Origin of the sequence: Micromonospora sp. NPDC047465 (genome assembly GCF_040643125.1) — a bacterium.
Taxonomy (GTDB): Bacteria; Actinomycetota; Actinomycetes; order Mycobacteriales; family Micromonosporaceae; genus Micromonospora.
Genome location: NZ_JBEYTP010000012.1, coordinates 1 through 55,679 on the forward strand (window position 1 = coordinate 1; position 55,679 = coordinate 55,679).

Genomic DNA, 55,679 nt, shown 5'->3' on the forward strand with positions numbered 1-55,679 from the left:
CGCCCCGCCCCCCCCGGGCCGCCCCCGCCGGGGGCCCGGCGCGCGCGCCGCGCGGCCCCCGCGCCGTGTCCGGCGAAGCAAGGCGCACGTCGCCGCGCGCAAGCCCGACACGCCGACCGGCCGGTTGCGCCGGTGGCGACCCCGGGAAACCGCGATGATGGTCTGCGTGGGGGAGGGCAGAGGCATCGAGGGCACGACAGAGACGACGCCCCGGCGGTCACCCGGAGCCACCCGTACGCGCGGAGCGCCCGCCGCGACGCGCGGGCCGGACGAGGCCGGCGGCCGGGCGCTGCGCGGGGTGGACGCCGCGGGCGGGCTGGCCGCGCTGCGCGGCCTGCTGGACCGTCCGCTGGCCTCCTACTACCTGCTGCTGTCCAGCGCCGGGCTGCTGCTGCTGATCGGCCTGACGATGGTCTTCTCCGCGACCAGCGTCCGCGAGTACGCCCAGGGCGGCAACGCCTTCGCCGCGCTCACCAAGCAGGCGATCTTCGCGGTGATCGGCATCGTCGCCTTCTGGGCCTGCCAGCGGCTGCCGGCGAAGACCTACCGGGTGCTCGGCCGGCCACTGCTGTTCACCGCCGTCGGCCTGCTGCTGGTGCTCAACCTGCTGCTCGCGTACGCGCGGCTGACCGGCCAGGACTCCGCCCGGATCGGCCCGATCGAGGCCCGGCTGCTGTGGCTCTTCGTCGGCGGCATCCAGGTGCAGCCCTCGGAGCTGGCGAAGTTCGCCCTGGTGCTCTGGGGGGCCCACGTGATCGCCCGCAAGGGCGCCGCGCTGGGCTGGTGGCGCGAGCTGGCCACCCCGCTCTTCCCGGTCGTCGGCCTGCTCTTCGTCCTGGTCGGCTACAACGACCTCGGCACGATGCTCTGCCTGCTCGCCGTGGTGGTGGGGCTGCTCTGGGCGGCCGGGGTGCGGATGCGCGTCTTCGGCACGCTGTCCGTGCTCGGGCTGCTCGGCGTCGGCCTGCTGATCGCCGTCGCCTCCCTGGGCGCCGGCTCCGGCGAGCGGGGCGAGGAGAACTACCGCTTCGCCCGGCTGATGTCGTTCTTCAACCCGCCCTCCCCGGACGACTGCAAGCTCGCGGGCTGCTACCAGATCTACCAGGGGCGGCTGGCCATCGAGCACGGCGGCTGGTTCGGCGTGGGGCTCGGCAAGTCCAGCCTCAAGTTCGGCTGGCTGCCGGAGGCGCACAACGACTTCATCTTCGCGATCATCGCCGAGGAGCTGGGCGTGATCGGCTGCGTCGTGGTGCTCAGCCTGTTCGCCGTGCTGGCCTACACCGGGCTGCGCATCGCCCGGCGCGTCGAGGACCCGTTCCGCCGGCTCGCCGCCGCCGCGGCGACCACCTGGCTGGTCAGCCAGGCAGTGATCAACATCGGCGGGGTGGTCGGGCTGCTGCCGATCACCGGCCTGCCGCTGCCGTTCATCTCCGACGGCGGAAGCGCCCTGGTCGTGACGCTCGCCGCGATCGGGATGCTCGCCTCCTTCGCCCGCGCCGAGCCCGACGCCGCCAGAGCGCTGCATGCCCGTCCGCCGGCCCGATGGGTCCGACTACTCTGGGCCCCGTTGCCGCCGCTTCCCGGGCGGCGTCGCCGCCCGGCGCCGCCCCCGGCTGCCCGAGGGTCCGTGCCCCGGTCGCGGGAGCGGCGGCCCGACGACCAGGCCGCACCGCGCGGCGTCCGGCTCGCCCGGACCCGGCGCGGCTCGGCGGACGAGAGGAGACGTTGATGGGTCCGCTGCGTTCGGTGGTGCTCGCGGGAGGTGGCACCGGGGGGCACATCTACCCGCTGCTCGCCTTCGCCGACTGCCTGCGCCGACACGACCCCGGCGTCCGGATCACCTGCCTGGGCACCCCGAAGGGCCTGGAGAACGAGCTGATCCCACCGCAGGGCTACGACCTGCGGCAGATCCCGGCCTACCAGCTGCCCCGGTCGGTCAACATGAACCTGGTCAAGACCCCGGGCCGGATGTGGACCGCGGCCCGCGCCGCGGGCAAGGTGATCGACGAGGTGCGCGCCGACGTGGTGGTGGGTTTCGGCGGGTACGTCTCCGTGCCGGCCTACCTCGCGGCCTGGCGGCGCGAGCTGCCGATCGTCATCCACGAGGTGAACGTGCCGCCGGGCGTGGCCAACCGGCTCGGCATGAAGTTCACCAAGAACGTCGCCGTCGGCTTCCCGCACCAGCCCGCCCAGGCCGAGGCGCTGCGCGACGCGCGGGTCGTCGGCGTGCCGCTGCGCCGGGGCATCGCCGGCCTGGACCGCGTCGCCATGCGCAACGCGGCGCGGGCCCACTTCGGGCTCCGTCCCGACCTGCCGGTGCTCTTCGTCGCCGGCGGCTCGCAGGGCGCCCGCTCGATCAACCTCGCGGTCGCCGGGGCGGCCAAGGAACTCGCCCGCAACGGGGTGCAGGTGCTGCACGTGATCGGGGCCCGCAACGAGCCGGTGCCGGTCCCCACCGACCTGCCGGTCCCGTACGTGACGCTGCCGTACCTGTCCGAGATGGAGGCCGGCTACGCCGCCGCCGACCTGATGCTGGGCCGGGGCGGGGCGATGACCTGCGCCGAGGTGGCCGCGATCGGGCTGCCCACCATCTACGTTCCCTACCCGCACAGCAACCAGGAGCAGAAGCGCAACGCGCTGCCCGTGGTGGAGGCCGGCGGCGGGCTGCTCGTCGACGACGCCGAGCTGACCCCCGACTGGGTCGAGCGGACCGTCATCCCGCTGATCCGCGACCCGCACCGGCTCGCCGCCATGGGCGCCGCCGCGGCCGCGTACGGGCGCCGCGACGGCGACGAGGCGCTGCTCAACTTCGTCTACGAGGCGGTGGCCCGATGAGGGCGCGGCCCGTCCGCCCCGAGGCCCGCGCCGCCGCGACCGGAAGGTTCCCGTCATGAACACCGCACAGTTCACCCCGGCAGGCACGCTCACCGCGGAGGACCTGGGCACGATCCACCTGATCGGGGTGGGCGGGGTCGGCATGAGCGGCCTGGCCCGGCTCTTTCTCACCCGGGGCATCCCCGTCTCCGGCAGCGAGCTGCGGGAGTGGCCGTCCCTGGCCGGCATGCGCGCTCTCGGCGCGACCATCCACATGAGCCACGAGGCGTCCAACCTCGACGGCGTCGACACGGTCGTCTACTCCTCGGCGATCCCGCAGGACCACCTCGAGATGGTGGAGGCGCGCCGGCGCGGGCTGCGCGTCCTGCACCGCTCCGAGGCCCTCGCGGCGGCGATGACCGGCCGCCGGACGGTGGCGGTCGCCGGCACGCACGGCAAGACCACCACCACCTCGATGGTCACGATGGTGCTCCAGCAGGCCGGGCAGGACCCGTCCTTCGTGATCGGCGGGGAGATCTCCGAGGTCGGCTCGGGCGCCCACCACGGCACGGGCGAGTACTTCGTGGTCGAGGCGGACGAGAGCGACCGCTCCTTCCTGATCTACCGCCCGTACGTGTCGATCATCACGAACGTCGAGGCCGACCACCTGAACACCTACGGCGACCTGGCCAGCCTGGAGGCGGCCTTCGCCGAGTTCGCCCGGCTCACCGACCCGGACGGCTTCATCATCACCTGCGCCGACGACCCGGGCGGGCGGCGGCTGGCCGAGACGCTGCGCGCGGAGGGCCGGCGGGTGCACACGTACGGCGAGGCGGCCGACGCCGACCTGCGGCTGACCGGCGTCGCCTCCTCGGCGCGGGGGGTCCGCTACCTGGCGGAGATCGACGGCCGGTCGCTGGGCGAGTTCCGGCTGCCGGTGCCGGGGCGGCACATGGGGCTCAACAGCGCCTCGGCGGTGCTGGCCGCGTACCTGCTGGGGCTGCCGCTGGAGGCGGCCGAGGCCGCGCTCGCGGCGTTCCCCGGCGTGCGGCGGCGCTTCGAGCGCAAGGGCGTCGCGGACGACGTGCTGGTCTACGACGAGTACGCCTACCACCCGACCTCGATGACGCTGGCGCTGCAGACGTTGCGCGAGGTGGCCGGGGACGGCCGACTGATCGTGGTGTTCCAGCCCTACCGGCTCTACCGCACCCGCGACCTCCAGCCGGAGATCGCCGAGGCGCTGGCCATCGCCGACGAGCTGGTGCTGCTGGAGGTCTTCGGCCCGGGCGAGCTGCGCCAGCCGGGGGAGGGCTCGGCGGCGCTGGTCGAGGCCGTGCCGCTGCCGGCGGAGCGGAAGGTCTTCGTGGACTCGTGGGAGGCGGCGCCGGCCGAGGTGGCCCGGCGGGCCCGCCCCGGTGACGTCGTGGTGACCATGGGCGCCCCGCCGATCTCGCTGATGGGGGACCAGCTGCTGGACGCGCTGTCGGCGCGTACCGCCGATCCGGCGGCGCCGGCGGGCACGACGCCCGGCGGCGAGGCCGGCGGGGCGACGACCATCGGCGGCACCGTTCCCGGCGTCGGCGGCGCGGTCCCGGACGGCGCGGCGCCCGCGGCCGGATGAGCCCCGGTCCGGCGCGCGGGCGCACCACCGGCGCGGACGGCGGTGGCCGGCGCGGACCGGTGCGCCGGTGGCAGCTGGTCCGGGCCGGCAGCGACGCGGTCCCCGCCTCGACCCGGCGGTTCATGGCCCGCGCCCGGCAGCGCCGGATGCGGGCCGCGCTGCCGTGGGCGATCGCGGCCGGCGTCCTCGGCCTGGCCGGGCTGGTCGCCTGGGCGCTGCTCGGCACCGGCCTGTTCGGGGTGCGCGAGGTCCGGGTCGAGGGCGCGGAGCTGGTCAGCGCGGTGCAGGTGCGCGACGCGGCGGCGGTGCCCGACGGGGCCCCGCTGGCCGGGGCGGACCTGGCCGCCATCGCGCGGCGGGTCGGGGGGCTGCCGGCGGTGGAGCGGGCGGTCGTCACCCGGGACTGGCCGGACGCGCTGGTGGTCCGGGTGACCGAGCGTACGGGCGTGGCGGCGGTGCCGCGCGGCGAGCAGTTCGTGGTGATCGACGGGGCGGGCGTGGTGTTCCGGACCCTGCCCCGGCAGCCGGACGGCCTGCCGGTGGTCCGGCTCGCCGAGCCGGGGCCGGACGACGGGGCGACCCGGGCCGCCCTGGAGGTGCTCGCCGTGCTCACCCCGGAGCTGCGGGCCGGGCTGGTGGACGTGACCGTCGAGGGGCTGGCCCGGATCAAGCTCCGGCTGCGCGACGACCGGGTGGTGGTCTGGGGGGACGCGACCCGGGGCGCGGACAAGGCGCGGGTCGCCACCGCCCTGCTCGACCGCGAGGCCGACACCATCGACGTGAGCGCCCCGGACGTGGTGACCCTGCGGTGACCGGCAGCTCGGTCCCACCGGGCGACGTGACCCGTCCCGCTCCCACGGCGACACGCCGGGCGGGTCCTTGGCTCACGGCGTGGGTGCGCTTACGTTGCCCCGAAGGGGTTCAGTGGTTGACATAACTGTAAGCCTCTAGTAGAGGGTGAGGGTTTAATCCTGATCCTCGCTGGTGACAGCTGTCGTCGACCGCTGGTCTGGCCAAGCCGTACCCGGTCGGCCCATGCCAATCTCGAAGGGAAAGGACCGGAGATGACACCTCCGCACAACTACCTGGCGGTCATCAAGGTCGTCGGCATCGGTGGCGGCGGCGTCAACGCCGTCAACCGGATGATCGAGGTTGGGCTCAAGGGCGTCGAGTTCATCGCGATCAACACCGACGCGCAGGCGCTGCTGATGAGCGACGCCGACGTCAAGCTCGACGTCGGCCGCGAGCTGACCCGCGGGCTCGGCGCGGGCGCCAACCCCGACGTCGGCAAGAACGCCGCCGAGGACCACCGCGACGAGATCGAGGAGGTGCTCAAGGGCGCCGACATGGTCTTCGTGACCTGTGGCGAGGGCGGCGGCACCGGCACCGGCGGGGCGCCCGTGGTGGCGAACATCGCGCGCAAGCTCGGCGCGCTGACCATCGGCGTGGTGACCCGGCCGTTCTCCTTCGAGGGCAAGCGCCGTCAGGTGCAGGCCGAGTCCGGGATAGACGAGCTGCGCAACCAGTGCGACACGCTGATCGTCATCCCCAACGACCGGCTGCTGGCGCTCGGCGACCGCAACATCAGCATGATGGACGCGTTCCGCACCGCCGACCAGGTGCTCCTCTCCGGTGTCCAGGGCATCACCGACCTGATCACCACGCCGGGCCTGATCAACCTGGACTTCGCCGACGTCAAGAGCGTGATGAGCGGCGCGGGCAGCGCGCTGATGGGCATCGGCAGCGCCCGCGGCGAGAACCGCGCCGTCGAGGCGGCCGAGGCGGCCATCTCCAGCCCGCTGCTGGAGCAGAGCATGGACGGCGCCCGCGGCGTGCTGCTCTCCATCGCCGGCGGGTCGGACCTGGGCCTGTTCGAGATCAACGACGCGGCCCAGCTCGTTACCGACGCGGCCCACCCGGACGCCAACATCATCTTCGGCGCGGTCATCGACGACGCCCTCGGCGACGAGGTGCGGGTCACCGTCATCGCGGCGGGCTTCGACGGCGGCGCGCCGGCGTACAAGGCCGCCGAGTCGGGCCGCAAGCCCAACCAGAACCAGCCCACCCAGCCCAGCACGCCGGTCACGCCCCCGCCGACGATGCCGGCGCCGACCCAGTCGCCGCGCCGGGTGCTCTTCGACGACGTGGACGTGCCCGACTTCCTCAAGAACGGTTCCTGAGCCCCGCCGATGACCGACAGCCCAGCCACGGTGCGCCCGGACCGGCGCGCCGAACTCGCGGCCGGCCTGGCCGACGTACGATCCCGGATCGCGCAGGCGTGCGCCGACGCGGGACGGGACACCTCCGAGGTCACGATGATCGCGGTGACCAAGACCTACCCGGCCGGGGACGTGGTGGCCCTGGCCGGGCTCGGCGTCACCGACGTGGGGGAGAACCGGGACCAGGAGGCGTCCGCCAAGGCGGCCGAGGTGGCCGCGGCCGGGGTGACGCCCCGGTGGCACTTCATCGGGCAGTTGCAGCGCAACAAGGCCCGGTCGGTGGTCCGCTACGCCGACGTGGTCCACTCCGTCGACAGCGTCCGGCTGGCGCGGGCGCTGGACGCGGCCTCGGCCGCGGGCCGGGACCGGCCGCTGGACGTGCTGGTCCAGGTCAGCATCGACGGGGCCACCGGCCGGGGCGGGGCGCTGCCCGACTCGGCCGACCCGGACGCCGGGCTCGGCCCGGTGGCCGAGGCGGTGGCCGGCGCGGACGGCCTGCGGCTGACCGGCCTGATGGCGGTGGCGCCGCTGGGCTGGGAACCGGAGCGGGCGTTCGCCCGGCTGGCCGAGGTGGCCGCCGGGTTCCGGACGCTCCATCCGGGAGCCACCGCCCTCTCCGCCGGCATGAGCGGGGACCTGGAGATCGCGATCCGGTACGGCGCGACACATGTCCGCGTGGGCAGCGCGTTGCTCGGAATGCGTCCCACGCTGCGGTAGCCTGACCGCGAGAGAAGCAAATTACATGCGTGTTGTTTTGAAGGGGCGGCGTCCCGTTGTCGGGGGTCGTGGCGTGCGACGCGAATCGCGCGCCAGGGGATTGCCGGTCCGGTCCGGTGGGCAGAAAGTGTTCCACTCGCGACAAGGCGACACGGCACGGGGGCGCGTGCCGCACGGCGGACGGGAAGGGCGCGGGATGGGTGCACTGCGCAAGGCGGGGGTCTGGCTCGGTCTGGTCGAAGAGGACGACGAGCGGGCCTACGACGACGGTGGCTACGACAAGGGTGGCTACCGCGATTCGCGCTACCGGCAGAGCCGGTACTCGGAGGAGTTCGCCGACGACGAGGAGGACGACGCCGAGGAGCCGCCGGCGCCCCGGTCCCGCCTCGGCGACCGTGGCCGGCTCTCCGAGCGGGTCGCCTCCCGGGCGGCCGAGGCCGAGCGGGCCGACGGCGACCGCCCGGAGCGGGCCGAGCGGTCCAGCGTCCGCTCCATCACCCGGTCGAATGCCGGCGAGACCTCCGGGGCGCTGACCTACCACACCCGCGACAACCTGGCCCTGGCGCCGCAGGCGCAGCCGCGTGAGCGGGCGGTCGTGGCCGAGGAGGAGCAGCGCTACCAGATCACCACGCTGCACCCCACCACCTACCGCGAGGCGCGGACCATCGGCGAGCACTTCCGCGACGGCGTCCCGGTGATCATCAACCTCACCGAGATGGACGAGGCGGACGCACGTCGACTTGTCGACTTCGCCGCCGGGCTCGCGTTCGGCCTGCGCGGTACGATCGAGCGCGTGACCAATCGGGTGTTCCTGCTCTCACCGGCCAACGTCCAGGTCACCGCGGAGGACAAGGCCAAGATCGCCGAGGGCGGCTTCTTCAGCCTGAGCTAGCCCCGCCCGACCCGAGGGACGTCGCCTGTCGTGTTGTCGATCGTGCTGCAAGTGCTGTATCTGGTGCTCTACATCTTCCTCATCACCCTGCTCGCCCGGTTCGTCCTGAGCGCCGTCCTGCAGTACGGTCGGCGCTGGCAGCCGGCCCGCGGGGCATCGGTGGGTCTGGAAATCGTGTGGAGCGTCACTGATCCCCCCCTCAACGCGTTGAGGCGTGTGATCCCTCCGTTGCGAATTGGTACCGTGAGCATCGACCTGGCTTCACTTGTGCTCCTGGTTATCCTGTTCGTGCTGATGGAGTTCGTGTTAGGGCCGTCGATCGACAGGACCACCTGACGATCGACGCGCTTTCGCGGCCGCAACTGACCCGAGGAGTTTCGATGCCGCTGACCCCGGCCGACGTCCACAACGTCGCCTTCAAAAAGCCGCCGATCGGCAAGCGGGGGTATGACGAGGAGGAGGTCGACGCCTTCCTGGACGAGGTCGAGCGCGAGCTTGCCCGTCTCATCGAGGAGAACAACGAGCTGCGTGCCCAGGTGGAGCGCGGCGGCCGTGGCGGCGCCCCCGCCGGCCCCGGCGGCGACGCCCGTCTCGCGGCGGAGCTCAACGACGTCAAGGCCCAGCTCGACCGGGTGCAGCGCGACAAGGCGGCGGCCGAGCAGGCCGCCCGGGCGATGCAGGCGGAGCTGGAGCAGGTCCGTACGGCCGGTGGGCCGGCGGTGACCGGTGACGGCGAGCAGCAGGCGCTGCGGGTGCTGATGATGGCCCAGCGGACGGCCGACGACCACGTCTCGGACGCCCGTCGCGAGGCCGACCAGCTGCTCTCCGAGGCCCGTTCCAAGGCCGAGGAGGTCACCCGGGAGGCCCGCTCCAAGGCCGACGCCCTCGAGCGCGACGCCCGCCAGCGGCACCAGGAGGCCATGGGCGGCCTGGACGCCAAGCGCACCGCGCTGCAGAAGCACATCGAGGAGCTCAAGCAGTTCGAGCGCGAGTACCGCACCCGCCTGAAGGCCTACCTGGAGAGCCAGCTGCGCGACCTCGACGGCCGCGGCCAGGGCCTGGAGGCCGAGATGACCCGTGGCGAGGGCACCCGGGCCGTCGGCGGCAACGGGCTCGCCGCAGCCGGTCTCGCCGGCTCCTACGGCGGCGGTCGTTCCGGCGCCCTCGAATCCGGTCGCTGACCACCGGTCGGCGGCCGTCGCCACGCGACGGTCGCCGACCTCGCCTCATCGGCACGACCCGGCGGGGGTGAGTCGTGATAGTCGCGAGTCTCCTGCTCATCCTCGTCGCGGTGGTGCTGCTGGTGGCGGGCCTGGCCGGTGGCTCCAGCGTCCTTCTCGTCGTCTCCATCGCGGCCAGCCTGCTGGCCGCCGTCGCGCTGGTCGTGGGCGCCCGCCAGGCGGCCGGCGACCGGCTGGCGGCGGAGCGGCCGTCGCGCACGGCGACCCGGCCGGCCGGTCCGGCCTTCGCGTACGGGCCGCCCGTGGAGCCGGAGATCCCCGTCCAGCACGTCCCACCGACGGTCGACGCCGGCGGCACCGGGTGGCGGCAACCGCCCGAGCCACCGGTGGCCGACGTCGGCTCCCGGGGCGCCGCGCCCGGCACGGTCGGGGCGTACGACGACGAGCCGGCGGCGCAGGACGTCACGCCGGCCGACGCCGCCCGGGTGGCCCGCCTCGACGCCGAGGTGCGGGTGGTCGACGGGCGCCCGCGCTACCACCTCGCCGGGTGCGCCCACCTCGTGGGCCGCGAGCACGAGTCGCTGCCGGTCGGCGAGGCCGTCGAGCTCGGCTTCACCCCGTGCGCCGACTGCGCGCCGGACACCGCCCTGCTCGCCGACGCCGGCCGGCTCTGAGCGGCCCGGCTCCGATGGACGACATGCTGACCGTGGCGGTCCGGGTGAAGCCCGGCTCCGCCCGCGCCCGCGTCGGCGGCCGCTTCGACGGCCCGCACGGGCCCGCGCTGGTGGTCGCCGTCAACGCGCCGGCTGTGGACGGCCGGGCCACCGAGGCGGCCCGGCGGGCGCTGGCCGGGGCGCTGGGCGTCCGGCCGGCTGCGGTGTCCCTGCGGGCGGGCGCGGCCAGCCGCGACAAACTCTTCCTGGTCGAGGGTCCCGCACCGGAGCTGACCGAGGCGCTGCGCCGGCTGCGCGACGGGGCCGCCGGGTGACGTACGCCCGGGTCGGGCACCCGTGACGCCGGGGCTGGATCTCGCGCTGCTGGTCGGCGCGGCGGTGCTGCTGGTGGCGGTCGGGGCGGTGCGGCTGTCCACCCGGCTCGGGGTGCCGAGCCTCCTGGTCTACCTGGCCCTCGGCGTCGCCATCGGCGAGGCCGGGCTGGGCATCCGCTTCGACGACGCCGAGCTGACCCGGACCCTCGGCTTCTGCGCGCTCATCGTGATCATCGCCGAGGGCGGGCTGACCGCGCGGTGGAGCACGCTGCGCCCGGTGCTCGGGCTCGCCGCCCTGCTCTCCACCGTCGGCGTGGTGGTGAGCATCCTGGTCGTCGGACTCGCCGTGCACCTGCTGCTCGGGCTGGACTGGCGGTTGGCGCTGCTCTACGGGGCGGTGCTCTCCTCCACCGACGCGGCCGCGGTATTCGCCACGCTGCGCCGGCTGCGCCTGCCGCCCCGCCTGGTGGCGACCCTCGAGGCCGAGTCGGGGATGAACGACGCCCCGGTCGTGCTGCTGGTGGTGCTGCTGTCCCGGGAGGGGATCACCCATCCGTGGTGGTACGAGACCGCCCTGGTGAGCTACGAGCTGGGCGTCGGCGCGGCCGTCGGTTTCGCGGCCGGCGTCGGCGGGCGGTGGGCGCTGCGGCACGCCGCCCTGCCGTCGGCGGGGCTCTACCCGATCGCGGCGGTCGGGCTGACCGTGTTCGCCTACGCCGCCGGCGCGGTGCTGCACGCCTCGGGCTTTCTGGCCGTCTACGTGGCGGGGGTGATCCTCGGCAACGCCCGGCTGCCGCACCGGCAGGCCATCCTCGGTTTCGCCGACGGGCTGGCCTGGCTGGCGCAGATCGGGCTGTTCGTGCTGCTCGGGTTGCTCGTCACGCCGAGCCGGCTGGGCTCGGCGGTGCTGCCGGCGGTGGTCGCCGGGCTGGCGCTGGTGCTGCTCGCCCGGCCGCTGTCGGTGGCGGCGTCCGCGCTGCCGTTCCGGTTCGGCCTGCGCGAGCAGGCGTTCCTGTCCTGGGCGGGGCTGCGCGGCGCGGTGCCGATCGTGCTCGCCACCATTCCGCTGTCGGAGCGGGTGCCCGGCGCCGACCGGCTCTTCGACTCGGTCTTCGTGCTGGTGGTGATCTTCACGCTGCTGCAGACCGGGACCCTCGCCCCGGTGGCCCGGCGGCTGCGGGTGACCGCCCCGGCCGAGGCGGCGGAGATCCGGGTGGAGACGGCCCCGCTGGAACGGATGCGCGCCGACCTGCTCCAGGTGGAGGTGCCGCCCGGTTCCCGGCTGGCCGGGGTGCACGTCGACGAGCTGCGGCTGCCGCTGGGCGCCTCGGTGACGCTGGTGCTGCGGGACGGGGCGGGCGTCGTGCCCGGCCCGGACTTCCGGCTGAAGACCGGCGACAGCCTGCTGATCGTGGCGACCGTCGGGGTGCGCGACGAGGCGGAGCGCCGGCTGCGGGCGGTCAGCCGGCGGGGCCGGCTGGCCCGCTGGTTTGGCGAGTACGGCGAGGATCGCGATGGTTGATCTGCTAGCGTTCCTTTTGCCCCGATAAGGTGCGACTCGGGGCCGAGCGGCGGTGCGTCGGAGCGGCACGTTGTCGGACGCCTGTACGTTCCGTATTCTTGCGAATCTCCGGAGTGCGCGGCCACGTCGCCGCGCGCCCCTTTTGTACCTGGGGGCGCCGATGTCGGCGGCCCCTGTCCAGGCGCCGCGGTCCGCCGCGGTTCCGCGGCCGAGGGAGCGACGATGGCGAAGCCAGCCGAGACCAGGACCGCCGGCCGCAAGCCGGTGGCGAAGGCCACCCGCAGCGCGGCGGAGACCGAGAAGATCCGGGCGGCCCTGGCGGCGCGGCGTGACGAGTTGCGTGCCGAGTACGATCAGACGCTGAGCGAGATCACCGAGCTGCAGCGCGACCGGCTGACCGACTCGGCCGGGGACGACCAGGCCGACACCGGGACGAAGACGTTCGAACGCGAGCAGGAGATCTCACTCGCCAACAGCATCCTGGAACGGATCACGCAGGTCGAGCGGGCGTTGGAGCGGCTCGACGAGGGTGGCTACGGCTGGTGCGAGCGGTGCGGCAACCCGATCCCGGTGGAGCGGCTCGCCGCGTTCCCGTCGGCCACCCTCTGCGTGACGTGCAAGCAGCTGGAGGAGCGGCGCTGAGGCCCGCTCCCCGGCGGCCATGGGAGGCGGCGCGCGAGCGCCGCCGCGAGCGTCGATGGGGAGCAGATGTCCGAAGCACCGCCCGCCGGGTCCGGCAGCGCTGAGCCGGGAGGCGGCACGCCCCGCCGCCGGGCCGTCACCATCCTGCTCGGCGTCGCGCTGACCGCCCTCGTGGCCGACCTGGTCACCAAGCACCTCGCCCTGCTCACGCTGTCCGACCGCGAGCCGGTCAAGCTGCTCGGCGGCGCGGTCTACCTCACCCTGACCCGCAACAGCGGCGCGGCCTGGAGCATCGGCTCGGACCACACCTGGGTCTTCCCGCTGATCACCCTCGGCGTGGTCGGCTGGATCCTCTGGATGGCCCTGCGGCTGCGTTCGCTGCCCTGGGCGATCTCGCTCGGCCTGGTGCTCGGCGGGGCGCTGGGCAACCTCACCGACCGGATCTTCCGCGCCCCGGGCTGGTTCGTCGGGCACGTGGTGGACATGGTCAGCCTCTTCGACCCGTACGGCCGGGTCTGGCCGGTGTTCAACCTGGCCGACAGCGCCCTGGTCTGCGGCGTGGTGCTCGCCGTCGTGCTGGAGCTGACCGGCCGCCAGCGCGACGGCAGCCGGATCGGCAAGGACGGGGCCACCGAGGCGACGGCGCCGGCCGACGCGGGGCAGCGGGAGCGGGCATGACCTCCGCCTTCGCCGCCGGCGGCGACCACCGCTCCCTGCCCCTGCCCGACGGTCTCGACGGCACCCGGCTCGACCAGGCGGTGTCGCGGCTCTTCGGGCTCTCCCGCACCGCCGCCGCGGCCCTGGTCGACGCCGGCGACGCGCTGGTCGACGGGGTGGTCCGGGCCAACTCGTACAAGGTCAGGGCCGGCTCCTGGCTGGAGGTGACCCTGCCCGCCCCGGCCGCCCCGCCCACCGTGGTGCCGCAGGCGGTCCCCGGGCTGCGGGTCGTGCACGCCGACGACGACATCGTGGTGGTGGACAAGCCGGTCGGCGTCGCCGCGCACCCGAGCCCCGGCTGGACCGGCCCCACCGTGATCGGCGCGCTGGCCGCGATCGGGCACCGCATCTCCACCAGCGGCGCCGCCGAGCGGCAGGGCGTGGTGCACCGGCTCGACGTGGGCACCACCGGGATCATGGTGGTGGCCAAGAGCGAGCAGGCGTACACCGCGCTGAAGCGGGCGTTCAAGTACCGCGAGGTCGAGAAGCGCTACCACGCCGTGGTGCAGGGGCACCTCGACCCGCTGCGGGGCACCATCGACGCCCCGATCGACCGGCACCCCACCCACGACTACCGCTGGGCGGTGGTCTCCGGCGGCAAGCCGAGCATCACCCACTACGACACGGTGGAGGCGTTCCCGGCGGCGAGCCTGGTCGACGTCCGGCTGGAGACCGGCCGCACCCACCAGATCCGGGTGCACTTCTCCACCCTGCGGCACCCGTGCGTGGGCGACCTCACCTACGGGGCGGACCCCACCCTCTCCGCCCGGTTGGGCCTGGCCCGACAGTGGCTGCACGCCCGCTCGTTGAGCTTCCTGCACCCCCGTACGGGGGACGAGGTGCGCTTCGTCAGCGACTACCCTGACGACCTGGGCCGGGCGCTCGAGATCCTCCGCGACTGAGCGTCGCCCCACCGCCAGACGATCCGACGAGGGGGACCGCACCCGTGCGCGCCGGCGACCCGCTGCGGCGATGGGACCAGCCACCGCTGTCCCGGCTGGCCGACGCCGTGACCCGGCCCGGCGACGGTCCGGCCCGGCCGCGGGTGCTCACCACGGTCGCGCTGCTCTCCTGCGCCGCCGTGCTGCTCACCGCCGTGTGGGCCGGCGACGACCGCCCGACCGGTGACCGCACCGTCGGCGAGGTGACCCGGGTCGGCGTGGCCCACGGCGGCTCGATCCCCGGCTACCTCCGTGCCGCCGCCGCCGACCTGGCCGCGCTGCCGCCCGCCGCCCCGGCGGCCGGCGACGGGACGTACGCCCTGGTCTCCCTCTCGTCCTACCTGACCCCGCAGGGGGCGGCGGCGATCCTCGGCGACGTGCCGGTCGCCGCCGTCCTCGGGCGGGTGCCGCTCGCCGACCGGCAGACCGAGATCGTCCGCATTCCCGCGCAGCGGGTGCCCGCCGACGTGGTCGCCGGGATGGCCGAGGTCGCCGCCCGCAAGGAGCGGGAGGCCGCCGACTACCGCGCCCGGTCCGCCGCGCTGGCCGGCGGCGGGCAGGCCGAGCGCGAGCTGCGGCAGGTGTACGACAGCGGCGCCGAGGTGTCGGCGGCGGAGGCGGCCGCGTACCGCTCCGGCTGCGCCTGCCTCTACGCCGCGGTGGTCCGCGCCGAGCCGGTGGCCCTGCGCCGCCTGGCCGCCCGGCCCGGGGTGCGGGCGGTCGACCCGGCGCCCGAGGTCACCCGGCTCGACCGGACCGTCTTCACGCCCCCGCTGCCCGAGCAGCGGGAGGTTGCGCGCCCGCCGGCCGACGCCGGCCTCGCGGGAGCGGCCACGGGGGAAGGCGACCGGGGCACGCCCCCGACCCCGCCGGTGGGCGAAACGTCGGAACCCGCACCCGAGGTGACGGATTCGTCACCGGTCCGGACCGGCCCGGCATCCGGCGGAATCCCGCCGCCCACCCCGCCCACCTCGGCAGACGCCGCCGCCGGGGGCACTGGGGCGCCGGCCGGGTGACGGTGGACAGGACCGAAGGTGCGCGGACGGGTGTGGTCCGAATAGGGTTTCGTTCGTAGCCTGTCAGGCGGACGTCGATGGTGCTGGGAGGGCGAGCCGTGGAGGGCAGCGAGACCGGCTGGGCACGGCCGGCCGAACCGGCACCGCGGTGGCGGGCGCTGCTCGACCGGGCCCGGCACGGCGGCCGACCGGCCGAACAGACCGAGACCGACCCGCGCGAGGTGCCGCCGGCCCCGCCCGAGCCGCTGCCCCGGCGGTCGTCGGGGAACGGCTACGCCGCGCGGGTGCCGGCCATCGGGCGGGCCCCCGAGCCGCCGCACGGCGCGGAGCCCGGCCCGCCGGGGTACGGCACGGAGTACGGCCGCCCCGCCGACGCCGGATACGGCCAACCCGCCGACGCCGGGTACGGCCAACCCGCCGACGCGGGATACGGCCGCTCGGCCGACGCCGGGTACGGCCACCCCGCCGACGCCGGGTACGGCCGCTCGGGAGACGCCGGGTACGGCCGCTCGACCGACGCGGGTTACCGGGCCGAGGCCACCTACCGGGTCGAGCCGGCCTACCGGGTGGACCCGGCCGAGCCCGCCTACCGGGTGGACCCGTTCTACCCGGCCGAGCCGGACCACCGCGAGCCGCCGACCCACCGGCCCGAGCCCTCCCACGTGCCGACGCAGCGGCGCGGGCACGAGCCGGTCGAGTCGCGCTACGCGCTGCTGGACAACGGCTACCGGCACGAACCGCCCCCGGCCGAGTCCCGGTACGCCCCCCTGCTCGACGGCGGCTACCGCCCCGAGCCCGCCTACCAGCAGCCGCCCCCGGCGGCGCCGCCCGCCCCGCCCCCGGTCGCCGAGCGGGGCTACCCGGCCCGCGTCGAGTGGCGCCCGCGCGGGGCGGAGAGCGAGCTGGAGCGCGCCGCCGGGGTGCTCCGCCGCGACCTGGGCACCCCGCGGGTGCTCGCGTTCGCCAACCCCAAGGGCGGCGTGCACAAGACCACCGCCACCGTGCTGGCCGCGGCGACCGTCGGCAGCGTACGCGGGCGGGGCGTGCTGGCCTGGGACGACAACGAGCTGCGCGGCACCCTCGGGCTGCGCGCCGGCAGCGCCCGGCACGCCCGCACCATCCGGCACCTGGTCGGCGACCTCGCGCACATCGAGATCAAGGAGGGCGCGGAGCTGCTGGAGCACCTCGACGACTACCTGCGGCACGCCTCCGACGGCTCGTACGACGTGCTGGCCGGCGAGGAGAGCCCCCGGTTCGCCCAGCGGCTCGACCAGTTCACCGTCCGGCGGGTGCTGGAGCTGCTGCGGCGCACCCACGACGTGATCTGCGTGGACACCGGCAACAACGTGGAGAGCGCCAACTGGCGTACCGTCATGCAGGCGGCCGACCAGCTCGTGGTGACCACGGTGCCGCGGGAGGACGCCGCGTTCAGCGCCGACTGGATGCTGGACCTGCTGCACGAGGTGGGCATGGGGGAGCTGGCCGACAACGCGGTCACCCTGATCTCCTGCCCCACGCCGGGCCGCTCCCCGTTGCAGGACGACCTGGAGCGCCACTTCGCCACCCGCACCCGCGCCGTCGCCGTGGTGCCGTACGACCCGGCGCTGGAGACCGGCTCCTCGATCGAGTACCAGCAGCTCCAGCAGGAGACCCGGCAGGCGTGGCTGAAGGCCGCCGCGGTGATGCTGGAACCGTTCGCCCGGTGAGCGGGTGTGCCGCCACCGGCCACCCGCGCCGCAGCCCGGCCTGAGAGGATCACGGGGTGAGCGCGGACACCCCCGAACCCGACCGGCCCGGCCGCCGACCCGACGAGCCGGCCGCCCCGGCACCGGCAGCCCCGGCGGAGCCCGCCGCCCCGGCCGAGGACGCCCCCGCCGGCCCGTACGCCGCCCGGGAGGTCGACCAGCAGGTCGCGCGGGAGGCCGACCAGCAGGTCGCGCGGGAGGCCGGCCCGGACGTCGCGTGGGAGGCCGGCTCGTACGCCCCGCCGTCAGCGGACGCCGCGAGCCCGTACGACGGCCCCGGCGCGTTCCCCTACGGCGACCCGGGCGCCGCCTACGGAGTCGGCCAACCGGTGCCGCCCGCCGAGCCCGAGCTGCCGCGTCGCCGGGCGGTGCGGCTCGCGGCGGGCGCGGGGCTCGCGCTGACCGTCCTGGGGGTGCCGCTCGGGCTGCTCTGGGCCGCGCTCGCCCCGGACACCCCGGTGCTCAAGGTCCCCGACGGCGCGATCTACGCCGAGCCGCAGCCGGAGCAGCCGGTCGCCGCCGACGGCTGGTTCAGCCTGCTCGGGCTGGGCTTCGGGGTGCTCGCCGCGCTCGCGCTGTGGTTCGTGCTGCGCCGCGTGCGGGGGCCCGTCGGCCTGCTCGCCACCGTGCTCGGCGCGTTCGGCGCGGCGCTGGTCGCCTGGCAGGTGGGCCGGCGGATCGGGCTGGCCGGCTACCAGCGGCTGCTGGCGACCGCCCCGGACGGCCAGGCCTTCAGCAAGCCGGCGGACCTGCGGGCCGGCGGGATCGACCTGATCTTCGGCGTGCTGCCGGTGCCGCACGGCAACCTGCTGCTGCCCGCCTTCGGCGCGGCCGTGGCGTACACCCTGCTGGCGGGCTGGTCCCGCTGGCCGTCGCTGCGCCCGGAGCCCGAGCCCGGCGCGCCCGGGGTCAGTTGGGAGTCGGCGGGGAGGCCAGCTCCGCCAGCGGCACCGGAACCGCCCGCACCTGGCGCAGCAGCGCCGCCTCACGGTTGAGCAGCCGCAGCTCGGCGCGGAGCCGGGCGGCGGTGTCGTCGATGGCGAGCAGCCGCTGGCGGTCGGCCACCGTCAGCGCCGCCGTCGCGGCGACCAGGTGGGAGAGCACCGTCGGGTTCTCCGGCAACTGCTCGGACAGCTCCTCCGGGTCGGCCCGGATCAGCCCCAGGTACTGCCGGAAGACCGAGATCACCCGGGCGGCGAGCAGGTCGGCGACCTCGTCCGGCCCGTCCGGCTCCGGCAGCCACTCCACCTCCGCGGTGAGGTAGGGCGCGGCCTCGCGGTCGACGTCGGTGACGCGGAACCTGCGCCGGCCCACCGTGACGATGTCGAAGCCCCCGTCGGGGCGCTCGGTGACCTGCCGCAGCTCGGCCGTGCAGCCCACCTCGTGCAGGGTGACGTCGCCGCCGCCGGGCACCGGCCGGCCGTCGGGGGCGGTGGGGGCGACCTCCCAGCCGGCCTGGATGGCCACCACGCCGAACTCGCGTGGGGCGCCCTCGGGGAGCCCGACCAGATGCCGGACCAGGGCGCGGTAACGCTCCTCGAATATGTGCAGCGGCAGCACCAGGCCGGGGAAGAGGACCGTCCCGAGCGGAAATACCGGCAGCCGCGCAGTCACGCGTCGAGGGTAGCCCGATCCCGGCGCGGCGGCGTGTCCCGGCTCACCGTCCCGGCGTACGGGCGGCAGCGGTCGGCGTCCGGGCCGGCCGCCTAGACTCGCAAGGGTGTTGAACCGGATCGACCTGCGCGGCGGCGTCCGCGACCCGCGCCGCCTGCTGCCCCGTGCCCAGCTCGACGTCTCCGTGGCCGTCGAGAGGATCCGCCCGCTCGTGGAGGCGGTCCGGGAGCATGGTTACCCGGCGATCCGGGAGGCCAGCGAGCGGTTCGACGGGGTCTCGCCCGAGGTGCTGCGGGTGCCCGGCGAGGCGATCGCCGAGGCGGAGGGGACCCTCGACCCCGGGGTGCGCGCCGCGCTCCTCGAGTCGATCACGCGGGCCCGCAAGGTGCACGCCGACCAGCGGCGCACCGACCACACCACCCAGGTGGTGCCGGGCGGCACGGTGACCGAGCGCTGGGTGCCGGTCGACCGGGTCGGCCTCTACGTCCCCGGCGGCCTGGCGATGTACCCGTCGACCGTGGTGATGAACGTGGTGCCGGCCCAGGCGGCCGGGGTCCGCTCCCTGGTCGTGGTCAGCCCGCCGCAGAAGGACAACGGCGGCCTGCCCGATCCCCGGGTGCTCGCCGCGTGCGCCCTGCTCGGCGTCGACGAGGTCTACGCCGTCGGCGGCGCCCAGGCCGTCGCGATGCTCGCGTACGGGGCGGCCGTCGACGCCGGGGGCAACGCGCACTGCGACCCCGTCGACATGATCACCGGCCCGGGCAACATCTGGGTGACCGCCGCCAAGCGGCTGCTGCGCGGCGTCGTCGGCATCGACGCCGAGGCCGGCCCGACCGAGATCGCCATCCTGGCCGACGACACCGCCGACCCGGCGCACGTCGCGGCCGACCTGGTCAGCCAGGCCGAGCACGACCCCCTCGCCGCCAGCGTGCTGGTCACCCCGTCGGTCGCGTTGGTCGACGCGGTCGAGCGGGAGCTGGCCCGGCAGGTGCCGGCCACCAAGCACGCCGAGCGGGTCACCACCGCGCTGACCGGCGAGCAGAGCGGCGTCGTCCTGGTCGACGACCTCGACGCCGGGCTGCGGGTGGTCGACGCCTACGCGGCCGAGCACCTGGAGATCCAGACCCGGGACGCCCGCGAGTGGGCGCTGCGCGTGCGCAACGCCGGGGCGATCTTCGTCGGCGCCTGGTCGCCGGTGTCGCTCGGCGACTACTGCGCCGGCTCCAACCACGTGCTGCCCACCGGGGGCTGCGCCCGGCACTCCTCCGGGCTCTCCGTGCAGTCCTTCCTGCGCGGCATCCACCTGGTGGAGTATTCGCAGGAGGCGCTGCGCGAGGTGGCCCCGCACGTGGTCACCCTCGCAGGAGTGGAGGACCTGCCCGCGCACGGGCAGGCGGTCAGCGTGCGCTTCCCGGGGACGGCGTCGTGAGCGGGCTCGACGACCTGCCGATCCGGGACGACCTGCGCGGGCTCACGCCGTACGGGGCGCCGCAGCTCGACGTCGCGGTGCGGCTGAACACCAACGAGAACTCCTACCCGGTGCCCGAGCCGGTGGTGGACGCCATCGGCAAGGCCCTCGCGGCGGAGCTGCGCGACCTCAACCGCTACCCGGACCGCGACGCCGTGGCGCTGCGCGCCGACCTCGCCGGCTACCTGGGCCACGGGCTCACCGTCGAGCAGGTGTGGGCGGCCAACGGCTCCAACGAGATCCAGCAGCAGCTGCTCCAGGCTTTCGGCGGGCCAGGGCGTACCGCGCTCGGCTTCACCCCGGCGTACTCGATGCACCCGCTGCTGGCGCTCGGCACCGGCACGCGGTGGGTGCCGGCCCGGCGCGGCGTCGACTTCGGGCTGACCGCCGACGAGGCGGTCGCCCAGGTCCGCGCGCACGCCCCGGACGTGGTCTTCCTCTGCTCGCCGAACAACCCGACCGGCACGGCGCTCGACCCGGCCGTGGTCGCCGCCGTGCTGGACGTCGCGCCCGGCATGGTGGTCGTCGACGAGGCGTACGCCGAGTTCGCCCGCCCCGGCGCGGTCAGCGCGCTGGCGGTGCTGCCCGGGCACCCGCGGCTGGTGGTGACCCGGACGATGAGCAAGGCGTTCGGGTTCGCCGGCGGCCGGCTGGGCTACCTGGCCGCCGACCCGGCGGTGGTGGCGGCGGTGCAGCTGGTCCGGCTGCCGTACCACCTCTCGGCGCTGACCCAGGCCGCGGCCCGGGCGGCGCTGGCGCACCGCGACGCCCTGCTCGGCACGGTGGCCGCGATCATGCGGCAGCGCGACCGGATCGTGGCGGAGCTGCGGGGCCGGGGGCTGCGGGTCGCGGACAGCGACGCCAACTTCGTGCTGTTCGAGGTCGGGGGCGACCAGGCCGCCGCCTGGCGCACCCTGCTCGACGCCGGCGTGCTGGTCCGCGACGTCGGCCTGCCCGGCTGGCTGCGGGTCACCGCCGGCACCCCCGCCGAGACCGACGCCTTCCTCGCCGCCATGGAGAAGATCTAGTGGGAGTGCGAGGAGTGAGCTTGCGAGCCCCGCAGTCGCGACCGAGAGGCAGACAATGAGCCGGACCGCCCGGGTGGAGCGGATCACCAAGGAGACCAAGGTCCTCGTCGAGATCGACCTCGACGGCACCGGCCGCGCCGAGATCGGCACCGGGGTGGGCTTCTACGACCACATGCTGCACCAGATCGCCCGGCACGGCGGCTTCGACCTGACGGTGCGCACCGTCGGCGACCTGGAGATCGACGCCCACCACACGATGGAGGACACCGCGCTCGCCCTGGGCGCCGCGTTCGACCAGGCGCTGGGTGACAAGGCCGGCATCCGGCGGTACGGCTCCGCCACGGTCCCGATGGACGAGGTCCTCGTCCGGGCCGCGGTCGACCTCTCCGGCCGCCCGTACGTGGTGCACGACGAGCCGGCGCTCGCGCCGTACATCGGGCCGGTCTACCCGACCAGCATGACCCGGCACATCTGGGAGTCCTTCGGCCAGGCGGCCCGGATCACCCTGCACGTGGACGTGCTGCGAGCGGCCCGCCCGGGCGGGCACCCGGACGCCCACCACGTGGTGGAGGCGCAGTTCAAGGCCGTCTCGCGCGCGCTGCGCGAGGCCACCGCGATCGACCCGCGCGCCGCAGGCGCGATCCCCAGCACGAAGGGTGCTCTCTGATGGGCGCGAGGAAGGCGGCACGGCGGAGTCCCGCAGCCGCGGACGGAGGGCGGAGCTGATGGGCGGGGTCCTGCCGACGTTGCTGCTGATCCTGGCCGGTGTGCTGGTGGGCGGCACCTGGTCGCTGCACAAGCAGGGCGCGCCGCGCGGCGCGGTGGTCGTGACCGCGCTGCTCGCCGTGCTGGCCACGGCCGGCGGCGTGCTCTGGCTGCTGCCCGGGGACGTCTCGTGAGCCGGCGGCTCGGTGGCGGCATGAGCGAGCGTCAGCGAGCGAGTCATCAGTGCGGCGCCGTGGTGCCTCATGCCGCCACCGAGCGAAGCGAGGTGGCGGCATGAGCAACGTGGTGGTGCTCGACTACGGGTCGGGCAACCTGCGCTCGGCGGAGCGGGCCCTGGCTCGCGCCGGCGCGGACGTGACGGTGACCGACGACCTGACCGCCGCCGCCGAGGCGGACGGGCTGGTGGTGCCGGGCGTGGGCGCGTTCGCCGCCTGCATGGCCGGCATCGAGGCGCTCGGCGCCGGGCCGGTGATCGCGGAGCGCGTCGCCGCCGGGCGTCCGGTGCTGGGCATCTGCGTCGGCATGCAGGTGCTCTTCGAGCACGGCGACGAGCACGGCGTGGTGACCAAGGGCCTCGGGCTGCTCCCCGGCGGGGTGACGAGGCTGGCCGCCGACCGCCTGCCGCACATGGGCTGGAACACGGTGTCGGCGCCGGCCGGGTCGGTGCTCTTCGCCGGGCTGCCCGCCGACAGCCGGTTCTACTTCGTGCACTCGTACGCCGTCGGCGACCCGGGGGCGCTGGCCGCCGCCGGCGCCACGGTCACCACCGCCCACCACGAGACCGACTTCGTGGCGGCCGTGGAGCGGGGCGCGCTGTGCGCGGCGCAGTTCCACCCGGAGAAGTCCGCCGACACCGGTGCCGCGCTGCTGGGCAACTGGCTCGCCACGCTCTCCACCGGTGACTGAGCGCCCGTCCGCCTCCGCCCGTCGGCGGGGCACGTCGTGAGCAAGGAGCGGGCCCGTCGCCGGGCGGCCCGGGAGGCCGAGGCGGCCCGGGAACGGGGCGTCCGGGAGCGGCGGGCGGCCCGGCGGGCGCGCCGGCGGGCGCTGGTCCGCCGGATCACGCCCGCGCTGCGGCGGCGGCGTACCGGCCGGCTGCCCCGGCACAGCCGCGGCGAGCGCGCCGCTATCGTGCTGCTGACCCTGGCGGCGATGGTCCTGATCTGGTCGCTCGTGGACGACCTGGCGCTGCGGATCGCGCTGGTCGTGCTGTTGCTGCTCGTACTGCCGGCGATCGTGGTGATCGCCCTGGACCGTCGCACCTGACCCGAGGAGAAGAATCGTGAGCCTCACCCTGTTGCCCGCCGTGGACGTCGCCGACGGCCAGGCCGTCCGGCTCGTGCAGGGCGCCGCCGGCAGCGAGACGACGTACGGCGACCCACTGGAGGCCGCGCTGGCCTGGCAGCGGGACGGTGCCGAGTGGATCCACCTGGTCGATCTCGACGCGGCGTTCGGGCGGGGCTCCAACGCGCACCTGCTGGCCGAGGTGGTGCGCCAGCTCGACGTGAAGGTGGAGCTTTCCGGCGGCATCCGGGACGACGAGTCGTTGCAGGCCGCGCTCGGTACCGGCGCGGCCCGGGTGAACATCGGCACCGCGGCGCTGGAGGACCCGGTCTGGTGCGACCGGATCTGCGGCGAGTACGGCGACCGGGTGGCGATCGGGCTCGACGTACGGGGCCGTACCCTCTCCGCCCGGGGCTGGACCCGCGACGGCGGCGACCTCTACGAGGTGCTGGAGCGGCTGGACAAGGCCGGCGCGGCGCGGTACGTGGTCACCGACATCACCAAGGACGGCACCATGCGCGGGCCGAACCTGGACCTGCTGCGCGAGGTCTGCGCGCGCACGGACGCCCCGGTGATCGCCTCCGGTGGCGTCTCCACCCTGGACGACCTGCGGGCGCTGGCCACCCTGGAGCCGATCGGCGTGGAGGGCGTGATCGCCGGCAAGGCGCTCTACGCGGGCGCGTTCACCGTCGCGCAGGCGCTGGACACCCTGGCCGCGGCGTGACCGCCACCCGGCTCGGCTCCGGCGGCCCCTGGGAGTCCGTGTACGGCTACTCCCGCGTGGTCCGGGCCGGCGACCTGGCCTGGACCGCCGGGTGCACCTCCACCGTGGACGGCGTGGTCACCCACGTCGGGGACGCCGCGGCGCAGACCGCGCAGGCCCTGCGGATCGCCCTGGACGCGCTCGCCGAGGTCGGCGCGGCGCCCGGCGACGTGGTCCGCACCCGGATGTACGTCACCGACCGCGCGTACGCCGACGAGGTGGGCCGGGCCCACAACGCGGTCTTCGGCGCGGTCCGCCCGGCCGCCACGATGGTGGTGGTCGCCGGCCTGCTGGATCCGGACCACCTCGTGGAGGTGGAGGTGGAGGCGTACCTCGGCGACCGCTGAGCGTGGCCGGGGCATCCCGCTCCGGACGGCCGTGCGCGACCCGCCGTCCGGTCCTCGACCGACCCGGCCCGCCGGTGCCAGACTGACCTGGTGAACGGGGCGGCCGTCGGTCGGGACACGGTGGTCGACCGCGCCTGGCGGGCTCTGGACGAGGGCCGGTCGGTGCTGGTGGAGGGCCCTGCCGGGATCGGCAAGACGGTCGTGCACCGGGCGCTGCTGGCCGCGGCCGGCCGGGCCGGCTGGCTGGTGCTGTCCTGCGCGCCGACGGAGACGGAGGCGGCGCTGCCGTTCGCGGCGCTCGCCGACCTGCTGGCCCCGCTCGCCGCCCGGGTGCCCGAGCTGCCCGCGCCGCAGCGCGCGGCGCTGGGCGGGGTGCTGCTCGCCGGCGACGAGGTGGCGCAGCCGGTCGACGAGCGGACGGTGGGCGTGGCCACCCGGTCGCTGCTGGACGCCGCCGCCGACCCGGCCGCGCCGCGGCTGCTGGTGGCCGTCGACGACGCCCCCTGGCTCGACCCGCCGAGCGAGCGCGCGCTGCGGTTCGCGGTGCGCCGGCTGGTGCCCCGGGTCGCCGTCCTGGTCACCGCCCGCGCCGAACCCGCCGGGACGGAGCCGGCCCCGCTCGGGCTCGACCGCGGCGCCGCCGGCGCCCGGCTCGACCGGGTGGCCCTCGGCCCGCTCGGCGTGGGTGCGCTGCACCACGTGCTGCGCACCGAGACCGGGACGGCGCTGCCCCGGCCCCTGCTGGTGCGGATCGCCGAGGAGGCCGGGGGTAATCCGCTGCTCGCCATCGAGTTGGCCCGGGCGGTCCTGCGGATGCCGCAGCTGCCGGCGCCCGGTGCCGACCTGCCGGCCGCGCCCTCGCTGCGGCAGCTCGTCGCCGACCGGGTGGCCGCCCTGCCGCCGGACACCCGGCACGCGATCCGGCTGGTCGCCCTCTCCGGCCTGCCCACCGTGGCGGGGCTGGCCCGGGCCGGGGTCCCGGCGGCCGCCCTCGACCCGGCCGAGGAGGCCGGCCTGGTCGCGGTGCGCGGGGAGGAGGTCGTGTTCACCCACCCCGTCTACGCGGCCGCCGTCCGCGACGACGTGCCGACGGGGGTGCGCCGCCGGTTGCACCGCCTGCTGGCCGACACCGCGACCGACCCGGACGAGCGGGCCCGGCAGCTGGCCCGGTGCGTCGCCGGCCCCGACGCGGCGGCGGCGGCCGAGATCGCGGCGGCCGCCGCGCGCCAGCGCAGCCGGGGGGCGCCGGAGACGGCGGCCGGGCTGTACGACAGCGCGACCCGGCTCGCCCCGCCGGGCGCGCCCGGCGGGCACGCGCGGTGGCGACTGGCCGCCGCGGAGTGCCGGTTCGACAGCGGCGACTACCCGGCCGCGAAGGCGGCCGCCGACCGCGCGGCCGAGGAGCTGACCGGGCCGGCGCGCGCCGAGGCGCTGCTGCTGCGGGCGGTCGTCGCGTGGAGTTCCGACGAGCCGCCGGAGGCGGTCCGGGCGGCGGCCGACCGGGCACTCGAGGCCGCCCCGGCCGGCTCGTCGCTGGCGGGGCGGATCCACGCGCACCTCAGCCTGTTCCGGGACGCGCCGGACCCGGCCCGGCGGCACGCGGAGGCGGCGGTCGCCCTGCTGGCCGGCCGCCCGGACGACCGCCCGGTGCACGCCGCGGCGCTGCTGCTGCTCTTCTTCAACGAGGTGCGCGCCGGGCTGCCGGCCCGCGCCGACCTGCTGGACCGGGGGCTCGCGCTGGAGGGGGAGGAACCGTCCTGGCTGGCGGGCATCGTGCCGGCCGCCTGGTGGAAGGCGGTGGACGAGCACGGGCGGGCCCGCGACCGGCTGCACCGGATGCTCGACCGGGCGGTCGCCCGCGGCGACGAGCCCTCCCAGCACGAGCTCCTCTGCCACCTGGGGGAGACCGAGCTGCTCGCCGGGCGGTATCCGGCCGCCGCGGCGCACATCGCCGCCGCCCGCGAACTGGGCGAGCAGTACGGCAGCGACTCGGCCGGCGAACACTGGCTGGACGGGCTGCTCCACGCGTACCGGGGCGAGCTGGCCGAGGCCGCCCGCGTCGCCGAGGACGGGCTGCGCCGGGCCGCCGAGCTGGACGACCGTTGGCGGCGGCGGATCTACGCCCAGCTGGCCGGCTTCGCCGCGCTGACCGGTGGCCGGCTGCCGGCCGCCGCCCGGCACTACGGCGAGCTGGCCGCCACCGTCGACGAGCTGGGCCTGGTCGAGCCGATCGCCCAGCGCTTCGAGCCGGACTGGCTGGAGGCCTGTGTCGGCGCGGGTGACCTGGCCACCGCCGAGGCGGTGCTGGACCGGTTGGCCGCCCGGCACCGGCGGCTGCCCCGGCCGTGGACCACGCTGGGCCTGGCCCGCAGTCGGGCCCTGCTCGCCGGCGCGCGGGGCCGGGACCCGTCGGACGCCCTGGCGGAGCTGGCCGCCGCCCGGGCCGCGGTGCCCGCCGACGTGCTGCCCCTGGACCGGGCCCGTTGCCTGCTGGTGGCCGGGGTCGCGTACCGGCGGGTGCGGCGCCGCCGCGAGGCGCGGGAGGCGCTGGTCGCGGCGGCTGCCGAGTTTGAGGCGCTCGGGGCGGCGGCCCTGGCGGCCCGGGCCCGCGCGGAGGCGGGCCGCACCGGCGGCCGCCCGCCCGCGCCCCGCCAGCTCACCGGCACCGAACGCGAGGTGGCCCGGCTCGCCGCCGCGGGTCGCACCAACCGCGTCATCGCCGACACGCTGTTCATCAGCCCGAAGACGGTTGAGGCGAACCTCGCGCGGATCTACCGCAAGCTCGGGGTCGCCAGCCGTGCCGAACTCGGTGCCGCGATGGCCCGCGCGGCCGACGGCGAAGGATAGGGAAACACCCGATTACCCCGGCGTCGGGCGGGCCTAGCGTCGACGCATGGCCGCTCGACTCTTCGTCCTCGAACGCTACGACCGCGTTCCGGGGGAGTGCGCCGACGTGCCGGTCGGCGCGCTGAGCACCGGCATGACCCGGCTGCGGGGCGCGCTGCGGATCCCGGCCGACGACGTGGCGCTGGCGCTGGTCGAGGGGCCCGACGCGGAGACGGTGGTTGCGGTGGCCGCCGCCGCCGGCTGGCGCGTCGACCGGCTGGCCCCGGCCGAGTGGATCACCGCGCCGGACACCCCGGCGCGGTGGAGTGGAGGAGACCGACCGTGACCGTACCGAAGCAGATCCGTCGTCACCGGCGGTCCGTGCTGCTGCTGGCCGGGCTGCTCGCAACGGCCGGGCCGGTGGCCGGCTGCGGGGGTACGCAGGAGGCCCCGCCCGCCGCCGGTGCCGAGGCGACCCCGGAGGAGGTCGTCGCCGGGACCACGGCCGCCGAGCCCTCCCCGACGCCGGCGGCGTCGGCCCCGGATCCGTGCGCGCTCGTGTCCCGGCGGGAGGCCGAACAGCTCGCCGGCACCCCGCTGGAGGAGGGCCAGCCGGTGCGGGAGACCTGCACCTACACCGGGCCGACCAGCGGGCCGACGGCCCAGGTGGAGATCTTCGTGGGCGAGGGCGCGAGGAAGTTCCTGGACATCGAGCGGGACCTCGGCCACGAGCTGCGGCCGCTGGCCGGGGTCGGCGACGAGGCGTACGCGAGCCACGAGGCCGTCTTCGTGCACCGGTCGGGGGTCTGGGCGTCGGTGCGCCTGGTGCGGCTCAACGACCCGGCGGAGAATCGCGCGCCGCTGGAGCGGGTGGCCCGTACCGTGGCGGGACGGCTCTGAGCGGGTGGGCGGGATGCTCGTCCGGGCGTGAGGAGAGGCACCTTCCGGACACCTCCGGTGGGCAGGGAACCCGTGTCGACGGCGGTGGTCGGCCTCACAGGGCCGGTCAGCGCCGTCACCGGGAAGGATAGGCTCGCGGCATGACGGTGGCGGTACGCGTGATCCCGTGTCTGGACGTGGACGCCGGGCGGGTGGTCAAGGGGGTCAACTTCCTCGACCTGCGCGACGCCGGCGACCCGGTGGAGCTGGCCGCGGCGTACGACCGGGCCGGCGCGGACGAGCTGACCTTCCTCGACGTCACCGCCTCCTCCAGCGACCGCGGCACCATGCTCGACGTGGTCCGCCGCACCGCGGAGTCGGTCTTCATCCCGCTGACCGTCGGCGGCGGCATCCGGCAGGTCGCCGACGTCGACACCCTGCTGCGGGCCGGCGCGGACAAGGTCGGGGTGAACACCGCCGCGATCGCCCGCCCCGAGCTGATCGCCGAGATCGCCGACCGGTTCGGCCGGCAGGTGCTGGTGCTCTCGCTCGACGTGCGGCGCGCGCCGGCCGGCACCACGCCCAGCGGCTTCGAGGTGACCACCCACGGCGGCCGGCGCGGCACGGGGCTGGACGCGGTCGACTGGGCCCGGCGGGGCGCCGAGCTGGGCGCGGGGGAGATCCTGCTCAACTCGATGGACGCCGACGGCACCAAGGCCGGCTTCGACCTCGAACTCATCGGCGCGGTGCGCCGGGTGGTCGACGTGCCGGTGGTGGCCAGCGGTGGCGCGGGCGAGGTGGCGCACTTCGCGCCGGCCGTCGGCGCCGGCGCGGACGCGGTGCTCGCCGCCAGCGTCTTCCACTTCGGGGAGCTGACCGTCGCCGAGGTCAAGGACGCGCTGCGCGGCGCCGGCCACCCGGTCCGCTGACCGGGGCCCGGGTCGTCGGCCGGGGTCAGTCCGGGCGGGACCGGTTCTCCGGGGAGCGCCGGGGCGCCGGGATCGAGCGCACCACGTATTCCTGGACGGCCGCGGCGTGCTCCTCCTCGTCGAGGTGCCACTCCGCGCTGACCGGGGTGTGCCGCCGGCTGAGCACGCCCTGCACCGTGTCCACCGTCGTGGCCAGCCCGGCGCTCGGTCGGGTGCGCCAGAGCCGCTCACCGTCGGCGGTGATCCGGAACCAGCCGTCGGTGACGCTGACCAGCCCGGCTCCGACGAGGCGGCGGACCGCCGCCTCCACCTCGTGTCGCTCGGGGATCGCCTGGTTGAGGTGGTCGGCGGTGGAGAGCACGTCGGCGAGGCGCACGCCCTCGGGCCGGCGGCTGGACGCGGCCCGGCGGTGCCGGCCGGCACCGCTGGCGATCACCAGCGAGACGAAGATCCAGGCATCGGTCCAGCGCCAACCGTTCTCCCCCATGCCAGGATTCTGCCGGGCGTGGCGGCCGAAGGGAACACCGAGGACGGGCGGGCCTCCCGGAACAGGGGTCCGTGGCCGTCTGCGGACGAGGTCGCGCGGAGGGTCGGTCGCCGGGAGGGCCCGTCGCGGCGGAGCGGTCGGGTCGCCCGGAGCGGCGTGACCGTCCGGGCCGGGAGGGTCCGGGTCGCCGGGAGTCGTTCGCCGCGGTGGGACCGGTCAGGCCGCGGGGAGCGGCTCGACCCGGCCCGGGGGGGCCTCCGCCGGCTCGGGGACGGTGAACAGCGGCAGGAAGACCTGGGTCAGCGGGCCGATGGCGAGCGCGTAGGCGACCGTGCCGACGCCGACCGTCCCGCCGAGCAGCCAGCCGAGCGCCAGCACGGTGACCTCGATGACGGTGCGGACCAGCCGGATCGACCGGCCGGGCCGCCGGGCGACGTAGCCGGTCATCAGGCCGTCGCGGGGGCCGGGGCCGAGGCGGGCGCCGATGTAGAGGCCGGTGGCCGCGCCGTTGGCCACGATGCCGGCCACCAGCAGCCCGATCCGTACGCCGAGCGGCCCGCCGGCCGGCAGCAGGGCCAGCGTCGCGTCCACCACCAGCCCGATCACCAGGACGTTGCTCACCGTGCCGAGGCCGGGGCGCTGGCGCAGCGGGATCCAGAGCAGCAGCACCAGCGCGCCGACCGCGATGGTGACCGTGCCGAAGGAGAGGCCGGTCAGCTCGGCCAGGCCCTGGTGGAACACGTCCCACGGGTCGAGTCCCAGCCCGGAGTTGATCATGAGGGCCATGCTCACGCCGTAGAGGACGAGCCCCGCGTAGAGCTGGGTGAGTCGCCGCGCGGGGCGATGCCGGAGATTGCCAATTGCTGCCACCCATGCCACTCTAGGGTCCAATTGGCGGGATGGAAGAGCCAATATCGGAGGGGTGGCATGACGAGTCAGGTTCGGGGTGCGCAATTGGCTCGCCTTCTCGGCCAGTGGCATGCGCTTCCGGGCCGCCGCCGCAGCCCCGACTACGCCGCCCTGGCCGGTGCCGTGCGGGGCCTGCTCGCTGACGGCCGGCTGCCGCTGGGCGTACGCCTGCCGGCCGAGCGGGAGCTCGCCGAGGCGTTGAAGATCAGCCGAACCACGGTCACCGCCGCGTACCGGGAGCTGCGGGAGAGCGGCCACCTGGCCAGCCGGCGCGGTGCCGGCAGTTGGACCATGCTCCCCGGCACCCACCGGGTGGCGAGCACGGGCCTGTGGACCCCGCTGGACGACCGGGACATGATCGATCTCGGCGTGGCCGCGCTCGCCGCCCCGCCGGAGCTGCTGCCGGCCGCCCGGGCCGCCGCCGAGGACCTGCCGCGCTACCTGGGCGGCGCCGGCTACCACCCGACCGGGATCATCGAGCTGCGCGAGGCGGTGGCCCGCGCGTACACCGAGCGTGGCCTGCCCACCTCGCCCGACCAGATCATGGTCACCAACGGCACCCAGCACGCGCTGGACCTGGTGCTGCGCCTGTCGCTCGCGCCGGGCGGCAACGTGCTGGTCGAGGCGCCCAGCTACCCCAACGCGCTGGCCGCGCTGGCCGCCCGGCGCGCCCGGATCACCACCCACGGCCTCGCCGTCGAGGAGCCCGGGTGGGACGCCGACCTGCTGCTCGGCAGCCTCCGCCAGACCCGGCCCAAGCTGGCGTACCTGATCCCGGACTTCCAGAACCCGACCGGCCACCTGATGCCGGCGTCGCTGCGCGAGCGGGTGGTCGGCACCGCGCACGCCGTCGGCACCGACCTGGTCGTCGACGAGTCCTTCGTGGACCTGCCCCTGGACGGGACGGTGCTGCCCCCGCCGACCGCCAGCTTCGACCGGCACTCCCGCGTGGTCACCATCGGCGGGATGAGCAAGCCGTTCTGGGGTGGCCTGCGGATCGGCTGGGTGCGCGCCTCGGCCCCGCAGGTGCAGCGGCTGGCCGCCGCCCGGGTCGGCGTCGACATGGCCAGCCCGGTGCTGGACCAACTGGTCGCGGTCCACCTGCTCGCCGACGCCCCGGCCATCGTCGCCGCGCGTCGGGCGCAGCTCACCGCCCAGCGCGACGCGCTGCTGGCGGCGCTCGCCCAGCGCCTGCCCGAGTGGCGGGTCACCGTGCCGCACGGCGGCGTGACCCTGTGGGCCGAACTCGACGGCCCGATCTCCAGCGCGCTCGCCCGGGCCAGCGAGGAGGTCGGCGTACGGCTGGCGCCTGGTCCCCGGTTCGGCCTGGACGGCACGCTGGAGCGCTTCCTGCGGCTGCCGTTCACCCTGCCCGCCGGCGACCTCGTCGAGGCGGTCGGGCGGATCGCCGCCGTCCGGTACGACCTGGACCGCGGCGGCCGCCCGCAGTGGCGGGAACCGGCCGTCATCGCCTGACCGCCTCCCGACCGGCGGCTGCGCCCTGGTCGACCGGCGGCACCTGTGACGGTCGGTGACCCCGTGCCCGGCGGGCGCGGGGCCACCGACGCGGCGTGCTCAGAGTTCGGCGAGCGTGCCGGCGTACATCTTCTCGATCTCGGCGGTGAAGTTGCTCTCCACCCCGCTGCGCTTGATCTTGAGTGACGGGGTGATCTCGCCGTCCTCGATGGTCAGGTCGCGCGGCAGGATGGCGACCTTCTTGATCGTCTCCCAGCGGTTGAGCTTGGCGTTGAGCTCCGCGACGTATCCCTCGACCATGGCCTGCGCCTCGGGCGAGGCGACGATCTCGGCGTAGTCGCGGCCCTCCAGCGGGGTGCCGGCGGCCCAGCCCCTGATCGCGTCCGGGTCCAGCGTGACCAGCATCGTGCAGTAGTTGCGGGCCTGGCCGATCACCACCGCCTGGGAGGTGTACGGGCAGGTCGCCTTGAACATCCCCTCGATGTGCGAGGGCGCGATGTACTTGCCGCCCGAGGTCTTGACCAGGTCCTTCTTCCGGTCGGTGATCTTCAGGTAGCCCTCGGCGTCCAGCGTGCCGATGTCACCGGTGCGGAAGTAGCCGTCCTCGGTGAACGCGGCGGCGGTCTCCTCGGGCAGGTTGTGGTAGCCGCGCATGACCGGCCGGCCGCGGACGAGGATCTCGCCGTCGGTGTCGATCCGGCACTCCAGATCGCCCAACGCCTTGCCGACGGTGCCGATCCGCAGCCCGTCCGGCGGGTTGACGAAGTTGCCGGCGCTGGTCTCGGTGAGGCCGTAGCCCTCGGAGATCGGGAGGTTGGCGGCGGCGAAGAAGGTGGCGATCTCCGCGCTGAGCGGGGCGGCGCCCGAGACGAGCACCCGGATCCGGCCGCCGAGGCGGGCCTGGAGCTTGCTGAACACCAGCTTCTCGGCCACCGCGTACTTCAGCCTCAGCCCCGTCGGGACGGGCCTGCCGGCCTGCTCCAGGGCGACCCTCTCCTTGCCGACCCGCACGCCCCAGGCGAAGATCTTCGCCTTCGCGCCGCCGGCGTCCTGGGCCGTGGTGACCGCCTTGTTGTAGACCTTCTCGAAGACCCGCGGCGCGCCGCACATCAGCGTCGGCCTCACCACCGCGAGCAGCTCGACCAGCTTGTCCACCCGCCCGTCGACGTACGTCGGCAGGCCCACGTGGATCACCCCGCAGAGCAGCGTCTTGCCGAACGAGTGGGACAGCGGGAGCCAGAGGTACTGCAGGTCGTCGTCGCGGAGCAGCCCCAGCTCGGCCTGCGCCACGCCCTCCCAGCACCAGCCGCCGTGCAGCAGCTCGACGCCCTTCGGGCGCCCGGTGGTGCCGGAGGTGTAGATCAGGGTGGCCAGGTGGTCGGGGCCGATCCCGGCGACCAGCATCTCGATCAGGTCGGGCTCGGCGGCCAGCGCCCGGGTGCCCTGCTCCTCCAGCTCGGCGAGGGTGAGCTGGGGGACGGCGGCGGACGGGTCGGCCGCGCCGTCGAAGAGCACCACGTGGGTCAGGGCCGGCAGGTCGGCTCCGGCGATCTTGGCGGCCTGGGCCGGGTTCTCGGCGAACAGCACCCGGGAGCCCGAGTCGGCGATGATGTAGGTCGCGTCCTCCGGCTCGGTGGTCGGGTAGACGGTGGTGGTCGCGCCCCCGGCACACATGATGCCGAGGTCGGCGAGCACCCATTCGAGCCGGGTGTTGGCCAGGATCGCCACCGGATCCTCCTGGCCGACGCCGAGCCCGTGCAGCCCGGCGGCGACCGCCTTGGCGCGGCGGGCCACCTGCGCCCAGGTCAACCAGACCGGCCCCGAGTCGTCGGAAGCCGGGTGGGCAAAGGCGTCGCGGTCGGGGGACGCCGCCACGCGCTTGAGGAACATGTCCGGGATGGAGCGGTACGGTACATCGAGAGCCATCGCTGTAGCCGCCTTCGGGGGTGGAGGCGTGACGGTCGTCACGTCAGTATTCGTTACCGAAGAGTATTGCCTGCACCCCGGGCGTCGGCCAGCCCCGGTCGATCACGGCTGGGCCACGTCCCGGGACCTGGAACACCCTCAGGCGTACCGGGCGGCCCGCAGCGACCAGTCGTAGGTGGCCCGGATCCAGTTGCGGCGGGCGAGCACCGCCGGTCGCAGGCCCTCGTCGCCGGCGGCCAGCAGGGCCGACTCCGTGGCCAGGTAGGCCGCCAGGGACTCGTTGAACCGGTCGGCCGCCGCCCGCAGAGCCGACGGCTCGTCGCCGCCGGTCCGCCCGGCGGCGATGACGGCCACCAGGTTGTGGCCGTCCGGCTGGGCGAGGCTCTCCTTGCCGTACGAGAAGACGTCGTTGCACCAGCAGACCAGGTCGGCGGCGAGCAGGTCGAGCGTGACCAGCGTGGGCTCGGCGCGGGCGGCCGCCCCCGGCCGACCGCCGGCGGCCAGTTCGGTGAGGGTGAAGCTGGGGTGGACCGCGCCGGTGTGCCGGCGCATCTGGACGTACTCCGCCAGCTCCGGCACCCGGCCGTGCTCGCGGTTCGCGGCCTCCCAGAGCAGCGCCAGCAGGTACTCCCGCACCTGGCTGGTGAAGCGCAGCAGCACCGCCGGCGTCCCGGCGGCGCGCACGCGCCGGCACAGGTCGGCCAGCGCGTCGCCCAGCGGGCCGGCGGCGCCGGCGGGCGCCACCGGGTCGCCGTGCCGGTCCAGCACGTCCAGCATGGCGGCGACGGTCGGTGCCAGCCGGGTGGGGCCGTCGCCGAGGCCGTCCTCGTCGCAGGCGTCGTCCATCACGAACAGCCAGGAGATCAGGTCGGCGAGCAGCCGCAGCCGGTCGACCGGCCCCTCCGGGCAGGCCCGACCGGCGAGGCCGGCGGCGTCGGCCCGGCGCAGCCGGTGCAGTCGGTGCCCGTTGGCGATCAGGCCGTGGCCGAGCACCCACTCGGTGCTCTCCTGTGCCACCTGATCGGTGGCGTCGTGCCGGCGCGCGGGAAAAGGGGGTTCCCGCAGCGCCGAGAGCGCGAAGGTCCGCATGGCGCCCCCTGTCGCGCCGCCCCCGGGCGGGACGGCGCGGGACAGCGTACGGGAGAGGGGATCGGCGGCGGTCATTGGGGAGCCGTCCCGCCGGCGAGACGGTGACCGCTTCCGTACAGTCCGTTACATGCCCAGGTGGGTGTTGCGCAGCCGGTCGGCCAGCGCCGTCGGCCCGTCGATCTGCACCCGGGCCACCCGCTGCCGACCGGAGAGGAAAAGGACCAGTTCGCCGGGTGCCCCGACCACCCGGACGGGTTCGCCGCCCCGGCCGACGGAGAGTGCGCCGTAGCCCGGCGCCTGCACGAAGACGTCGGCCGGGAACCGGCGCAGTGCCAGCCGGGCCAGCCCGGCGGCGCGCGTCCACAGTGCCGCCTGGAGCCGGGCCGCCAGGTCGCGCGGGAGCCAGCCCGGGCGGGCGCGGCGCACGTCCTCGTGGTGGATGAAGAACTCCATCGTGTTGGCCAGCTCGTCGGTCACCGGGTTGCTGACCGGGCTCCACACCGGTGGCCGGCGCACCTGCTCGACGAGGCGGGGCCAGGGGCGCGCCGCGATGTGCCGGCGCACCCGCTCGGCGTACCCGCGCAGGGGTCGCAGCAGGATGCCGCCGGCGGCATCCGGGCGGCGCTCGCGCAGCACCAGGTGGGCGGCGAGGTCGCGGGTCGTCCATCCCTCGTTGACCGTCGGGGCGTCCGGTCCCAGCGTGAGCATCAGGTCGGCGAGCGCCTCGCGCTCCGATCGGGCGTACCGCGGCATGGCATCGATCGTAGGCGTGGACGCCCGGGTCGGCGCGCCGGCGCGGCGGGTCGGCCGTGACGGCGGACATAGCGGCCCGGGGCGGCGGAGCTGGCCCCGACCGGTAAGGATGAGGGAGATAATTGCGGCTTACGGCGGGGGAGAGCGTGGCGAGCAGGACAAGTCGGGACGTGCTCGGTCGGGGGTTGGCCGTCCTCGGGGTGGCCATCCGGGAGCAGCCGCGGATCTTCGCGGTCGCGGTGACCGGCAGCGTGCTCTTCGGCGCCATGACGGTGGCCAGCGCGTTCGTGGTGGGCGCGGTGGTGGGCGACGTGGTGGTCCCGGCGATCGAGCGCGGCTCGGTCGGGGTCGGGGCGCTCGCCCTGGCCGCCGTCGCGCTGTTCGGCATCAGCGTGTTGCGGGTGGCCGGCATCTTCGGCCGCCGGCTCGGCGCGGGTTACATGCAGTACCGCCTCCAGGCCGCCTACCGGCGCCGGGTCACCCGGCGCTACCTGGAGCTGCCGCTGTCCTGGCACCACCGCAACGCCACCGGCACCCTGCTGTCCAACGCCAACTCCGACGTCGAGGCCGCCTGGCACCCGATCGCCCCGCTGCCGTTCGCGGTCGGCACCCTGGTGATGCTGGTCGGCGCGGTGGCCTCGCTCTTCGCCACCGACTGGGCGCTGGCCCTGGTCGGCCTGGCGGTCTTCCCGGCGCTCTTCGCGCTCAACGTCGCCTACTCCCGCCGGATGGCCCCCCGTCAGGCGCGGGCCCAGCGGCTGCGCGCCGAGGTCAGCGGCATCGCCCACGAGAGCTTCGACGGCGCGTTGGTGGTCAAGACGATGGGCCGGGAGGCCCAGGAGACGGACCGGTTCGCCGCTCGCGCGGGCGAGCTGCGGGACGCGCTGGTGTCGGTGGGGCGGCTGCGCGGCGTCTTCGACCCCGTGCTGGAGACCCTGCCCAGCCTCGGCACCCTCGCGGTGCTGGTGGTCGGCACGTTCCGGCTGCGGCAGGGCGCGATCAGCGTCGCCGAGCTGGTCAGCGTCGCCTTCCTCTTCACCGTGCTGGCCTTCCCCGTCCGGGCCATCGGCTGGGTGCTGGCCGAGCTGCCGCGCAGCGTCGCCGGCTGGGACCGGGTCCGCCGGGTCCTCGACGCCACCGGCGAGATGCCGTACGGCGACACGACGCTCGACCCGGCCGACCCCCGCCCCGCCCCCCTCACCTTCGCCGGCGTCCGGTTCGGCTACGAGCCCGCGGAGGCGCACCTGCCCGGCACGGAGGTGCTCGGCGAGGTCTCCTTCACCGTGCCCGCGGGGAAGACCGTCGCCCTGGTCGGGCCGACCGGCGCCGGCAAGTCCACGATCGCCTCGCTGGCCGTGCGGCTGGTCGACCCCCGGGCCGGCACGGTCGCCCTGGACGGGGTGGACGTGCGCCGGCTCACCGCCGCCTCGCTGGCCCGCACCGCCGCGCTGGTCGCCCAGGTGCCGTTCGTCTTCGACGACACGGTGCGGGCCAACATCACCCTGGACCGGCCGGGCATCGACGACGACGACGTCTGGGCCGCGTTGCGGCTCGCCGAGGCGGACGGCTTCGTCGCCGCACTGCCCGACGGCCTCGACACGAAGGTCGGCGAGCGGGGCACCTCGCTCTCCGGCGGCCAGCGGCAGCGGATCACCCTGGCCCGCGCGCTCGCGGGCCGGCCACGGCTGCTCGTCCTCGACGACGCGACCAGCGCCGTCGACCCCCGCGTGGAGGCGGCCATCCTGGCCGGGCTGCGGTCCTCCGCCGGGGAGCCCGGCGCGCCGGCCGCGTCGATCCTGGTGGTCGCCTACCGGCGGGCCACCATCGCGCTGGCCGACGAGGTGGTCTACCTGGAGCAGGGCCGGGTGGTCGCCCGTGGCACGCACGCCGAGCTGCTCGCCACCGTGCCCGGCTACGCCGACCTGGTCACCGCCTACGAGCAGGCCGAGGTCGACCACGCCAAGGACGAGACGTACGACGAGGTCGCCCCGCTGAGCTCGGGCCTGGAGATCGAGGTGGACCGGTGAGCGCGAGGAGTGCGGCGGAGCGGAGCCCCGCAGTCGCGAACGAAAGGCGGGCCCGGTGAGCGCGAGGAGTGCGGCGGAGCGGAGCCCCGCAGTCGCGAACGAGAGGCAGGCCCGATGAGCGCGACCACGACCGAGCGCAAGGCGGAGTCGGCCGAGACGGCCGAGGTGACCGAGACGACCTGGCGGACGCTGCGGCGGGGCCTGGCGCTCTCCCCCGAGCTGCGGGTCGGCCTCGCCGGCACGCTCGGCCTGGCCCTGGTCTACATGGTCGGCCGGGCGGCCGTGCCGGTGGCCGTGCAGCAGGGCATCGACAACGGCATCGTCGGCGGTCTCGACCTGACCGTGGTCTGGACGGTGGTCGCCGCCACCGCCGCCGTGCTGGTGGTGACCACGGTCTGCGGCTACCTGATGATGCGCCGGCTGTTCACGGTCAGCGAGACCGCGCTGGCCAACGTGCGGGTACGGGCGTTCCGGCACGTGCACGACCTGTCCATGCTGCACCAGCAGTCCGAGCGGCGCGGTTCGCTGGTGTCGCGGGTGACTAGCGACGTCGACCAGATCACCCAGTTCCTCCAGTGGGGCGGCGTGATCCTGGTGATCAACCTCGGCCAGCTGGTGGTCACCACGCTGGTGATGCTGGCGTACTCCTGGCAGCTGACCCTGGTCGTCTACGCCGCCTTCCTGCCCGCCGTGCTCGTGATCCGGGTGCTCCAGCGCCGCCTCGCCGGGGCGTACGGGGTGGTCCGGCAGCGCACGGGAGCGCTGCTCGGCGCGATCGGGGAGAGCGTGGTCGGCGCGCCGGTCATCCGGGCGTACGGGATCGCGGGGCGCACCGCGCGTCGGCTCGACGAGGCGATCGACGGCCAGCGGCGGGCGCAGCAGCGGGCGATCAGGATCAGCATCCTGGGTAGCTCCGTCGGTGAGCTGGCCGCCGGGCTGGCCCTCGCGGGCGTGGTGGTGCTCGGGGTGACCCTGGGCGCCGACCGCACCCTGAGCGTCGGCGAGGTGACCGCCTTCCTCTTCCTGGTCACCCTCTTCATCCAGCCGGTGCAGATCGCCACGGAGGTGCTCAACGAGGCGCAGAACGCCATCGCCGGCTGGCGCCGGGTGCTGGACGTGCTGGACGTCGCGCCGGACGTCGCCGACCCCGGCGAGCAGGGGCGCGAGCTGCCGCCCGGCCCGCTGGACATCCGCTTCGCGGGGGTGGGCTTCGCCTACCCGGGCGGCCCGCCCGTGCTGCACGGGATCGACGTGGAGATCCCGGCGAAGAGCCGGGTGGCGGTGGTCGGCGAGACCGGCAGCGGCAAGACCACGTTCGCCAAGCTGCTGACCCGGCTCATGGACCCGACCGCCGGCCGGGTGCTGCTTTCCGGGGTGCCGCTGGAGCAGGTCCGGTTCGCCTCGCTGCGGTCGCGGGTGGTGATGGTGCCGCAGGACGGTTTCCTCTTCGACGCCACGGTGGCGGAGAACGTGCGCTTCGCCCGCCCCGAGCTGACCGACGAACAGCTCGCCGCGGCCTTCACGGAGTTGGGTCTGGCCGACTGGCTGGAGGGGCTGCCGGCGGGCCTGCGCACCCCGGTGGGGGAGCGGGGCGAGGCGCTGAGCGTGGGGGAGCGGCAGTTGGTCGCGCTGGCCCGCGCGTACGTGGCCGACCCGGACCTGCTGGTGCTGGACGAGGCGACCAGCGCGGTGGACCCGGCCACCGAGGTGCGGCTGCAACGCACCCTGGACGCGGTGACGCGGGGGCGGACGACCCTCGCCATCGCGCACCGGCTCTCCACGGCGCAGTCCGCGGACGAGGTGATCGTGGTGGACCGGGGCCGGATCGTGCAGCGCGGCCCGCACGACGAGTTGGTCCGCGACCCGGAGTCGGTCTACGGCCTGCTCTACGCCTCGTGGCTGGAGCAGACCCGCTGACCCGATCCCGCTGGACGTCTCCGAACCGGTGCTCTAGTCTCCGGGTTAGGTAAGCCTAACCAAAGGAGGTCGTGCCATGCGGCCCAGCCCGGCGGAGATCGTCCGTACCCTTGTCGCGGGCCGGTTGCCCGGCATCGCCCACGTCGCGCACCGGCCCGGCCCGCACCAGGTCCGGCACGTGACCGACCCGGACGGGCGGGTGCTGCTGCTGGTGCCGGTGGTCAGCGACCTCGCCGCCGCACTGCGGCCCGCCGACGGCGAGTCCGACGTGGCGTTGGTGCTGGACGTGCTCGACCTGCCGCCCGCCGCGGGCGCGCCGAGCCTCGGCCGGGCCTGGGTCTCCGGCTGGGCGACCCGCCTCGAGGGCGCGGAGGAACGCCGGGCCGCGCTGGACTTCGCGGCGGTCGAGCCGACCGGCGACCTGCTCGACGTCGGCACCCGGTTCCGGCTGCACCGCTTCGAGGTGGTGGAGGCCCGCTGGGAACGCGCCGACGCCGTGCGCCGGATCGACCCCACGGCGTACGCCGAGGCCGAGCCGGACCCCCTGCACGCGGTCGAGGCCGGGTTGCTGGCCGACCTCGCCGAGCACCACGCGGCCGAGGTGGCCGCCTACCTGCGGCGGCAGCTCGGCCTGGCCGACAGCGCCCCGGACGCCGCGCCCCGGGTGGTCCGGATCGACCGGTACGGCCTGCTGGCGGACCACGGCCGGCCCGGCGCCCGCCGGCGGGCCCGCCTGGCGTTCCCGCGCCCGCTCGACGGCGAGGAGGAGCTGGCCCGCCTCCTGCACCCGATGCTCTGCCGCCACGCCGCCTCCCGGCACGCCGACCACCCCTGAGCCCGCCGCGTCGCCGGGTCCGGGCGACCAGACCTGAGCCCGCCGCGTCGCCGTGGTCCCGCCGGCCGCGGCTGGCCCGCCGCCGGGTGCCGCCCGGCCGGCCGGGGTGCCGGCGCGGGTCAGCCGGCGAAGACCTCGGCGAGGTCGCCGGTCAGGTAGCGCTGCACCGTCGGGCCGACCGCCGCGACGAGCGTCTCCGGGGCGGCCGAGGCGACCGGCTCCAGCCGGACCACGTGCCGCATCATGGCCAGCCCGATCATCTGGCTGGCCACCAGCGAGCCCCGCAGCGGCAGCTCGGCCGGGTCGGCGTCGAGCTGGTCGAGGACCTTGCGGAGCACCTGGCTGACCAGGAACTCCCGCAGCAGGCGGGCGGTCCACTCGTTGCTCACCGCCGAGCGCAGCAGGGCCACCCCGGCGGTGCCGGCCGGGGAGTCCCAGACGCCGAGGAACGTGCGGACCAGCCGCTCCCCGAGGCCCTCCCGGTCCCCGGCGAGCACCTTCGGCAGCAGCTCGCCCGGGTCGACCGGCGCGTGCATCGCGGCCAGGAAGAGCTGGTCCTTGCTGCCGAAGTAGTGGTGCACCAGCGCCGGGTCCACCTGCGCGGCGGCGGCGATGGCCCGGATCGAGGCCCCGTCGAAGCCCCGCTCGGCGAAGGCGGCGCGGGCGGCCCCGAGGATCGCCATCCGGGTGTCCGGGTTGCCGGGTCGCCGTCCGGTCCGCCGCGCCATCGCCGCCCTTCGCTCGTCGTCGTCCGCCGCCGGTCCCAGCGGGGGCGGGTGCCGGTGGCGTCAGCCGCTGCGCCGCCGCAGGGTGGCCGCGGCGAGCACCAGCGCCAGCACCGCCGCGCCGGCGACGATCGCCATGTCCCGCCACATGGTGCCGGTCGGCTCGGCGTTCGCGCCCACCTCCTGCAGCGCCTCGACGGCGTACGACAGGGGCAGCACGTCGCTGACCGCCTGCAACCAGCCGGCCATCTCGCCCCGGGGCACGAACAGCCCGCAGAGCAGCAACTGGGGCACCACCACGACCGGCATGAACTGTACGGCCTGGAACTCGGTGCGGGCGAAGGCGCTGCAGAAGAGCCCGAGCGCGACCGCGAGCACCGCGTTCAGCGCGGCGATCATGATCACCAGACCGCTGCTGCCGGCGGTGTCCAGGTCGAAGACCCCGTACGCCACGGCGGACGCGATGACGGCCTGGACGACCGCGGCCAGCCCGAACGCGATCCCGTAGCCGAAGAGCAGGTCGAGCTTGCCCAGCGGGGTGGTGAGCAGCCGCTCCAGGGTGCCGGTGGTGCGCTCGCGCAGCATCGCGATGCTGGTCACCAGGAACATGATCACGAAGGGGAAGAAGCCGAGCATCACCAGGGCGACCCGGTCGAACGTCGACGGCTGCCCCGGCGGGGCGGGCTGGTCGACGTACATGAAGTAGACCAGGGCGAGCAGCGCCGACGGCACCACCACGAGCAGCGCCACGGTGCGCCGGTCGTGCCGCAGCTGGCGCAGGATGCGGCCGGTGGTGGCGGCCAGGATCCGCGGGTTCACGACGCCTCCCGTCCGGCGGCGCCCGCCGGGCCCGCCTCGCCCGCCCTGATCAGCCGCAGGAACGCCTCGTCCAGGTCGTGGACGCCGGCGGCGGCGCGCACCGCGTCCGGGGTGTCGTCGGCGATCAGCCGGCCCTCGCGGATCAGCAGCAGCCGGTCGCAGCGGGCCGCCTCGTCCATCACGTGGCTGGAGACCAGCAGGGTGGTGCCGGCGGCGGCCATGGCGTGGAACCGGGCCCAGAGGTCGGCCCGCAGGACCGGGTCCTGGCCGACCGTCGGCTCGTCGAGGACGACCAGCTCCGGCTCCCCGACCAGCGCGCAGGCCAGGGACGCGCGGCTGCGCTGCCCGCCGGAGAGGCTGCCGACGAGTTGGCCGGCCGCCTCGGCGAGCCCGACGTCGGCGACCGCCCGGTCGGCGTCGGCCCGGCCCCGGCCGTGCAGGGCGGCGAAGTAGCGCGCGTTCTCCCGCACGGTGAGGTCGGCGTAGACGCTGGGCGCCTGGGTGAGGTAGCCGACCCGGCGGCGCAGCTCCGGCGTGCCGGCGGGGCGCCCGAGCACGGTGACGGAGCCGGCGCCGACCACCTGCACCCCGACGATCGCGCGCATCAGCGTCGTCTTGCCGCTGCCGCTCGGCCCGAGCAGCCCGGTGACCCGGCCGCGCGGCACGGACGCGTTGATGCCGTGCAGCACCCGCCGCCCGCCCCGGTCGACGACCAGGTCGCGGACGGCGATCGCCTCGTCCATCGCCCACCTTCCCGGAAACTCAACGGCTGTTGAACTCGACGCTAGTGGAGACGTCTTCCGGGTCGCAACGGTTGACTTCGCGTGCACTCGAACTGGAAGCCTGGGGGCGTGGACATCAGCACGCGGGAAACGACCCTCACCGTCGGAGAGGCGGCCGAGCGGGTCGGCCTGACCACCTACACGCTGCGCTGGTACGAGCAGGAGGGGCTGGTCGCCCCGGTCGGGCGGGACTCGGCCGGGCGCCGCCGCTACACCGAACGGGACGTGGACTGGCTGTTCCTGCTCACCCGGCTGCGCCGTACGGGCATGCCGGTACGGGACATGCGCCGCTACGCCGAGCTGGCCCGGCAGGGCGACGCCACCCTGGCCGCCCGGCGGGCGCTGTTCGAGGCGCACCGCTCCCGCGTGCTGAGCCGGATGGCCGAGCTGGAGGAGGACCTGAAGGTGCTCAACTACAAGATCGACAACTATCGCCGGGCGGAGGGGTGCCGATGATCCGCCGTCGGCTGGGCGCGGCCGGACCGGAGGTCTCCGCGATCGGGCTGGGCTGCATGGGGATGAGCTTCGCCTACGGCGGGGCCGACGACGCCGAGTCGACCCGGACCCTGCACCGGGCGCTCGACCTGGGCGTCAACCACCTGGACACCGCCGACATGTACGGCCGGGGCCGCAACGAGGAACTGCTCTCCCCGGTGGTGCGGGCGCGCCGCGACGAGGTCTTCCTGGCCACCAAGTTCGGCAACCGGGTGCGCGGCGACGGCTCGGGCGCCACCGGCAGCCCCGGCGCGTACGTGGACAGCAGCCCGGCCTGGGCGCGCACGGCGTGCGACGCCTCCCTGCGTCGGCTCGGGGTGGACACCGTCGACCTGTGGTACCTGCATCGGCGCGACCCGGCCACCCCCATCGAGGACACGGTCGGCGCGATGGCCGAGCAGGTCGCCGCCGGCAAGGTGCGGCTCATCGGTCTCTCCGAGGTCAGCCCGGCAACCCTGCGCGCGGCGCACGCGGTGCACCCGGTGGCCGCCGTGCAGATGGAGTACTCGCTGTTCAGCCGGGACGTCGAGGGCGAGATGCTGGCCACGTGCCGGGAGCTGGGGGTGGCGCTGGTCGCGTACTCGCCGGTGGGGCGGGGGCTGCTGACCGGGGCGATCACCAGCCGGGAGCAGCTCGCCGCCGACGACTGGCGCACGGCGGCGCCGCGCTTCGCCGAGGGCAACCTCGACGCCAACCTCAAGCTGGTCGACGAGGTGCGGGCGGTGGCCGACGAGATCGGCTGCACCCCGGCCCAGGCCGCCCTGGCCTGGCTGCTCGCCCAGGGCGAGGACGTCCTCCCGATCCCGGGCACCCGACGGGCGCACCGGCTGGAGGAGAACGCGGCGGCGGCCGACATCCGGCTCACCCCGACGCAGCGGTCCCGGCTGGGCGAGGCGGTACCGCCGGGCGCGGCGGCCGGCGAACGGTACCCCGAGGCGTCGATGAGGTTCGTCGGGCATTAGCCTTCGGACCGGACACCGGGTCCGCCATCGGGCATTGCGCACCGATCGGGCGTACGGCACGATGGCGCCGTGGGTCACGCTCCGTCACCGGACGAGGGGTTCCTCCGCGAATGGGTCGCCCGGTTGCGGGCCGGCGCCGAGCAGCCCGTCGTCGGCATCATGCTGCGCGGCAGCCACGCCCGACGGGCCGCCACCGCGCACAGCGACGTCGACGTCGACGTGCTGCTCGGTGGCGCCCCGTACGCGGCCTGCCGGGCGTACCTGGCGGAGCACGCCGGGCGGCTGACCCACGTCTCCGTGGCCGCCCGCGACGTGCGCTCCTGGCTGAGCCGGCTCGGCGAGCCGGCCGACTGGGCGTTCGGGCTGCCGGTGACGGCGCCGGCCCGGCTGCTCTGGGCGGATCCGCACTGGCGGGTCCGGATCGACCTGCCGGTGCTCTGCCAGCCGGCCGGCGAGCCGCAGTTGGAGGAGTTGATCGCCACTCTCGGCAAGGTGGCGGGCGCGCGGGACGCCGACGACCACCTCGGCGTCCGGCTGGCCGCCGCCGACCTGGCCCGGCTCTGCCCGTCCGTGCTGCGGCCGGCCAACCCGACGGTCCGGGTGGCGTCCCGTCGGGAGGCATTCGCCGCCGCCCTCGACCTGCCGGTGGCGCCGCCGAACTACCGGGAGGACATGCTGCTCTGCCTCGGGCTGCGCCCCGGCTCGGTCGGGCAGGTCTGCGCCGCCGCGGCCCGCCTCGTCGCCGGCGCCCTGCCGCTGATCCGCCCGTACGCCGCCGAGATCGCCGAGGTCGCCGGCGCGGACCTGGCGAACGCCCTGGTCGACGGCCGGCTGGACCGCTACGTCGACCAGCTGACCCGGCCCGCGGGCCGGCCGCCGCGCCCCCGGCGGGAGCCGTCGCCGGTGCCCGCCCCGCGTGCGGGACAATGGGTCACTGTGCCCGTACCTGACGCGCCGGTGACCGGCGCCCACCCCAGTCCGCAGGAGCCCGCGGCCGGCGGCCCGGCCCGTGCGTCCCGGCTCGACCCGGCCATCGCCGCCCGGCTGCGCCGCACCCCCGACGGCCTGGTGGCCGCGGTGGTCCGCCAGCACGACTCCGGTGAGGTGCTGATGGTCGCCTGGATGGACGACGAGGCGCTGCACCGCACCCTGACCACCGGGCGGGCCACCTACTGGTCGCGCAGCCGCCAGGAGTACTGGGTCAAGGGCGCCACCTCCGGGCACCACCAGTACGTCCGCTCCGTCGCCCTGGACTGCGACGGCGACGCGCTGCTGGTCGACGTCGACCAGGTCGGCGCTGCCTGCCACACCGGGCACCGCACCTGCTTCTTCACGGAGCTGCCGGTCAGCGGGGAAGAGGCGGGGGCCCGATGACGGCGCAGCGCGCGACGCCCGGCGGCGGGTCCCGGACCGACGGCGCGGTCAGCCCGGACGTGGCCTCCTTCACCGAACTGGCCGCCCGCTGGCGCGTCGTCCCGGTCACCCGGCGGCTGCTCGCCGACGCGGAGACGCCGGTCGGCGTCTACCGCAAGCTGGCCGGCGGCCCGGGGACGTTCCTGCTGGAGTCCGCCGAGCAGGGCGTCGGCTCGGCCGGGCTGGCCTGGTCGCGGTACTCGTTCATCGGCGTACGCAGCAGCGCCACGCTGACCGAGCGGGACGGCGCCGCGGTGTGGACCGGGCAGCCGCCGGCCGGCCTGCCCACCTCCGGCGACCCGGTCCGGGTACTGCGCGAGACCGTCGACGCCCTCGCCGGCCCCGCCTGGGACGCGGCCAGCGGCATGCCGCCGCTGACCGGGGGCATGGTCGGCTACCTCGGCTACGAGCTGATCCGCCGGTTCGAGCGGCTGCCCGAGCTGACCGAGGACGACCTGGGCCTGCCCGAGCTGGGCATGATGCTCGCCGCCGACCTGGTGGTGCTGGACCACTACGACGGCTCGGCGATCCTGGTCGCCAACGCGATCCTGCCGCCGCTGGACGAGCCGGACCGCGAGGCCCGGGTCGCGGCCGCGTACCACCACGCGGTCGGCCGGCTCGACGCGATGACCACCGCCCTGTCCCGGCCCATCCCGCCGATGGTGTCCACCGTCGACCGGCCGTCCGCCGGGGAGGTGCGCAGCCGCACGCCCGAGGGCGGTTACCCGAAGGCGGTGGAGGCGGCGAAGGAGGCGATCCGGGCCGGCGAGTGCTTCCAGATCGTGCTGGCCCAGCGGTTCGAGCGGCAGACGCACGCCGACCCGCTGGACGTCTACCGGGTGCTGCGCACGACCAATCCCAGCCCGTACATGTACCTGCTGCGCTTCGACGGCTTCGACATCGTCGGCTCCTCCCCGGAGGCGCACCTGAAGGTGACCGCCGACGCGGAGGGGCAGCGGCGGGCGCTGCTGCACCCGATCGCCGGCACCCGGCCGCGCGGTGCCACCCCGGAGGCCGACGCCCGGCTCGCCGCGGAGCTGCTCACCGACCCCAAGGAGCGGGCCGAGCACGTGATGCTGGTCGACCTGGGCCGCAACGACCTGGGCCGGGTGTGCCGTCCGGGCACCGTGGAGGTGCCGGAGTTCGCCACCATCGAGCGCTACAGCCACGTCATGCACATCGTCTCGACCGTCGTCGGCACGCTGCGGGACGACCGCACGGCCTTCGACGCGCTCGCCGCGACCTTTCCCGCCGGCACGCTCTCCGGCGCGCCGAAGGTACGGGCGATGGAGATCATCGAGGAGCTGGAGCCGGTCCGCCGCGGCCTCTACGGCGGCACCGTCGGCTACTTCGGCTTCGGTGGGGACCTGGACATGGCGATCGCCATCCGCACCGCGCTGATGCGCGACGGCCGGGCGTACGTGCAGGCCGGGGCGGGGGTGGTGGCCGACTCGGACCCGGCCGCCGAGGACCAGGAGACCCGGAACAAGGCCGCGGCGGTGCTCGCCGCGATCGCCGCCGCCGAGACCCTCCGGCCCGCCCGATGACGGCGGCGCAGCCGCGCGGCCACGAGCCGGGGGCGGCGGAGGCCGAGGAGCGCGCGCGGGCCGTCGCGGGCCGGCGCGAGCTGACGTACGCGGTGCTGCTCTGCGTGGCCGGCGCGGGCCTCGCGTTGTGGGCGTCGACCCGCACCTGGGCGGTCGAACTGACCGCCCGGCCCACCCCGCTGCCGCCGGTACGCGACGCGCGCACGGGCGCGGTCCTGCTGCCGTGGCTGCCGGCGCTGGCCCTGGTGGGGCTGGCCGGGGGCGGCGCGGTGCTCGCCACCCGGGGCCGGGCGCGGCGGCTGCTGGGCGCGCTGCTGTGCGGGCTCGGCGTGGCGGTGGCGGCCGGCGGCGGCTACGGCCTGGTCGCCGGGTTCGACGGTGAGGTCAGCCGGCACTGGCCGGCGCTCTGCCTGGTCGGCGGGGTGCTCGCCGCGGCGGGCGGGCTGCTGACGGCGCTGCGGGGCCGGCGGTGGCCGGCGATGGGCGCCCGCTACGAGCGGCCGGCCCAGGGCGGCGGCGCGCCGGCCGCCCGGGGCGAGGGCGGCCGCGTCACCGGCCGGCGCACGACGGAGGCGTGGGACGCGTTGGACCGCGGCGAGGATCCGACGGTCAGCTGACGGGCTGGCGGTCGTGGGCGGCGGCCCGGGCGGCCGTCAGCTCCGCCACCAGGCGGTCCAGCTCGGCCCGCTGGTCGGCGCGGGCCCGGTCGGCGCAGACGGCCTCCCAGGCGTTGCCGCGCGCGGTCCGCATCCGGGCCTCGCCGACCACCGCGCGCTCCAGGGTGTGGACCACGCCGGCGGCGAGCGACGCGACGGTACGCGAGATGGTCGTCAGTCCGATGGTCTGGTTGGGCTCGACAGTGCTCATGAACACCCCGCACGGAGATCGTTGGTGTCGGTGGGGCAGGCGCGACATCGAGTTTGCCCGAGAGAGATGCTGGCTGGCTCACGTTTCGCCGTGGTGACCGACACGTCAACTCTCCGTCCGGCCCGCGACCAGGGAAAGGGCCGATCGCCCTTGAGCTAGGTCACAGGGAGCCGGCGTCCCGCTGTGGCCGCGCCGGGCGGCCGGGCGCGGGAGTGGACGGGACCGGGCCGATGTCTCGCGCGGCGGGGCGACGATACGGGTGACGGTCGTCGATGGAAGCGGTCGCCCTGCGTGACGTCCCGTTCACCGGAAGTCGGCCATTATGCCGCAGCCCATCTCGTGAGGCACGCCATACCCCCGGCACCCGTCGCCAGGTGGCGCCCCCTAGCATCGGCCCATGACACCCGGAGAGGGGAGTCCGTTGGTGACTGCTGAGCATGCGCACGCGGAGGGGGACGAGGCCGGTCCGGCGGCGTCCCTAGGCGTGCTCGACGAGATCCTGGCCGGCGTGCGTGAGGACGTCGCCCGGCGACAGGAGCAGGTTCCGCTGGAGCGGATCCGCGAACTGGCCGCCGCCGCGCCGCCGCCGCTGGACGCGTACGCGGCCCTGCGCAAGCCGGGCGTCGCGGTGATCGCCGAGGTGAAGCGCTCCTCGCCGTCCAAGGGGCGGCTGGCGGAGATCGCCGACCCGGCCGACCTGGCCGGTGACTACGCCGCCGGCGGCGCGCGGGCGATCAGCGTGCTCACCGAGGGGCGCTGGTTCGGCGGCTCGCTGGACGACCTGGCCGCCGTCCGCGCCGCCGTCAACATCCCGGTGCTGCGCAAGGACTTCGTGGTCTCCAGCTACCAGGTGCACGAGGCCCGGGCGCACGGTGCCGACCTGGTGCTGCTGATCGTCGCCGCCCTGGAGCAGAACGCCCTCGTCGGCCTGCTGGAGCGGATCGAGTCGCTCGGCATGACCGCGCTCGTCGAGGTGCACGACGAGGAGGAGGCCGACCGGGCGCTGGAGGCCGGCGCCCAGGTCATCGGGGTCAACGCCCGCAACCTGCGTACCCTTGAGGTCGACCGCTCGGTGTTCGAGCGGATCGCGCCCGGCCTGCCCAGCAGCGTCGTCAAGATCGCCGAGTCGGGGGTGCGTGGTCCGCACGACCTCATCCGGTACGCCTCGGCGGGCGCCGACGCGGTCCTGGTCGGCGAGGGTCTGGTCACCCAGAAGAGCCCCCGCGAGGCGGTGGCCGAGCTGGTCAACGCCGGCAACCACCCGGCCACGCCCCGCCCGGTGCGCTGATCCCGCGCCGGTTCGTCAGCACCGAGAGGACGATCCCATGAGCGAGCGCAGCGAGCGAATCATCAGGTTCAGTGCGGTGGTGTCTCATGGCGGCACGGAGCGAAGCGGAGTGCCGGCATGAGCGCCGAAGCGCTGGCCGCCCCGGCCGGTCCGCAGCCCGACTCCGCCGGTCACTTCGGCCGGTTCGGCGGCCGGTTCGTACCGGAGGCGCTGGTCGCGGCGCTCGACGAGCTGGACGCCGCGCACCGCACGGCGATGGCCGACGAGTCGTTCCGGGCGGAGTTCGGCGCCCTGCTGCGCGACTACGCCGGCACGCCCTCGCTGCTCTACGCGGCCCAGCGGTTCTCTGCCAAGGCCGGCGCGCGGGTGCTGCTCAAGCGGGAGGACCTCAACCACACCGGGGCGCACAAGGTGCGCAACGTGCTCGGCCAGGCGCTGCTGACCAAGCGGATGGGCAAGACCCGGGTGATCGCGGAGACCGGCGCCGGCCAGCACGGCGTGGCCACGGCCACCGCCGCCGCCCTGTTCGACCTCGACTGCGTGGTCTACATGGGCCAGGTCGACACCGAGCGGCAGGCGCTCAACGTGGCGCGGATGCGCATGCTCGGCGCCACCGTCGTCCCGGTCACCAACGGCTCGCGCACCCTCAAGGACGCGATGAACGAGGCGATGCGGGACTGGGTCGCCAACGTCGACGACACCCACTACCTGATCGGCACCGCCGCCGGGCCGCACCCGTTCCCGGCGATGGTCCGCGACTTCGTCCGCGGCATCGGCGACGAGGCGCGCCAGCAGTGCCTCGACCTGACCGGCGCGCTGCCGGACGCGGTCACCGCCTGCGTCGGCGGCGGCTCCAACGCGCTGGGCATCTTCCACGCCTTCGTCGGCGACCCCGACGTGCGGCTCTACGGCTTCGAGGCCGGCGGCGACGGGGTGGAGACCGGGCGGCATGCGGCCAGCATCACCGGCGGCTCCGCCGGCGTGCTGCACGGCACCCGCACGTACGTCCTCCAGGACGCCGACGGCCAGACCTGCGAGTCGCACTCGATCTCCGCGGGGCTGGACTACCCCGGCGTCGGGCCGGAGCACGCCTGGCTGCACGACACCGGCCGGGCCAGCTACGTGCCCGTCACCGACGACGAGGCGATGGCCGCGTTCGAGCTGCTCTGCCGGACGGAGGGCATCATCCCGGCGATCGAGAGCGCGCACGCGCTCGCCGGCACCCTCAAGATCGCCCCGAAGCTCGCCGCCGAGCTGGGCCGGGAGCCCACCGTCGTGGTCAACCTCTCCGGCCGGGGCGACAAGGACGTCCACACGGCCGGCAACTACTTCGGCATCCTCGACAAGGAGCAGTGAGAACGTGAGCCGGATCGGGGTGGCGTTCGACAAGGCGCGCGCCGACGGGCGGGCGGTGCTGGTCGGCTGCATGCCGGCCGGGTTCCCGACCGTCGAGGGCAGCATCGCCGCGATGACCGCGATGGTCGAGGCCGGCGTCGACGTGATCGAGGTGGAGATCCCGTACTCCGACCCGGTGATGGACGGGCCGGTGATCCAGAAGGCCAGCGACATCGCCCTCGCCGGGGGCGTACGCACCGCCGACACGCTGCGCATCATCGAGGCGGTCGCGGCCACCGGGGCGCCCGTGGTCACCATGACCTACTGGAACCCGGTCGAGCGCTACGGCGTGGACGCCTTCGCCCGGGACCTCGCCTCGGCCGGGGGCACCGGCCTGGTCACCCCGGACCTGATCCCCGAGGAGGCCGGCGAGTGGCTCGCCGCCTCGGACGCGTACGGGCTGGACCGCACCTTCCTGGTGTCGCCCTCCTCGACGGACGCGCGGCTGGCGATGACCGCGGCGCACTGCCGGGGCTTCGTCTACGCCACCGCGATCATGGGCGTCACCGGCGCCCGGGCGAAGACCTCCGACGCGGCGCCGGTCCTGGTCTCCCGGGTGCGGGAGGTCACCGACCTGCCGGTCGGCGTCGGGCTGGGCGTCGGCACGGGCGCGCAGGCCGGCACGGTCGCCGGGTACGCCGACGGCGTCATCGTCGGCAGCGCCCTGATCCGCTGTCTGCTCGACGCCCCGGACGAGGCGTCCGGCCTGGCCGCCCTCCGCGCCCTCAGCGCCGAACTCGCCCAAGGCGTCCGCACCCCCACCCCCTGAGGCGGGAGCGTGGGGACGTAGGGGCGCGCGGGGAGTTAGTGGCGGGTCGCCGTGGGTGGATTGGCCCGCTGGCCCGGTGGGTGTCCGGCCGGGGATGCGACCGCGCCCGGAGTGCTGTCCCTCTCAGCCGCGGTGTCCGGTGCGAGGCTGCCCGGTGCGGGGGCGGGCGGCGTGGCGGTGTGCAGGACGCCGGAGCGGCCCGCCAGCGCGTCGGCGAGCGCGGCCCGGGTGGTCGGCGTGAGCGCCTCCGGCAGAGCCGTGGGGTCGTGCCAGGACGCCCGGCAGCCGCCCATCGGTTCGCCGGTCGGCCCCGGCCCCCGGACGCGCGCCCGGAAGACGTGCACCAGGACGTCGGGCAGCGGCCCGGCGCGACCGGCCGACGACGCGACCCGGCCCGTCGACGAGGCCGGGCCGGCGGGGCTCGTCGGCGGCGGGGTGCACGCGCCGGCCAGGTGGTAGAGGCCGACCAGGTCCACGACCTCGACCTCCCAGCCCGTCTCGGCCCGGACGTCGCGCACCGCGGCGTGCACCGGGCTCTCCGCCGGACGCAGTCGGCCGCCCGGGAGCCCGTAGCGCCGCTCGCCCCGGCCCTGGCGGCAGAGCAGCACCCGGCCGGCGTCGTCGGTGACGACCGCCGCGACCGCCCAGGTGAGCGCGCCCATGGACAAAGAGCCTACGGGGGCGCAAACCAGAAGTCACCGGGATCGGGCGACGGTGGACCGGGGTGCCGCCGGAGGGGCGGACGGCGGTAGCGTGTGCATCCGTGACTCTCGCCTCGCTGACCCCCCAGGCGGCCCTGCCCAGCCCCAGCACCGCCGTGTGGCAGCTCGGACCGCTGCCGATCCGGGCGTACGCGCTGTGCATCATCCTCGGCATCGTGGTGGCCTGCTGGGTCACCGAACGGCGACTGCGCCAGCGCGGCGTCGCCCCCGGGGCGGTGCTCGACATCGCGGTCTGGGCGGTGCCGGCCGGCATCATCGGCGCCCGCATCTACCACGTGATCACCTCGCCGGAGAAGTACTTCGGCACCGGCGGCGACCCGCTGAAGGCGTTCGCCATCTGGGAGGGCGGTCTCGGCATCTGGGGCGCGGTGGCCGGTGGCGCGGTCGGCGCCTGGATCGCCGCCCGCCAGCTCGGCATCCCGTTCGCGGTGGTCGCCGACGCGCTGGCCCCGGGCCTGCCGCTGGCCCAGGCGGTCGGCCGGCTCGGCAACTGGTTCAACAACGAGCTGTACGGCGGCCGGACCACCCTGCCGTGGGGGCTGGAGATCCACCGGATGGACCCGGACAACCCCGGCCACGCGCTGCGGGACGACGCCGGCCGGCCGATCCTCGAGCCGGGGCTCTACCACCCGACGTTCGCGTACGAGCTGCTGTGGAACCTCGGCGTCGCCGCGCTGGTCTTCGTCCTCGACCGCAAGCTGCGCCTCGGCCGGGGGCGGGCGTTCGCCCTCTACGTGATGGGCTACACCGCCGGGCGGTTCTGGATCGAGCTGATGCGCACCGACGAGGCGAACACCATCCTCGGCGTACGCCTGAACGTCTGGACCGCCGGCCTGGTGTTCCTCGGCGCCCTGGTCTACTTCCTGCGGGTGCGCGGGCCCCGCGAGTACCTCGTTCCGGTCGGCGCCGCCGCGACGCCGCCCGTGCCCGCCGACTCCGACGTCTCGCAGGTCGACCTCTCCGCCGCCGAGGCGGGGGCGAAGCCGGCCGCGCCGGAGGGCTACCGGGTGGTCGGCGAGGAGCAGTACCGGCGCTGGCGGGAGACCGGCGAGCTGCCCGCCACGACCAGCGAGGAGACGGCGACCGACACGGACGCCGCGAGCGCCGGCGACGGGTCCGCCGAGCCGGACGGCGACGAGGAGAGCTCGGAGGACCGGGCGGGGGCTGCCGGCTCCCGGCCCGCCGACCGCGACAGCTGAGGGGGAGCACCACATGCGTAGCGCGGTGGTGGTGGGCGCCGGCATCGGCGGCCTCGCGGTCGCCGGCGCGCTGGCCCGCTCCGGGTGGCGGGTCACCCTGCTGGAGCGCGCCGACCGGGTCCGCCCCGAGCCGACCGCCGTGGTGCTCTGGCCCAACGGCGTACGCGCGCTGCGCGCCCTCGGTCTCGGCGCCGGCCTGGAGGCGATCGCCACGCCGCTGCCCGACGGCGGGGTACGCCGCCCGGACGGCCACTGGCTGGTGCAGCCCCGGCCGACCCCCGCCGACCGGATGCCGGTGGTGGTGCACCGGGAGGACCTGCACGACGCGCTGATCGCCGGGCTGGGCGACGAGGTCGAGCTGCGCACCGGGGTGACGGTGCGGACGGTCCGCGCCGAGCCCGGCCAACGCCCGTCGGTCGGCGACGGCCGGCACACCGTCGAGGCGGACCTGGTGGTCGCCGCGGACGGCACCGACAGCGAGATCCGCCGGCAGCTCGCCCCGGAGTCCGGGGTGGTCAGCTCGGGCTGCGCCGCGTGGCGGGCGGTGATCCCCTGGTACCGCGCCCCGAAGCTGCCCGCCGACCGGCCAGTCGGCGGCGAGGTGCTCGGCGCCGGTTACCGGTTCGTGTCCGCCTCGCTCGGCGAGCGCGGATCCTCCGGCGCCTCCAGCCGGGGCGGCATCTACTGGGTGGCCACGGCCGCCGGGGCGCCGCGCCCGGAGCCGCCGGAGACCCAGCTGGCCCTGCTGCGCCGCTGGTACGCGGGCTGGCCCGCGCCGATCGCCGAGCTGCTCGACGCCACCGACCCGGCGGACCTGGTGCAGCAGGAGATCCGCGAGCTGCGGCCGCTGCCCAGGTCGTACGGTTTCCCGGCCGGCCCGGGCGGGGTGGTGCTGCTCGGCGACGCCGCGCACGCCATGCCGCCGCACCTCGGCCAGGGCGCCTGCCTCGCCTTCGAGGACGCGGCGACCCTCGCCTCGCTGCTGCGCGAGTCCCGACTGCCCGACGCCGTGGTCGCGTACGACCGGGTGCGCCGTCCCCGCGCGGCGACGGTGGTCCGGCAGACCCGCCGGATGTCGGCGGTGCTGAAGGCCCGGGGCCCGCTGGCGCTGCGCGCCCGCGACGCCGCCCTCGGCACGATCACGCCCCGCCTGCTCTCGACCGCCGCCACCACGGCCGCCCAGTGGCGCCCCCCGACCTGACCCGCCCACCCCGCTCCGCCAGGGCGGGCGTCAGGGGGTGACGGGGGCGGGCTCGGCGATGCAGGCGGTGCCGACGCGGCGGAAGCCGACGCGGAGGTAGACCCGGGCGATGTCCTCGCTGCCGGCGGAGAGGAAGACCAGGTCGGTGCCGGCGGCGAGCAGCGCGCGGGCCAGCGCGGCCGTGACCGCCGCGCCCAGGCCGCGGCGGCGGGCGGCCGGCAGGGTGGCGATCCCGGCGATCTCGGCCACGTCGCCGACCCGCATCGCCATCCCGCTGGCCAGCGCGCCGTCGGCGGGCGTGCCGGCCAGCGCCGACAGTCGCCGACCGTCGGCGATCCGGGCCCGCTCCTCGTCCAGCGCCGCGTCGTCCAACCCGGCCACGGCGGCGTCCCGCTGCGCCGGGCCGGCCTCGCCGCGGTCGGTGCCGGGCGCGGCGAACCCGACGGCGGCGACCGCTCGCTGCGCGGCCACGTCCGCCGCGAAGCCGGATCCCGCCGGGTCGAGCAGCCGCACCGGCACGTCAGTGAGGGCGCCCCGGTCGGGCAGGGCGCCCGGGTCGAGCACCATCAGCGGAGCCTCCAGCACGGACAGGCCCGCCGAGCGGGCCACCGCGAGCAGGTCCGGGGTCGTCTCGTGCACCCACTCGAGGGCCTCGGGCAGGCCGAGTTCGCGCTGCCGTTCGCGCACCGCCGCGACGTCGGCCAGCGACGGCGGCTCGGTGGCGTCGAGGCGGGGCCGCGCGTAGAACGGCCAGCCGATCCCGTTCCGGACGAACAACACGAGTGCGCCGTGCTCCTCCGTCCGGGCGACGTCCCGGGGCACCGCGTCGTAGAAGCGTTCCAACCGGTCGAACAGGTCCTTCGGCAGGCGATCCACCGGGCGAGACTACACGTCCCAGAGTCTGGAAGGTGTGATCAATCTGCACTGGCCTTGCGCGTCGGACCCTAACGTAGACTCAATAGACCCCTGAGGGCCGACGTCGTCCCGATCCAGATCCATCCTGAGTGACGACAGGAGGCCCGGTGGCCTTTCCGTACCCTCACCGCAGCCCCCAGCAGGCCCCGCACCTCGGCCCGGGAGCGCCCGCGGCCGGGCTCTACGACCCCGCCCAGGAGCACGACGCCTGCGGTGTGGCCTTCGTGGCGGACCTGCACGGACGGCGCTCGCACGCGGTCGTGGTCAACGGCCTCGACGCGC

The 55,679-nt window shown here is 75.7% G+C and carries 57 protein-coding genes and 1 pseudogene (1 of these 58 running past the window's edge); 46 read left to right on the plus strand and 12 right to left on the minus strand.

Features of this window, described 5'->3' with window-relative positions; genetic code table 11:
• Positions 1-316 precede the first annotated feature (316 nt).
• The 18 genes from ABZ793_RS13595 (at position 317) to ABZ793_RS13680 (ending at position 18,010) form a co-directional block, all read left to right on the plus strand.
• Positions 317-1,729 (plus strand): putative peptidoglycan glycosyltransferase FtsW, encoded by a 1,413-nt coding sequence (locus ABZ793_RS13595; RefSeq protein WP_357456836.1) that lies wholly within the window; start codon positions 317-319, stop codon positions 1,727-1,729.
• The gene (gene murG, locus ABZ793_RS13600; protein ID WP_357456596.1) at positions 1,729-2,835 is read left to right on the plus strand and encodes an undecaprenyldiphospho-muramoylpentapeptide beta-N-acetylglucosaminyltransferase; all 1,107 of its coding nucleotides are present in this window, start codon (positions 1,729-1,731) and stop codon (positions 2,833-2,835) included. The genes ABZ793_RS13595 and murG overlap by 1 nt, the downstream gene beginning before the upstream one ends.
• 55 nt (positions 2,836-2,890) lie before the next feature.
• On the plus strand, positions 2,891-4,435 hold the full coding sequence (gene murC, locus ABZ793_RS13605; RefSeq protein WP_357456598.1) for a UDP-N-acetylmuramate--L-alanine ligase: 1,545 nt from the start codon (positions 2,891-2,893) through the stop codon (positions 4,433-4,435).
• Positions 4,432-5,247, plus strand: coding sequence for an FtsQ-type POTRA domain-containing protein (locus tag ABZ793_RS13610; protein WP_357456600.1), 816 nt, complete (start codon positions 4,432-4,434; stop codon positions 5,245-5,247). Before murC ends, ABZ793_RS13610 begins: the two co-directional genes overlap by 4 nt.
• Positions 5,248-5,499: 252 nt before the next feature.
• Entirely contained in the window at positions 5,500-6,615 is a 1,116-nt protein-coding gene (ftsZ, locus tag ABZ793_RS13615) for a cell division protein FtsZ (protein ID WP_350686241.1), read from the plus strand.
• A gap of 9 nt (positions 6,616-6,624) precedes the next feature.
• Entirely contained in the window at positions 6,625-7,371 is a 747-nt protein-coding gene (locus tag ABZ793_RS13620; protein WP_357456603.1) for a YggS family pyridoxal phosphate-dependent enzyme, read from the plus strand.
• Positions 7,372-7,567: 196 nt separating this feature from the next.
• Positions 7,568-8,263 (plus strand): cell division protein SepF, encoded by a 696-nt coding sequence (gene sepF, locus ABZ793_RS13625; protein ID WP_357456605.1) that lies wholly within the window; start codon positions 7,568-7,570, stop codon positions 8,261-8,263.
• A gap of 30 nt (positions 8,264-8,293) precedes the next feature.
• A complete protein-coding gene (locus ABZ793_RS13630; protein ID WP_357456607.1) occupies positions 8,294-8,599 on the plus strand; it encodes a YggT family protein in 306 nt (101 codons plus the stop codon).
• 44 nt (positions 8,600-8,643) lie between these two features.
• Positions 8,644-9,444 (plus strand): DivIVA domain-containing protein, encoded by an 801-nt coding sequence (locus ABZ793_RS13635; protein ID WP_357456609.1) that lies wholly within the window; start codon positions 8,644-8,646, stop codon positions 9,442-9,444.
• A gap of 74 nt (positions 9,445-9,518) precedes the next feature.
• Complete coding sequence (locus tag ABZ793_RS13640; RefSeq protein WP_357456611.1) at positions 9,519-10,118, plus strand: hypothetical protein; 600 nt, start codon at positions 9,519-9,521, stop codon at positions 10,116-10,118.
• Between the two features lie 14 nt (positions 10,119-10,132).
• Positions 10,133-10,432 carry a DUF167 domain-containing protein gene (locus tag ABZ793_RS13645; protein ID WP_357456613.1) on the plus strand — a complete coding sequence of 100 codons (300 nt, stop codon included), beginning with the start codon at positions 10,133-10,135 and terminating at the stop codon, positions 10,430-10,432.
• Positions 10,433-10,454: 22 nt separating this feature from the next.
• A complete protein-coding gene (locus tag ABZ793_RS13650; RefSeq protein WP_357456616.1) occupies positions 10,455-11,954 on the plus strand; it encodes a potassium/proton antiporter in 1,500 nt (499 codons plus the stop codon).
• A 222-nt stretch (positions 11,955-12,176) separates the two neighbouring features.
• A complete protein-coding gene (locus ABZ793_RS13655) occupies positions 12,177-12,596 on the plus strand; it encodes a TraR/DksA C4-type zinc finger protein (protein ID WP_088992775.1) in 420 nt (139 codons plus the stop codon).
• A gap of 66 nt (positions 12,597-12,662) precedes the next feature.
• The gene (gene lspA / locus ABZ793_RS13660; protein WP_357456618.1) at positions 12,663-13,274 is read left to right on the plus strand and encodes a signal peptidase II; all 612 of its coding nucleotides are present in this window, start codon (positions 12,663-12,665) and stop codon (positions 13,272-13,274) included.
• Positions 13,271-14,215 (plus strand): RluA family pseudouridine synthase, encoded by a 945-nt coding sequence (locus tag ABZ793_RS13665; RefSeq protein WP_357456620.1) that lies wholly within the window; start codon positions 13,271-13,273, stop codon positions 14,213-14,215. Before lspA ends, ABZ793_RS13665 begins: the two co-directional genes overlap by 4 nt.
• 44 nt (positions 14,216-14,259) lie before the next feature.
• Positions 14,260-15,270 carry a hypothetical protein gene (locus tag ABZ793_RS13670; protein WP_357456622.1) on the plus strand — a complete coding sequence of 337 codons (1,011 nt, stop codon included), beginning with the start codon at positions 14,260-14,262 and terminating at the stop codon, positions 15,268-15,270.
• 77 nt (positions 15,271-15,347) lie between these two features.
• Positions 15,348-16,976 carry an AAA family ATPase gene (locus ABZ793_RS13675; protein ID WP_357456624.1) on the plus strand — a complete coding sequence of 543 codons (1,629 nt, stop codon included), beginning with the start codon at positions 15,348-15,350 and terminating at the stop codon, positions 16,974-16,976.
• A gap of 56 nt (positions 16,977-17,032) precedes the next feature.
• On the plus strand, positions 17,033-18,010 hold the full coding sequence (locus ABZ793_RS13680; protein ID WP_357456626.1) for a DUF2567 domain-containing protein: 978 nt from the start codon (positions 17,033-17,035) through the stop codon (positions 18,008-18,010).
• Here the strand turns inward: ABZ793_RS13680 and ABZ793_RS13685 are convergent.
• Positions 17,925-18,629: an LON peptidase substrate-binding domain-containing protein gene (locus ABZ793_RS13685; RefSeq protein WP_357456628.1), complete on the minus strand. Its 705-nt coding sequence runs from the start codon at positions 18,627-18,629 to the stop codon at positions 17,925-17,927. The genes ABZ793_RS13680 and ABZ793_RS13685 overlap by 86 nt on opposite strands.
• A gap of 106 nt (positions 18,630-18,735) precedes the next feature.
• On the opposite strand from ABZ793_RS13685, the gene hisD reads away from it, so the two are divergent.
• The 12 genes from hisD to hisF all read left to right on the plus strand — a co-directional run bounded on the left by hisD (position 18,736) and on the right by hisF (position 28,879).
• Positions 18,736-20,058 (plus strand): histidinol dehydrogenase, encoded by a 1,323-nt coding sequence (hisD, locus tag ABZ793_RS13690; protein WP_357456630.1) that lies wholly within the window; start codon positions 18,736-18,738, stop codon positions 20,056-20,058.
• Positions 20,055-21,125 (plus strand): histidinol-phosphate transaminase, encoded by a 1,071-nt coding sequence (locus ABZ793_RS13695; RefSeq protein ID WP_357456632.1) that lies wholly within the window; start codon positions 20,055-20,057, stop codon positions 21,123-21,125. Before hisD ends, ABZ793_RS13695 begins: the two co-directional genes overlap by 4 nt.
• Before the next feature lie 55 nt (positions 21,126-21,180).
• Entirely contained in the window at positions 21,181-21,792 is a 612-nt protein-coding gene (gene hisB, locus ABZ793_RS13700; RefSeq protein ID WP_088999256.1) for an imidazoleglycerol-phosphate dehydratase HisB, read from the plus strand.
• Between the two features lie 58 nt (positions 21,793-21,850).
• Positions 21,851-22,024, plus strand: coding sequence for a hypothetical protein (locus ABZ793_RS13705; RefSeq protein ID WP_357456635.1), 174 nt, complete (start codon positions 21,851-21,853; stop codon positions 22,022-22,024).
• Positions 22,025-22,124: 100 nt separating this feature from the next.
• A complete protein-coding gene (hisH, locus tag ABZ793_RS13710) occupies positions 22,125-22,757 on the plus strand; it encodes an imidazole glycerol phosphate synthase subunit HisH (RefSeq protein WP_357456637.1) in 633 nt (210 codons plus the stop codon).
• A 36-nt stretch (positions 22,758-22,793) separates the two neighbouring features.
• Positions 22,794-23,117 (plus strand): hypothetical protein, encoded by a 324-nt coding sequence (locus ABZ793_RS13715; protein ID WP_357456639.1) that lies wholly within the window; start codon positions 22,794-22,796, stop codon positions 23,115-23,117.
• A gap of 16 nt (positions 23,118-23,133) precedes the next feature.
• Positions 23,134-23,859: a bifunctional 1-(5-phosphoribosyl)-5-((5-phosphoribosylamino)methylideneamino)imidazole-4-carboxamide isomerase/phosphoribosylanthranilate isomerase PriA gene (gene priA, locus ABZ793_RS13720; RefSeq protein WP_350709329.1), complete on the plus strand. Its 726-nt coding sequence runs from the start codon at positions 23,134-23,136 to the stop codon at positions 23,857-23,859.
• The gene (locus ABZ793_RS13725; protein ID WP_350709327.1) at positions 23,856-24,245 is read left to right on the plus strand and encodes a RidA family protein; all 390 of its coding nucleotides are present in this window, start codon (positions 23,856-23,858) and stop codon (positions 24,243-24,245) included. Before priA ends, ABZ793_RS13725 begins: the two co-directional genes overlap by 4 nt.
• Positions 24,246-24,335: 90 nt before the next feature.
• The gene (locus ABZ793_RS13730) at positions 24,336-27,092 is read left to right on the plus strand and encodes an AAA family ATPase (RefSeq protein ID WP_357456642.1); all 2,757 of its coding nucleotides are present in this window, start codon (positions 24,336-24,338) and stop codon (positions 27,090-27,092) included.
• Positions 27,093-27,138: 46 nt separating this feature from the next.
• Positions 27,139-27,417: a hypothetical protein gene (locus tag ABZ793_RS13735; RefSeq protein WP_357456644.1), complete on the plus strand. Its 279-nt coding sequence runs from the start codon at positions 27,139-27,141 to the stop codon at positions 27,415-27,417.
• Complete coding sequence (locus tag ABZ793_RS13740) at positions 27,414-27,971, plus strand: hypothetical protein (protein ID WP_357456646.1); 558 nt, start codon at positions 27,414-27,416, stop codon at positions 27,969-27,971. The genes ABZ793_RS13735 and ABZ793_RS13740 overlap by 4 nt, the downstream gene beginning before the upstream one ends.
• Before the next feature lie 140 nt (positions 27,972-28,111).
• The gene (hisF, locus tag ABZ793_RS13745; RefSeq protein WP_357456648.1) at positions 28,112-28,879 is read left to right on the plus strand and encodes an imidazole glycerol phosphate synthase subunit HisF; all 768 of its coding nucleotides are present in this window, start codon (positions 28,112-28,114) and stop codon (positions 28,877-28,879) included.
• 25 nt (positions 28,880-28,904) lie between these two features.
• On the opposite strand, the gene ABZ793_RS13750 is transcribed toward hisF, so the two are convergent.
• On the minus strand, positions 28,905-29,366 hold the full coding sequence (locus ABZ793_RS13750) for a hypothetical protein (RefSeq protein WP_350709318.1): 462 nt from the start codon (positions 29,364-29,366) through the stop codon (positions 28,905-28,907).
• Positions 29,367-29,582: 216 nt separating this feature from the next.
• A complete protein-coding gene (locus tag ABZ793_RS13755; protein ID WP_357456651.1) occupies positions 29,583-30,236 on the minus strand; it encodes a hypothetical protein in 654 nt (217 codons plus the stop codon).
• Between the two features lie 57 nt (positions 30,237-30,293).
• Here ABZ793_RS13755 and ABZ793_RS13760 point away from each other — a divergent pair, with 57 nt between their 5' ends.
• Complete coding sequence (locus ABZ793_RS13760; protein ID WP_357456653.1) at positions 30,294-31,751, plus strand: PLP-dependent aminotransferase family protein; 1,458 nt, start codon at positions 30,294-30,296, stop codon at positions 31,749-31,751.
• 99 nt (positions 31,752-31,850) lie between these two features.
• Here the strand turns inward: ABZ793_RS13760 and ABZ793_RS13765 are convergent, their stop codons facing one another.
• The 3 genes from ABZ793_RS13765 to ABZ793_RS13775 form a co-directional block, all read right to left on the minus strand.
• Entirely contained in the window at positions 31,851-33,677 is a 1,827-nt protein-coding gene (locus ABZ793_RS13765; protein WP_357456655.1) for a long-chain fatty acid--CoA ligase, read from the minus strand.
• Positions 33,678-33,815: 138 nt separating this feature from the next.
• Entirely contained in the window at positions 33,816-34,766 is a 951-nt protein-coding gene (locus ABZ793_RS13770) for a terpene synthase (RefSeq protein WP_357456657.1), read from the minus strand.
• 123 nt (positions 34,767-34,889) lie between these two features.
• Positions 34,890-35,519 (minus strand): TIGR03085 family metal-binding protein, encoded by a 630-nt coding sequence (locus ABZ793_RS13775; protein ID WP_357456659.1) that lies wholly within the window; start codon positions 35,517-35,519, stop codon positions 34,890-34,892.
• Between the two features lie 146 nt (positions 35,520-35,665).
• On the opposite strand from ABZ793_RS13775, the gene ABZ793_RS13780 reads away from it, so the two are divergent.
• From ABZ793_RS13780 to ABZ793_RS13790, 3 genes are all read left to right on the plus strand, one after another.
• Entirely contained in the window at positions 35,666-37,546 is a 1,881-nt protein-coding gene (locus ABZ793_RS13780) for an ABC transporter ATP-binding protein (protein ID WP_357456661.1), read from the plus strand.
• A 114-nt stretch (positions 37,547-37,660) separates the two neighbouring features.
• On the plus strand, positions 37,661-39,463 hold the full coding sequence (locus ABZ793_RS13785; protein ID WP_357456663.1) for an ABC transporter ATP-binding protein: 1,803 nt from the start codon (positions 37,661-37,663) through the stop codon (positions 39,461-39,463).
• A 76-nt stretch (positions 39,464-39,539) separates the two neighbouring features.
• On the plus strand, positions 39,540-40,298 hold the full coding sequence (locus ABZ793_RS13790; RefSeq protein ID WP_357456665.1) for a DUF2470 domain-containing protein: 759 nt from the start codon (positions 39,540-39,542) through the stop codon (positions 40,296-40,298).
• 119 nt (positions 40,299-40,417) lie between these two features.
• On the opposite strand, the gene ABZ793_RS13795 is transcribed toward ABZ793_RS13790, so the two are convergent.
• Genes ABZ793_RS13795 through ABZ793_RS13805 form a run of 3 tightly spaced genes read right to left on the minus strand, consistent with a single transcriptional unit; the run spans position 40,418 to position 42,585 of the window.
• Positions 40,418-41,026: a TetR family transcriptional regulator gene (locus ABZ793_RS13795; protein WP_357456667.1), complete on the minus strand. Its 609-nt coding sequence runs from the start codon at positions 41,024-41,026 to the stop codon at positions 40,418-40,420.
• A 60-nt stretch (positions 41,027-41,086) separates the two neighbouring features.
• Positions 41,087-41,842 (minus strand): ABC transporter permease, encoded by a 756-nt coding sequence (locus ABZ793_RS13800; RefSeq protein WP_357456669.1) that lies wholly within the window; start codon positions 41,840-41,842, stop codon positions 41,087-41,089.
• Entirely contained in the window at positions 41,839-42,585 is a 747-nt protein-coding gene (locus ABZ793_RS13805) for an ABC transporter ATP-binding protein (RefSeq protein WP_357456672.1), read from the minus strand. Before ABZ793_RS13805 ends, ABZ793_RS13800 begins: the two co-directional genes overlap by 4 nt.
• A 108-nt stretch (positions 42,586-42,693) precedes the next feature.
• Here ABZ793_RS13805 and ABZ793_RS13810 point away from each other — a divergent pair, with 108 nt between their 5' ends.
• The 6 genes and pseudogenes from ABZ793_RS13810 (at position 42,694) to ABZ793_RS13835 (ending at position 47,658) form a co-directional block, all read left to right on the plus strand.
• The gene (locus ABZ793_RS13810) at positions 42,694-43,080 is read left to right on the plus strand and encodes a MerR family transcriptional regulator (RefSeq protein WP_350709295.1); all 387 of its coding nucleotides are present in this window, start codon (positions 42,694-42,696) and stop codon (positions 43,078-43,080) included.
• The gene (locus tag ABZ793_RS13815; RefSeq protein WP_357456675.1) at positions 43,077-44,081 is read left to right on the plus strand and encodes an aldo/keto reductase; all 1,005 of its coding nucleotides are present in this window, start codon (positions 43,077-43,079) and stop codon (positions 44,079-44,081) included. The genes ABZ793_RS13810 and ABZ793_RS13815 overlap by 4 nt, the downstream gene beginning before the upstream one ends.
• 159 nt (positions 44,082-44,240) lie before the next feature.
• Positions 44,241-44,837 (plus strand): annotated as a pseudogene (locus ABZ793_RS13820) (phosphoribosyl-AMP cyclohydrolase); the annotation flags it as partial.
• A 180-nt stretch (positions 44,838-45,017) separates the two neighbouring features.
• Positions 45,018-45,455 (plus strand): phosphoribosyl-AMP cyclohydrolase, encoded by a 438-nt coding sequence (gene hisI / locus ABZ793_RS13825; RefSeq protein WP_357456838.1) that lies wholly within the window; start codon positions 45,018-45,020, stop codon positions 45,453-45,455.
• Positions 45,452-47,041, plus strand: a complete 1,590-nt coding sequence (locus tag ABZ793_RS13830; RefSeq protein ID WP_357456677.1) for an anthranilate synthase component I — start codon at positions 45,452-45,454, stop codon at positions 47,039-47,041. Before hisI ends, ABZ793_RS13830 begins: the two co-directional genes overlap by 4 nt.
• Positions 47,038-47,658 (plus strand): Trp biosynthesis-associated membrane protein, encoded by a 621-nt coding sequence (locus ABZ793_RS13835; RefSeq protein WP_357456679.1) that lies wholly within the window; start codon positions 47,038-47,040, stop codon positions 47,656-47,658. The genes ABZ793_RS13830 and ABZ793_RS13835 overlap by 4 nt, the downstream gene beginning before the upstream one ends.
• Here the strand turns inward: ABZ793_RS13835 and ABZ793_RS13840 are convergent.
• Positions 47,651-47,908 (minus strand): hypothetical protein, encoded by a 258-nt coding sequence (locus ABZ793_RS13840; protein ID WP_357456681.1) that lies wholly within the window; start codon positions 47,906-47,908, stop codon positions 47,651-47,653. The genes ABZ793_RS13835 and ABZ793_RS13840 overlap by 8 nt on opposite strands.
• A 484-nt stretch (positions 47,909-48,392) precedes the next feature.
• On the opposite strand from ABZ793_RS13840, the gene trpC reads away from it, so the two are divergent.
• The 3 genes from trpC to trpA all read left to right on the plus strand — a co-directional run bounded on the left by trpC (position 48,393) and on the right by trpA (position 51,360).
• A complete protein-coding gene (gene trpC, locus ABZ793_RS13845; RefSeq protein WP_350681602.1) occupies positions 48,393-49,196 on the plus strand; it encodes an indole-3-glycerol phosphate synthase TrpC in 804 nt (267 codons plus the stop codon).
• Positions 49,197-49,313: 117 nt separating this feature from the next.
• Positions 49,314-50,552, plus strand: a complete 1,239-nt coding sequence (gene trpB / locus ABZ793_RS13850; RefSeq protein ID WP_357456683.1) for a tryptophan synthase subunit beta — start codon at positions 49,314-49,316, stop codon at positions 50,550-50,552.
• A gap of 4 nt (positions 50,553-50,556) precedes the next feature.
• Positions 50,557-51,360 (plus strand): tryptophan synthase subunit alpha, encoded by an 804-nt coding sequence (gene trpA / locus ABZ793_RS13855; RefSeq protein WP_357456685.1) that lies wholly within the window; start codon positions 50,557-50,559, stop codon positions 51,358-51,360.
• Between the two features lie 35 nt (positions 51,361-51,395).
• Here trpA and ABZ793_RS13860 read toward each other — a convergent pair whose 3' ends face one another.
• The gene (locus tag ABZ793_RS13860; protein ID WP_357456687.1) at positions 51,396-52,022 is read right to left on the minus strand and encodes an NUDIX domain-containing protein; all 627 of its coding nucleotides are present in this window, start codon (positions 52,020-52,022) and stop codon (positions 51,396-51,398) included.
• A gap of 101 nt (positions 52,023-52,123) precedes the next feature.
• Between ABZ793_RS13860 and lgt the strand changes: the two genes are divergently transcribed.
• Both lgt and ABZ793_RS13870 read left to right on the plus strand, forming a co-directional pair.
• Positions 52,124-53,281: a prolipoprotein diacylglyceryl transferase gene (gene lgt / locus ABZ793_RS13865; RefSeq protein WP_357456689.1), complete on the plus strand. Its 1,158-nt coding sequence runs from the start codon at positions 52,124-52,126 to the stop codon at positions 53,279-53,281.
• A 13-nt stretch (positions 53,282-53,294) separates the two neighbouring features.
• Positions 53,295-54,482, plus strand: a complete 1,188-nt coding sequence (locus ABZ793_RS13870; protein ID WP_357456691.1) for an NAD(P)/FAD-dependent oxidoreductase — start codon at positions 53,295-53,297, stop codon at positions 54,480-54,482.
• A gap of 30 nt (positions 54,483-54,512) precedes the next feature.
• On the opposite strand, the gene ABZ793_RS13875 is transcribed toward ABZ793_RS13870, so the two are convergent.
• On the minus strand, positions 54,513-55,349 hold the full coding sequence (locus tag ABZ793_RS13875; RefSeq protein ID WP_357456841.1) for a GNAT family N-acetyltransferase: 837 nt from the start codon (positions 55,347-55,349) through the stop codon (positions 54,513-54,515).
• A gap of 155 nt (positions 55,350-55,504) precedes the next feature.
• Between ABZ793_RS13875 and gltB the strand changes: the two genes are divergently transcribed.
• A protein-coding gene (gene gltB, locus ABZ793_RS13880) for a glutamate synthase large subunit (protein WP_357456693.1) crosses the window boundary here: on the plus strand, positions 55,505-55,679 show its 5' portion. It continues 4,520 nt past the right edge of the window; 175 of the gene's 4,695 nt are visible here — the first part of the coding sequence; its start codon is at positions 55,505-55,507; its stop codon lies beyond the right edge, outside the window.

Bases quoted from the DNA above. Each gene is read 5' to 3' on its own strand.
- ABZ793_RS13785 (WP_357456663.1), top strand. From the start codon at position 37,661: ATGAGCGCGACCACGACCGAGCGCAAGGCGGAGTCGGCCGAGACGGCC.
- ABZ793_RS13840 (WP_357456681.1), bottom strand. From the start codon at position 47,908: ATGAGCACTGTCGAGCCCAACCAGACCATCGGACTGACGACCATCTCG.
- ABZ793_RS13815 (WP_357456675.1), top strand. From the start codon at position 43,077: ATGATCCGCCGTCGGCTGGGCGCGGCCGGACCGGAGGTCTCCGCGATC.
- ABZ793_RS13750 (WP_350709318.1), bottom strand. From the start codon at position 29,366: ATGGGGGAGAACGGTTGGCGCTGGACCGATGCCTGGATCTTCGTCTCG.
- ABZ793_RS13675 (WP_357456624.1), top strand. From the start codon at position 15,348: ATGGTGCTGGGAGGGCGAGCCGTGGAGGGCAGCGAGACCGGCTGGGCA.
- ABZ793_RS13775 (WP_357456659.1), bottom strand. From the start codon at position 35,519: ATGCCGCGGTACGCCCGATCGGAGCGCGAGGCGCTCGCCGACCTGATG.
- ABZ793_RS13760 (WP_357456653.1), top strand. From the start codon at position 30,294: ATGACGAGTCAGGTTCGGGGTGCGCAATTGGCTCGCCTTCTCGGCCAG.
- hisH (WP_357456637.1), top strand. From the start codon at position 22,125: ATGAGCAACGTGGTGGTGCTCGACTACGGGTCGGGCAACCTGCGCTCG.
- lspA (WP_357456618.1), top strand. From the start codon at position 12,663: ATGTCCGAAGCACCGCCCGCCGGGTCCGGCAGCGCTGAGCCGGGAGGC.
- ABZ793_RS13620 (WP_357456603.1), top strand. From the start codon at position 6,625: ATGACCGACAGCCCAGCCACGGTGCGCCCGGACCGGCGCGCCGAACTC.
- ABZ793_RS13790 (WP_357456665.1), top strand. From the start codon at position 39,540: ATGCGGCCCAGCCCGGCGGAGATCGTCCGTACCCTTGTCGCGGGCCGG.
- ABZ793_RS13860 (WP_357456687.1), bottom strand. From the start codon at position 52,022: ATGGGCGCGCTCACCTGGGCGGTCGCGGCGGTCGTCACCGACGACGCC.
- ABZ793_RS13645 (WP_357456613.1), top strand. From the start codon at position 10,133: ATGGACGACATGCTGACCGTGGCGGTCCGGGTGAAGCCCGGCTCCGCC.
- murG (WP_357456596.1), top strand. From the start codon at position 1,729: ATGGGTCCGCTGCGTTCGGTGGTGCTCGCGGGAGGTGGCACCGGGGGG.
- murC (WP_357456598.1), top strand. From the start codon at position 2,891: ATGAACACCGCACAGTTCACCCCGGCAGGCACGCTCACCGCGGAGGAC.
- ABZ793_RS13805 (WP_357456672.1), bottom strand. From the start codon at position 42,585: ATGGACGAGGCGATCGCCGTCCGCGACCTGGTCGTCGACCGGGGCGGG.
- ABZ793_RS13870 (WP_357456691.1), top strand. From the start codon at position 53,295: ATGCGTAGCGCGGTGGTGGTGGGCGCCGGCATCGGCGGCCTCGCGGTC.
- ABZ793_RS13665 (WP_357456620.1), top strand. From the start codon at position 13,271: ATGACCTCCGCCTTCGCCGCCGGCGGCGACCACCGCTCCCTGCCCCTG.
- ftsZ (WP_350686241.1), top strand. From the start codon at position 5,500: ATGACACCTCCGCACAACTACCTGGCGGTCATCAAGGTCGTCGGCATC.
- sepF (WP_357456605.1), top strand. From the start codon at position 7,568: ATGGGTGCACTGCGCAAGGCGGGGGTCTGGCTCGGTCTGGTCGAAGAG.
- trpB (WP_357456683.1), top strand. From the start codon at position 49,314: ATGAGCGCCGAAGCGCTGGCCGCCCCGGCCGGTCCGCAGCCCGACTCC.
- ABZ793_RS13765 (WP_357456655.1), bottom strand. From the start codon at position 33,677: ATGGCTCTCGATGTACCGTACCGCTCCATCCCGGACATGTTCCTCAAG.
- ABZ793_RS13635 (WP_357456609.1), top strand. From the start codon at position 8,644: ATGCCGCTGACCCCGGCCGACGTCCACAACGTCGCCTTCAAAAAGCCG.
- ABZ793_RS13835 (WP_357456679.1), top strand. From the start codon at position 47,038: ATGACGGCGGCGCAGCCGCGCGGCCACGAGCCGGGGGCGGCGGAGGCC.
- ABZ793_RS13610 (WP_357456600.1), top strand. From the start codon at position 4,432: ATGAGCCCCGGTCCGGCGCGCGGGCGCACCACCGGCGCGGACGGCGGT.
- hisF (WP_357456648.1), top strand. From the start codon at position 28,112: ATGACGGTGGCGGTACGCGTGATCCCGTGTCTGGACGTGGACGCCGGG.
- ABZ793_RS13795 (WP_357456667.1), bottom strand. From the start codon at position 41,026: ATGGCGCGGCGGACCGGACGGCGACCCGGCAACCCGGACACCCGGATG.
- ABZ793_RS13830 (WP_357456677.1), top strand. From the start codon at position 45,452: ATGACGGCGCAGCGCGCGACGCCCGGCGGCGGGTCCCGGACCGACGGC.
- ABZ793_RS13770 (WP_357456657.1), bottom strand. From the start codon at position 34,766: ATGCGGACCTTCGCGCTCTCGGCGCTGCGGGAACCCCCTTTTCCCGCG.
- hisB (WP_088999256.1), top strand. From the start codon at position 21,181: ATGAGCCGGACCGCCCGGGTGGAGCGGATCACCAAGGAGACCAAGGTC.
- ABZ793_RS13735 (WP_357456644.1), top strand. From the start codon at position 27,139: ATGGCCGCTCGACTCTTCGTCCTCGAACGCTACGACCGCGTTCCGGGG.
- ABZ793_RS13705 (WP_357456635.1), top strand. From the start codon at position 21,851: ATGGGCGGGGTCCTGCCGACGTTGCTGCTGATCCTGGCCGGTGTGCTG.
- ABZ793_RS13655 (WP_088992775.1), top strand. From the start codon at position 12,177: ATGGCGAAGCCAGCCGAGACCAGGACCGCCGGCCGCAAGCCGGTGGCG.